Raw genomic sequence first — 56099 nt, 5'->3', positions numbered from 1 at the left:
TCGTCGTTGTCGAAGAGGGGATCGGGCAGTTCAGGCGTGTTCATGGTTCGCACTCGTTCAGGGAAATGACAGCCTGACGTTTTACGGTGCGCGAATACTTGGTGGTATCCGTAGAAGTGATAGGTAGGCAAGGCTTCCAGGTGGGTGTAGGGAGGGGGGGAGTGAGACGCCAAGGTCAGAGGTACACACGGCAAGCTGCCCCGCTTGGGGCAACTTGCCGTGTGCGCTTTACGCAGTCTTCAGGGCAATCTTGTGGTTGCTGATCACACGCGCAGTCTTGGAGAAGCGGGCTGTAACCTGCCGAGTGACCTGTTTCTTGAACAAGCCAGTGGTTGTGTTCTCAACTTTGGAGATGTTCGGAGGGTTCATCTGGTTTTGGTGATGAATACCCCATTGCCGAGCTGAACGGTCGTAACGCATGAACGCTGTGGCCTGTATGTTCTCGATGGTGGCGCCGGTGCTGTCCTGGTGATAGGCATAGTCCGGGTACTCCATGGCATTGACCATGCCAAGACCATGTTCACCGCTGCTCAGATTGTTGTACTCGTCGTCTTCCTTGTCGCCTTGCACATGCCGGACCCGCAGCGTCTGGCCATCCATCTGGTCGACGGCCAAGGTACACCCGCTGAAGCCTGGGGTGAGCACCAATTCCGGTTGACCCTGGCTTGGGTGAATGGGAATGTCGACATAGCCCCCCTGGGGTGCCCAGTAGGCGTACTCACTGGCCGCCACGGGGTGTGCGGCGCTCGGGTCGGTCACGACTAGAGCGTTGTAGCTTCTGCCTTGGTCCGTCATTTTGAGCGCACCGAAGAGCAACTGCCCACCGCCTTGGAGATTTGTTATCGTTGCTATGGTGGCCGCGGAGGTAGACACTTTTTGCGGAACGAGCAAATCGGTTATCAAGAGTTCGCTGGCCTGGCTGCCATCGCTCAGCACGTCGCGCAGCGGCACCGGTTGCGCGTGCAGTGTTGGAAAGTCATAGATGTCGGCCGGCGTCTCGGCGATGGAGGCGTCTTTTCGATTGCGGCTGGCGCCCGTACGCAGTTTCGGCGCGTACAACCCGTTGGGCTGCTGGGCACCGCTAGGCTCCAGGCCGTCGGCATCGCGCAGGGTCATGGGGTTGTTGCGCACCATCCTGAACAGGTTCAAGCCATCGATGGTGCCGGCCGGGTCGGCGCTCAGCCAGCGACAGGCCCACGGCTGGTAATAGCGGTGGCCGTAGTAATACAGGCCACTGGCGTCGCACTCCTTGCCCGAATAACGAACGGTCTTGTAGCAGGCCTCCAGTTCGTTGCGTGCCGCCCACACGGCAGTGCCGCCGAAAGGGTAGTACTCTTCGCGACTGATCAGAGCACCCTCGCCATCGACTTCAAGCCCGCCGCTGCCAATCAAGTCGTCGTAACTGTAACGCAGGGCGCCGTTGTCAACGCCATCCGGTTTACCCTGCGTCCACAGCAGCGCCCGGAGCTGGCCACTGCCGGGCGCGCCGACGCTGATCGTCTGCCACTGTTGGGTGAGGGTTTCACCCACATGCTGGGTGTGCAGTTCGAGATCGCGCAGGTAAACCGTGCGCCGGGTCTGCTGTTGGGTGCCGCCCTGAGCGCTGGCCCGTTTACTGATGCGTTGTCCGTCTGCGGTGTATTGGTAGCGTTCGTCGTCGGGCATTTGGCCTTCACGGCGCAGTGCGGTGACACTCTGCAACTGCCCGCGGGGTGTCCAGCTCAGAGGTTGGCCGGGGCGTAGATGCAGTTGATGGCCGGCGGCGTCGAACAGGCAATCGACCTGATTGGGGTCTTCGCTCAGTTCGCCCGGCACGGCGCGGTTGCTGGAAGTCGCAACGGTGATATGGCGGGTGTAGTTGTTGCCGCTGGCCGGTGCGCTGTGGCGCAGGCGAACGAGGTTACCGGCACGGTCGTATTGGTAGGTCCGGGTGTACAGCGTCACCGCGCCATCGTCGAGCAGCATGGGCGTGCTCGGCGCGCCCTGGCGTGAATGGCTGGCACACTCGCGGCCGCTGGCGCTCACCAACTGATAGAGGCTGTCATAGACGAAGCAGCTCTGCGCGGGCACCTGCTGGTTACGCCAGAAGCGGGTGGCCTGCGCCGTGTCTTCCACTGCCGTCACGTTGCCGGCTGGATCGTAGCTGTAGCGCAAATCCTGCAGGCGTTGGGCCCCGAGTCGATGGCCAGCCGGACGCTCGACGCACACGCCGACCAGACGCAAATCGCAAGGGTCGTAGGTGAAGGTGCTGAGCACGCCATTACCCTGTTCCTTGCGCAGCAGTTGGCCGCTTTCACTGTAGTGCTGGGCAATCACCACCGGTTGTTCGACCTGGCCGTTGAGGCGTAGCCAACTGGCGTTTTGCAAGCCAAGTCGGTCGTAGGCAATGCGCTGGCGGTGCAACTGCGGGTCGATCTGCGTGATCAGGGTGCCGGTGGCGTCGAGCTGGTACTGGTGGGTGAGCGCGTCGGTGTCCAGCAGGGCATTCCAGGCCTGTTCATCGGTGCCCTGCCAGTTCGCTTGGCTGTCGCCGCGCAACAGTCGACGGCTTTCACACAGTACTGCGCCGTTGACGCTCAGGGCCGAACGCTGGTGCAGGCCGCCCGTGTCGTAATGCCTGACACAGCGACCGCTCAGGTTGAGCGCTTGCTGAGAGGCGCTGGGGGTGGCCCAGATGAAGCGCTCGATCACCTTGCCCGCGCTGGCCTCGGTGTGTTCGGTGACGGTGCTGATTCGGTCCGCGGGCTGGTTGGCCAGGTAGGCCCAGGTGCGTTTGACGCCGGTGGCGGAGAGGCTCAGAGCCGGTCTGCTCAACGCATCGTCCAGCTGGTAGTTGCGCCCGGCATCGACACTGTCGCTGCTCAACACCTTGCCTGCCAGGGAACGTTGGTAGCGAATATTGGGGGTGTAACTGCCATCCCGCCGAACGTGAGCGTGGAGGCGCGGATCGACGGAGGCGAGGTGTTGGCCAGAAGCGCTGAAAGCGTGCCGGGTGATGCGCGCTTCAACGATTTCCAATTGCTCGGGATGGCGGTGGTACAGCACTTCGGCCACGGCCAGCCCGCGGCCATCGAGGACGCTGAGCATCGGGGTGTTTTTGAAGGTGCTGTACGACTGTGAACGGTTCGAGCCCGTCATGATGGAATTGCTCCTATTGCAAAACCACCCTTTCTATGCCCAAGCCGCCGTTGGCGATACTGTCAAATGTGCCAGCTAGACAAACTGGCTGAAACGAAAAAGCCCGGCACAATGGCCGGGCTTTCGCGGGTCGCACGCAGCGTTTACTGTACTTCCACCGCCAGGCTTTCGGCGATCTTGCCCTGCCAGATGGCCGGGCCGGTGATGTGTACCGACTCGCCTTTGCTGTCGACGGCCACGGTCACGGGCATGTCCTTGACGTCGAACTCGTAGATGGCTTCCATGCCCAGCTCTTCGAAGGCCACCACGCGCGATTTCTTGATGGCCTGGGCCACCAGGTAGGCGGCGCCGCCCACGGCCATCAGGTACACAGCCTTGTGATCCTTGATCGCTTCGATGGCGGTCGGGCCGCGCTCGGACTTGCCGATCATGCCCAGCAGGCCGGTCTGGTCGAGGATCTGCCGGGTGAACTTGTCCATCCGCGTGGCCGTGGTCGGGCCAGCCGGGCCAACCACTTCTTCGCGGACCGGATCGACCGGGCCGACGTAGTAGATGAAGCGGCCCTTGAGGTCCACCGGCAGGGTTTCACCCTTGTTCAGCATCTCGACCATGCGCTTGTGCGCAGCGTCGCGACCGGTGAGCATCTTGCCGTTGAGCAGGATGGTCTCGCCCGGCTGCCAGCTTTGCACTTCTTCAGGCGTCAGCGTGTCGAGGTTGACGCGGCGAGCCGACGGGCCGGCTTCCCAGACGATTTCCGGGTAGGCGTCCAGGTCCGGCGCTTCCAGTTCGGCCGGGCCGGAACCGTCGAGCACGAAGTGGGCGTGACGGGTCGCGGCGCAGTTGGGGATCATGCACACCGGCAGCGAGGCGGCGTGGGTCGGGTAGTCCATGATCTTCACGTCGAGCACGGTGGTCAGGCCGCCGAGGCCCTGAGCGCCGATGCCCAGCTGGTTGACCTTGTCGAACAGCTCCAGACGGATCTCCTCGATACGGTTCTGCGGGCCGCGGGCCTTGAGTTCGTGGATGTCGATGGACTCCATCAACACTTCCTTGGCCATTACCGCAGCCTTCTCGGCCGTGCCGCCGATACCGATGCCGAGCATGCCGGGCGGGCACCAGCCCGCGCCCATGGTCGGCACGGTCTTCAACACCCAGTCGACGATCGAATCGGACGGGTTGAGCATGGCCATCTTCGACTTGTTCTCGGAGCCGCCACCCTTGGCTGCCACGTCCACTTCCACGGTGTTGCCGGGCACGATGGAGTAGTGGATCACCGCCGGGGTGTTGTCCTTGGTGTTCTTGCGAGCGCCGGCCGGGTCGGCCAGGATCGAGGCGCGCAGGACGTTTTCCGGCAGGTTGTAGGCGCGACGCACGCCCTCGTTGATCATATCGTCCAGGCCCATGGTGGCGCCGTCCCAGCGCACGTCCATGCCCACGCGCACGAACACGGTGACGATGCCGGTGTCCTGGCAGATCGGCCGGTGGCCGGTGGCGCACATGCGCGAGTTGATCAGGATCTGGGCGATGGAGTCGCGCGCCGCCGGGGACTCTTCACGCAGGTAGGCCTGGTGCATGGCCTGGATGAAGTCCACGGGGTGGTAATAGGAAATGAATTGCAGGGCGTCGGCGACGCTCTGAATCAGGTCGTCTTGTTTGATCACGGTCATGGGGCGCGCTCCTCTTGGTGGGGAACATTCGTTAAGAAAGCGGGTCAGGTCTAGCCTGGCGCACGGCTTTCGAGGTGCGTCAACGTGTAGCAGGTTGGCGCGAAAAAGGCGCGGCAGTATAGCGCGGCTGAACCGAGCTGACACGCTGGATCGATGGAGTGGCGTGGGGTTGAGGCGGATACACCGTTGGTCCGATACCCGGTAGACTTCGTCGAGCCCTCCAAAATTGAATAGTTATTTGACCCCTTGGCCATTATTATGGCATCACACCTTTGCACTGTTACGGTGCAATCAGGGGATGGATTCCCGTTCAGCACAGCGAGTCTGCGAGTGACCGAGTCCGCCCTTCAACATCTACTGATCAAGCGTTTCTCGCTGGCTGCCTGCACCTATGCGTTGGTGCTGGTGCTCGTGTGGGTGGCCATCCTGACTCAGTATTGCAGCGTGTCGCTGGTGACAGCGGTGGGCAGTACTTGCCTGGTCGTCGTCAGCCAGGGCGTGCTGTACTGGGTCTTCCGCAGCGGCACCAATCAGCGCTTTCGCGACCCCAGCCTTACCGAGTTCCAGGTGCTGCTGGCCGTGGCCTGGCATACCTGGCTGATCGCCAATCTGGAAGTGGCTCGCGGCACCTTCATGGTGGTCTACGTGTTGATCCTGCTGTTCGGCGTGTTCCACCTGCCGCGCCTGGCGTTCGTGCGCTGTGCGCTGGTGGTGTTCGTCGCCTTCGTCGGGGTCAATCTGTGGGAAGCCTATCGCATGGCGCTGCCGGATCCGGGGCTGGCCACGTTGCAGATCTGCGCCATGCTGGTGGTGCTGCTGTGGTTATGCATGTACGCCAGCTACGTGCAGAGCTCGCGCCAGCGCATGCGCCAGCGCCGCTACGCCCTGCAGGCGCACCAGGACACCCTGCGCGGCATGATGCGCCAGCTCGAAGACCTGGTGGCCACCGACGAACTCACGGGCCTGTTCAATCGTCGGCATTTCCTGCGCCTGGCGTCGCGCGAGCTGGCCACGCTCAAGCCGGGTGTCGAGCATGGCTTGGCTTTGATCGACCTCGACCACTTCAAGCGCATCAACGACATCCATGGCCACGCCGCCGGTGATCAGGTGCTGCAGGCCTTTGCCGCCGTGACCCAGGATTGCCTGCGCGATACCGATGTACTGGCCCGCTATGGCGGCGAAGAATTCGTGCTGTTGATGCCGCAAGTCGATGCGGATCATCTGGTGAGCAGCTGCGAGCGGCTGCGTCGCGCGTTTGCCGACGCCGACCCGCAGGGCCTGGGCGCAGCCAATCTGAGTCTGTCGGTGGGCATGACCTTGCTGGCGCCGGGCGACGATCTGGATGACGCGCTGCAGCGTGCCGACCAGGCGCTGTATCGGGCCAAGCGCGAGGGTCGCAACCGCTGCGCGGCAGCTTGGGACATGGCCGATGCCTGAACTGGAAACAGGCCGGCAGCGCTGGACGGTCGCGGCCGGCAGCAACCTGCTCGATGCCCTCAACGAGGCCGGCCTGCAGGTGCCTTTCAGTTGTCGCGCAGGCAGTTGCCATGCGTGTCTGGTGCGCTGCCTGGCTGGCGAGCCCCACGACCGCAAACCTGAAGCCCTGAGTGTCGGCAAGCGCGAGCAGGGCTGGCGCCTGGCCTGCCAGTGTCAAATCGTCGAGGACTTGCAGGTGGCGGTGTTCGATCCTCAAGGTGACGGTACGGCTGCGCGAGTGATCGGCCATGACTGGCTGTCGGCCAACGTGCTGCGCCTGCGGCTGCAGGCGGAACGTGAACTGCGCTATCACGCCGGGCAGCACATGGTGCTCTGGACCGCCACGGCCGCAGGAGTGCGGGTCGCGCGGCCTTATTCCATCGCCAGCCTCGCCCAGGCCGACGAGTTTCTGGAGTTTCATCTGAGTTGTCGACGCCCCGGCGCTTTCATCGATCAGGCCCGTCAGTTCAAGGTGGGCGATGTTGTGCAGGTGGGCGAAGTCCGCGGCGGCGCCTTGCATTACGATCCCGAATGGCAGTCCCGGCCACTGTGGCTGTTCGCCGCCGGTACCGGTCTGGCGCCCTTGTGGGGCGTGCTGCGCGAGGCGTTGCGGCAAGGGCATCAGGGACCGATCCGCGTGCTGCACATGGCCGATGAGCACTATCTGGATGAACCCTTGCGGGCGCTTGCCCAGGCGCATCCCAACCTGATGGTCGAGCAGTTCCCGGCCGGCGAGCCTCCGCCCTTGCGGCTTTCCTCGCGTCAGACCATCGCGCTGGTGTGCGGCTCGCCGATTAGTGTGGAGGAGTTCTCCAGACGGCTGTTCCTGGCCGGACTGCCCAGAAGCCAGCTGTACAGCGACGTATTCGTCGGCCGCGGCTGAGGCGATGACCGCCCCCTTCAGGAGCGGTCATCGGCCGCGAAAAGAGTTCCAGGCTATACCTGACACACCGCAGCCCACCCTTCGCGGCCACAGACCGCCCCTACAGAAATGCAAAAGGCCCCGAGGTTTCAACCCCGGGGCCTTTGGTCGTTCAGCGAGCAATCATCAATCGACCAGCGGATCACCCACGTGCAGGATCTTCATCCCGTTCGTGCCACCGGTCGTGGCGTAGCTGTCGCCCTTGGTCAGAATGACCCAGTCGCCTTGCTGCACGATGCCCATCTCCAGCAGCTTGTCGATGGCGGCCTTGCTCACTTCGCTCGGCGGCAGCACGGCCGGATCGAAGTCCACCGGGTAGACGCCGCGGAACATCGCCGCACGTGCCTGGGTGGCGCGCTGCGGCGAGAAGGCGAAGATCGGGACCGACGAGCGCAGGCGCGACATGATCAGCGAGGTGTACCCGGTTTCGGTCAGGGCGATGATCGCCTTCACGCCCGGGAAGTGGTTCGCCGTGTACATGGCGGCCAGCGCGATGCTTTCGTCGCAGCGCTCGAACTGGGTGTACAGACGATGGCTGGACTTCTTGCTGGTCGGGTGCTTTTCCGCGCCTACGATGATGCGTGCCATGGCTTGCACGGCTTCGATCGGATAGGAACCGGCAGCACTTTCGGCCGAGAGCATCACGGCGTCGGTGTAGTCGAGCACGGCGTTGGCCACGTCGGACACTTCGGCGCGGGTCGGCATCGGGTTCTGGATCATCGACTCCATCATCTGGGTCGCCACGATCACCGCCTTGTTGTTGCGGCGGGCGTGCTGGATGATCTTCTTCTGGATACCGATCAGCTCGGCGTCGCCGATTTCAACACCCAGGTCGCCACGCGCCACCATGACGGCGTCGCTGGCGCGGATCAGGCCGTCGAGGGTCTCGTCGTCGGCCACCGCTTCGGCGCGTTCGATCTTGGCCACCAGCCAGGCGGTACCGCCCGACTCGTCACGCAGCTGGCGCGCGTATTCCATGTCCGAGGCATCGCGCGGGAAGGACACGGCCAGGTAGTCCAGGTCCATTTCCGCGGCCAGCTTGATGTCGGCCTTGTCTTTCTCGGTCAGGGCCGGGGCGGTCAGGCCGCCACCGCGACGGTTGATGCCCTTATGGTCGGACAGCGGGCCGCCGATCAGCACCGAGCAATGCAGCGAGTCGGCAGTGGCGGTTTCCACGCGCATGACCACGCGGCCATCGTCGAGCAACAGCTCGTCGCCGACGCCGCAGTCCTTGACCAGGTCAGGGTAGTCGATACCCACGACGTCCTGGTTGCCCTCGGTGAGCGGATGGCTGGTGGAGAAGGTGAAGCGGTCGCCGACCTTCAGTTCGATGCGTTTGTTGGCGAACTTGGCGATGCGGATCTTCGGACCTTGCAGATCGCCCAGCAGGGCGACGTGACGCCCCAGCCGTGCAGCGATCTCGCGGATCAGACGGGCGCGAGCCTTGTGCTCATCCGGTGTACCGTGGGAAAAGTTCAGGCGAGCGACATCCAGGCCGGCCTTGATCAGTTGTTCGATCACTTCCGGTGAGTTGGAGGCGGGGCCCAGGGTGGCAACGATTTTGGTACGGCGAACGGTCATGCACTGACTCCTTTATTGAAGCGCTGGCAAAGGCTACTCCTCAATTGCGCTGGCGTCATCGTTCCTCTGCACTCGATAGAGAGGATTTGGACAGAGACAGTTGGTGCGCGCCGGCATCGGACGCCCGGGTATTGAAGATTCCCGGCAACGGGTCGATAAAGCCTCATACCCCCTGCGGCAGGAGAGTCCCATGCGCGCGCTTGTATTGATTGCCCTGGCCATCGCCGTGTCAGGCTGTACCCGCTGGTCGATGGACCAGCACCTGAACAGCGCCTACCGCGCCTATGACGACGGCAACTGCGAAAAGGTCGTACTGGAGCTGTCCCAGGTCGACCGCAAGAGCCGTTCGCGGCCGTACGTGCAACCGGAAGTCTCGATGCTGCGAGGTCAATGCCTGGAGCGCCAGAAACTGTACGTCGATGCGGCACAGACCTACCAGTACATCATCAATCGCTATCCCTCCAGCGAGTACGCCTACCGCGCCCAGGCACGTCTGCAAACCCTGGATCAGCTTGGCCACGTGCACCCTGGTGTGCCTGCACAGCCACGTCCGGCGGCATTCTGAGGTGAATTTCCTGTACCCTGAAACGATCTGGAAAACGCCTGGGACACCTGAACGGGTGAACCTGTGAAACGACAGAGGACGAACGCGACACTTATGCCGGATATCTACAGCAGACCCATCATGTACACCGAGCGTCGGATCGAACGGCACCAGTTGCCGTACTACCTGAAGGTCTACAACCGCTACACCGGCCGCGCCATGGGCTACATGGGCAACATTTCGGACGTCGGCCTGATGCTGATCAGCGAACTGCCGCTGTTGGTCGGTCCGGTGTTCGAACTGCAGGTGAAAATCCCCTCGGTCGAGGGCGAGCCCAAGCTGATCGACCTGTCGGCGCATTGCCTGTGGTGCAAGGAAGACGCGACCCCTGGTCACTACGATTCGGGCTTCGAACTGCAGGGCCCGGCGCCGACGGAGTTTCTCAAGCTGGTAGACGCGTTGCGCCACTATTTCACGTTCCATCCTCATGGCACGTCGGCCTGACGTAGAACCTGAAACTCAGGCGCGCGGCTGGCGCAGGCTTCGATAGCGCAGCAGCGCTTCGGTGGCGATCTCTCCCGGCCATGCATCCACGACAGTAACGCCTGCCGCGACCAGCCTATCGTGCAGCCCCTGACGCCAGAGCAGCCGCTGCATCACCCCGCAATAGAGCAGGGCATCGCGCCGAGTCTTGACCGGCTGCTGGCGCAGGCGCTCGAGGGCTTCGTCGCGCAAGCTGGCCAGCAGCACCGGATGGCGCACTGCTACCTTGGCCAACGCAGAGACCCTGTCCGGCTCGTCAATCTCCTGGAAGCCGGTGACCATGACCACCAGCACAATGGCCTCGTCTTCGACAAGCAAGGCATCCAGGGTCGCGGTCGAATCACCCGCCGTCGAGGAGGGTTGCAGATGCGCAAGCGCTTCGGCCATTCGCTGCAGCTGCTCGGCCCCGGATTGCGCCGCCAGGCTCACCGGCGTCACGCAGGATGACACCTGCAGGCCCACGGCATACCCATCCGTCAGCGCTGCTTCGCTGACTTGCAGACACGCATGCACGGCATGCCTCAGATCGGTTTCGCGATGGCCGGCCCAGGCGCCGCCGTCCAGCAGCATCATCACCACTGGGTCGGCCTGTCTTGCGGCCACACTCAAAGGACGGTTGATCCGCGCGCCGACCGACATCGGTCCCAGGCTGTCCCGCAGGCTTTGCAGTTGCGCCACCGCGCGGGTGAATGCTCGACTCGACAGACGTCGGTGGCCGGCTGGCATCAACGCGGCGCCAACGCTGCGGGTCGAATGCTGCGACAGTTGCGCCAGCACCTGCCACTGGTCGGCGACGGCGAGCTTGTCGAAGCCTGGATGATGCAGACGCGCGCGCTGCAGCACGTCTTGGCGCAGATGGCCGAGCAACGCCTGTGGACCCTGCTCGCGCAGACACTGACGTCCGTATCCACGTAGCCGGCGCAGCTGATGTCGGTCCAGCCCGTTCAAGCCCTGGTAGGGACACCGCCGCGTCCTCATCCACCACAGCCCCGACCCGGCGGCCAGCAGCAGGGCGGCCATCACCCACGGCATGTAGGGTTTGGACTGCTCGACCACGGGTTCGAACAGCCAGGTCACCTCACTGCCCTGATTCAGGTACCACAGCAGCCAGGCATTGTCGTAGCGCGGGATCTGCTCGCGCTTCCACAGTTGCGCATCGCTGACCAGGGTGATGAGGCCATCGCCATAGGTCATCTGCATCAGATGGGTGGCGCCATTGCTGTTGGCCCATGCCTGAACCTTGCCGGTCGGGTCATCCAGATGGCGTTGCGTATCGAAGCTGAAATACGCCGGCGCTTCCTCGTCTTCCAGATAGAGCTTGGTCAGGCTCGGGTACTCATCGTCCGCAGCAGGGGGAAGCTGCGGCAGCTGCGCGCTCAACTGAACGCGGATCTGCAGACGATCGAGCAACGCATCGCCGCTGGTGGCGCTGGCTTCGTCCCACAGGGCGTCGGCCACCGTCAGCAGGCGTCCGCCGCGCTGTACCCAGCCCAACAGTCGGTCGACCTGCTGGGTGGACAGCGGCGTTTGCCGGTCCAGCAGCATCAGGCTGTTTCCCGCTGCAGGCAGGGTGTCGAGGGCGGCCCAAGTGGTTGTCGTGTGGTTGGCCAGCCCCTGAGCCTGCAGAAAGTCGCGGGCGCTTTGATAGGGCGTATCCCCTGGCGCAAGCGAAGCGACGATGCGCGCGATGGATTGCCGGGCGCTCTGGCTATTTAGTGTCTGGTCCAGCAGGCGCGGGCTGTCGGGACCGGTAGCGCCGGTCAGGCCGACCCACAAGGCCAGCGTGACGAGCAAGGCCGCAGAACGCCGGATACGCTGCCCCTGGGCTGGCCTCAACGGACCGCTACCAGGCTCAACAGGTGTCCGTCGAACCAGGCAAACTGCCCGTCGATTTCGAATCCGTCGCCAAACTCTGGTGACAGGTCGGTCAACAGGCGCAGCCGCGCATGCCCTTCGGCCGACCACTGCAGCACTTCGGCATGCTCGAAATAGAAACGCTGCCCGACCAACGGGTACAACGCCTTGAACAGGCTTTCCTTGAGCGAGAAGGTCAGAGTGACCAGCGTATCCACCTGCGCCGGATCCATCCGCGTCATTTCCGCCGGGGTGAGGATTTCCGCGCACAGCCGTTCGGCGCGCGCCGCTGGCAGCAGGCTTTCGATATCCAGACCCAGCCCCTGGCATTGGTCCCGATGGGCGACCACGGCCGCGGCCCGACCACTGCCGTGGGTGATCGACCCGACGATTTGCTCAGGCCAGACCGGGGCGCGGTCGGCGCCGATGGCCGGCACCTGCGCTTCGCCGGTCAACGCCAGCAGGGCGCCACGTGCGCAGACGCGCCCCGCCAGGTACTCGGCCTGACGCTTGGCCACCGAACGCTGAATCGACGCAGGCGGGGCAATGCCGCACTGCGCGAAGTCTTCGGCGGTCAGCGCGCCGTGGTCGAAACGGCTGCTGAACAAACGTGCGCCGGGCACGGCCTCGGGCAAGGGCCAGTGTTGACGCAGGTCGCTCAGGCAAGCGGGGAGGGCTGTATTCATGTGCGCATTCTGCCCAGCCTGGTCGTGCAAGGGAATGGCGATCATTGCACGCGCGTTTCACCGCTGAACACAAGGGTCTGGCGACAGCGCCGGCACAGGTAGCGGCGACCTCTGCCGACCAGGCCATGGCGTTGCGCCGAGAAGGCGAACTCGCTGTCGGGGCAGGGGCATTTGTACAGGTAGCGCATGACCTGGCGACGCTTCACGGCGTAGCTGTGGCAGCGGTGCGGGGTCAGTTCATAGACACCGCGCATGATCAGTTGCCATTCCTCGCCGTGAGGCGCGATGCGATCGCCGAACAGCTGGTGCGCCACCAGGTGCGCGACCTCGTGGGGCACGGTCTGCTTGAGGAAGTCTTCGGCATTCTCGCGGTAGAGCTGCGGATTGAAGCGCAGCAGGTTTTCGTGCAAGTGCGCCACACCGGCCTTCTGCCCGCGCAGCTGGGTGCTGACCACCGGGCGCCGGAAAGGGCGCTTGAAAAACAGCTCGGCCTGGCGAAAGCAGGCTTCGACGCGTTGATTGAGTTGCTCGGGCATTCTTCGACACACTCCAGGTGCAGCGATTATGCCGCAACCTCCGTGCAGTGCCGAGCCATCCGTCGGTGCCGTGCGGCCCTCACGCTTCGCAGACGGTACACGGCACGCATCAAAGTGCGTAAAATGCCCGGCCTTTGTCACCCACCTCGCGGGATCCTGTCGCCATGGGCACTCTTTCAGTCAACCAGAACAAACTGCAGAAACGCCTTCGTCGCCTGGCCGGTGAAGCCGTCGCCGACTACAACATGATCGAGAACGGCGACAAGGTCATGGTCTGCCTCTCGGGTGGCAAGGACAGCTACACCCTGCTCGATGTGCTGCTGCACCTGCAAAAGGTCGCACCCATCCAGTTCAGCATCGTGGCGGTGAACATGGACCAGAAGCAGCCGGGCTTCCCCGAGCATGTGCTGCCGGCCTACCTGGAACAGCTGGGCGTCGAATACCACATCGTCGAGAAAGACACCTATTCGGTGGTCAAGGAGCTGATCCCGGAAGGCAAGACCACCTGCTCGCTGTGCTCGCGCCTGCGCCGCGGCACGCTGTACACCTTCGCCGACCAGATCGGCGCGACCAAGATGGCCCTGGGTCACCATCGCGACGATATCGTCGAGACATTTTTCCTCAACATGTTCTTCAACGGCTCGCTCAAGGCCATGCCACCCAAGCTGCGCGCCGACGACGGGCGCAACGTGGTCATTCGGCCGTTGGCTTACTGCCATGAGAAAGACATCCAGGCGTACTCGGACTTCAAGGGCTTTCCGATCATCCCCTGTAACCTGTGCGGCTCCCAGGAGAACCTGCAGCGCCAGGTGGTCAAGGACATGCTGCTGGACTGGGAACGCAAAACGCCCGGCCGCACCGACAGTATCTTCCGCAGCCTGCAGAACGTGATGCCGTCGCAGCTGGCCGACCGCGACCTGTTCGATTTCCACAACCTGCGCATCGACGAGAACGCCCCGGTGCGGATCGCCAATGTGGTGAACCTGTAACACCGCAGCGCCCCTTTCGCGGGCAGAGGCCTCAGCCGCCCGCCCGGCTCCCACAGAAAACAATTCAGCCTGCAGCGATCACTGTGGGAGCGGGCTCTGCCCGCGAATAGGGCCTGAGCCACACCTCAATTCCTGTGACAAAAAAGTGGACGAACAAGCCGCCTGCAAAGGGTATCCCGCTATTTCTCGCCAACCGCCCCCGCCGTGACCACCTGCACGCTCAGGCGCGGTGTCGCCAGGTCCAGCCCGGCTTCATCCAACTGGCGCTTGAGTGCCAGGTTGAAGGCCCGCGACACTTCCCACTGCTTGATCGGCCCGGTCTTGAACCGCGCGCGCAGAATCGCGGTGCCCGACTCGAAGCTTTCCACCCCCTGAAACTCCAGCGGAGACCAGATATCGCGCCGATGCAACGGATCGCTGCGCATCTTCTGGCCCACTTCGCGCATCATCTTGATGGCGTCGTCTATTCCCATGCTGTAGGGCACCGCCACACGAAAGATGGCGTAGCCGAATTCCCGCGAGTAGTTCTTGATGCTCTTGATTTCGCTAAAGGGGATGGTGTGCACGATACCGTCGATGTCACGCAGGCGAACCGTACGGATGGTCAGGCCTTCGACGGTGCCCAGGTGGCCGCCCACATCCACGTAGTCATCGATGGCCAGCGAGTCCTCGATGATGATGAACAACCCGGTGATCAGGTCCGCCACCAACGACTGTGCACCGAAACCGATGGCCAGACCGATCACCCCCGCACCCGCCAGCAGCGGCGTCACGTTCATGCCCATGTTGGCCAGGGCGATGATCGCGGCAATGATGAAAATGGTCACGAACAGCACGTTGCGGATCAGCGGCATCATGGTCTGCGCGCGCGCGTTGGCCATGCCCTTGCGCGAACGGGTAAGGGCGTGATGGATGCCGGTGTCGGCCAGAATCCACACCAGCCAAGCGAAAATCAGAGTGCCCACCAGGCTGGCCAGGCGCACCGAGATTTCGTGACCATCGCCCTCGGTGAAACCGATCAGCGACATGCCCCACACACGCAGGCCCAGGTCGATGAACACCACCCAGATCAGCAGGTGCATCAGGGTGTAGGCGAAGTGGCTCAGGCGCTCTGAATACAAGGCATGGCGCCTTGGACCCTTGGGCGGGCGCAGGGCATGGCGACGGATCAGGCCATTGATGACCATGCACAGGATCAGCAGCACCGCGCACATCAGCGACTGACGCAGCGCTGTGCTGGTGTCGCCGGCCGAGAAGAACGTGGCGAACAGCGAGATGCCCACCAGCACCAGGGCCGGCAGGTACCAGAAGCTGCCGAGAATCTCGATGGTGTCGCTCAACGCCCGACGCGTCAGCCGCCGCGACAAGGGCTGGTTGCGGATCAGGTGGGCGATGGGCCGACGGAAGCGCAGGATGAACAGGCCGGTCGACAGGGCGGCCAGAACGTTGGCCAGGGTTGCCGCGCTGTGGGCCAAGTGCTGACCGAGCGCGGCGACCATGCGCGGGTCACTGAGCGCCTCGCCGAAGGCCGCGAAACTGCCGATCAGCCACAGCGGCCGAAAGGCCCGGTGCCGCAGGATATTCAGGGCACGGTGCCGATGCGGACCGTCCAGCAGGGAAAACGCGATCACGCAGATCGCGGAGAACAGCGTGCCCACCACCAGTGCATAGGCCATGACCATGGCCAGGCTCTTGCCCAGCGACGAAGGCAGCGCGTAGCCCACGTACACGGTAATGACCAGCGCCACCAGCCACGGCCCCAGCTTGCGCAAGGCAAAGCGCAGCAGGTCGAGGGTGCGTGGATGCTGCGGCAGTTCTTCCGACAGGCCGAAGCGCAGGCGCACGCGATGGCCGATCCAGATCAGACTGTAGGCGAGCAGGCTCCACACCAGCATGATCAACAAAAAAGCGCCGATGATCGGCGGCCATTCCGCCATGGGCAGGGCCAGCGCCAGCAATTCATCGTGGGCCAGGGCGACTTCCTCACCCCAGCGCCGGAATGGGCTGTTGTCCCCGGAAAACTGCTGGTCGACGTGGGCCAGGGCGCTGCCGATCATGCCCAGCACGCCTTGCTCGGCGGCCGGCTGGGCCTGCCGGGTACTGTCCCTCAGCTTTTTCAGGTCGCTCAACAGCTTGGTGCGTTGCTGGTCGTTTTCCAGGGTCTGGATCACCTGATCCAATGACTGGCCCAACGGCTGGGCGGGCTGTTCGGCCGGCTTCTCCGAGCTGCCCCCCAACAGGCCGGGCAGGCCGACTGCCTGAGCGGTAATGGGCAGCAAAAGCAGGACGGCAAGCGCCAGGCGCAGGAAAAGGACCATCAGTGGAGTCACCTGTAGATCGGTGTTTGGGTGGTGCGCCCTGCGCGGACAGAGAACGACCTCTGCCCGCGTACGGGTGTTCAGGTCGGGCCACGTCGCGGCAGGGGCGTGACTAGGGCAGCTCGTTGCTGGCGTAGAAGGCACCCAGCACTTTGACCAGATGCGCCAGGTCATGGCTGCCAGCCAGCTCGCGAATCGAATGCATGGCGAAGGTCGGCAGGCCTATGTCGACGGTCCTCACCCCCAGGTGACTGGCGGTGATCGGGCCGATGGTCGAGCCGCAACCCATGTCGCTGCGCACCACGAAGCTCTGCACCGGCACTTCCACCGCCATGCACAGGTGCCGGAAAAACCCGGCCGTCTCGCTGTTGGTCGCATAGCGCTGGTTGCTGTTGACCTTGATCACCGGCCCGGCATTGAGCTTGGGTCCGTGATTGGCATCGTGCTTCTCGGCATAGTTGGGGTGCACGCCGTGGGCGTTGTCCGCCGACACCAGAAGCGAACGCTGGATGCTGCGCACGTACTCGTCGCCCTCAGGGATCAGGCGTTGCAGCACCTGTTCGAGCATCGGACCGTCGGCGCCACAGGCGGAGCTGGAACCGATCTCTTCATGGTCGGTACACACCAGCACGCAGCTTTCGTCGCCTTGCGTATCGAGCAGGGCCTGCAGGCCCGCATAGCAGGACAACAGGTTGTCGAGCCGCGCGCCGGCGATGAAATCACCGTTCAGGCCGATGACCGCAGCACTTTGCGTGTCGTAGAAACTGAGCTCGTAATCGAGCACCACATCGGCGTTCAGCCCATGTTCGCGAGCCAGCTGTTCGGTCAGCAGTGCGCGGAAATCCACGCGCTCATCCCCGGCCACCTGGGCCAGCACGGGCGGCAGTTCGGTCTGGGCATTGATCGCCCAGCCCTGATTGGCCTCGCGGTTGAGGTGGATGGCCAGGTTGGGTATCACGGCGATCGGCAGGCGGAAATCGATCAGCTGGCTTTCGACCTTGCCGTCGCGGCGAAACGTTACCCGGCCGGCCAGCGACAGGTCGCGGTCGAACCAGGGTGCTAGCAGGGCACCGCCATACACCTCGACACCCAGTTGGAAAAAGCCCTGGCGCTGCAACTCGGGTTGCGGCTTCACGCGCAGGCAGGGGCTGTCGGTGTGGGCGCCGACCATGCGCAGCCCGTTGAGCAGCGGTGAGTGCTTGCCCAGCTTGACGGCGATGATCGAGGAATCGTTGCGGGTCACGTAGTAGCGCCCGCCGGGCACCGTGTTCCAGCTCTCGCGCTCGTCCAGCCGCTGAAAACCGGCGGCCTCGAGGCGTCGTGCCATAGTGGCAGTGGCATGGAATGGGGTAGGGGAGGCCTTGAGGAAATCGATCAGGCCCTGGTTCAAAGCTTCGCGCATAGAAAACTCCAGACAGCAATGCCGTCAGTTTACCCGATTGCCCACGGATAGGGCTGCCCAATCCATGGCGGCGAGCCCCTGCCCGCGAAGACCCCACCGAGGTATTTGTGGGAGCGGGCTCTGCCCGCGAAGGCCCCACCGCGGTGTATCCGACGTGCCCGCGAAGACCCCGCCGCAGTGTATTCGGCGTACCCGCGAAGACCCCACCACAATTCAAAACGGCGCAGCACACTCGAATTTCATCCGCTCACCTGTCACCGGATGGGTGAATGCCAGCATGCTCGCGTGCAGGCACAGCCGCTCATGGGCCTCCAGCGCCTGCGGATGGGCATACAGCCGGTCACCCAGCAACGGATGACCGATCGACAACATGTGCACGCGCAACTGGTGCGAACGCCCGGTGATCGGCGTCAGCTCGACGCGGCACCACTCCCCGCAGCGCTCCAGCACCTTCCAGAAGGTCAGCGCATGCTTGCCCTGCTCGTGGTCCACCACATGCCGGGGCTTGGTCGGCGGGTCGTAGCGCAGCGGCAGGTCGACACTGCCGCTGTCCAGCGCCGGTTGCCCCCAAGCCAGTGCGGTGTAGGCCTTTTCCGTTTCGCGATCGTGAAACTGACGGGACAACTCGCGATGGCTGTCGGCATCCCGCGCCAGCAGAATGATCCCGCTGGTTTCCCAGTCCAGGCGGTGCACGATACGCGCCTCGGGAAACCCGTTCTCCTGCAGGCGGGTGATCAGGCAGTCCTTGTTGTCTTCGGCGCGGCCCGGCACCGACAGCAACAGGGTCGGCTTGTCGATGACCAGCACGGCGGCGTCCTGGTGAATGATGCGAATGTTCGACAACGGCATGAAAGTCTATCTCTCAGAAACGCCAACGGCGGCGCGTCGACCCTTTTCAACAAAGGGCCGGCGGGCCGCCGTGGAGCCGAGCGCGAGGCTCAGCGGTCAGGCAAGGTAATGTTCAATTCCAGAATCGAGCAGCTACCCTGGTTCTCGAGTGCAACCTGTACCTGGTCGCTCTCGATGTTCACATACTTGCGAATCACTTCCACCAGCTCTTTCTGCAGGGCGGGCAAGTAATCAGGGGTCGTGCGTTGGCCACGTTCATGCGCCACGATGATCTGTAGACGCTCTTTCGCAACCGACGCGGTGCTGCCTTTCTTGCGATCGCGAAAGAAGTCGAAAATATTCATTAGCGACCTCCAAACAGGCGCTCGATCCAGCCCTTTTTCTTGAAATCAAGGAAACGGTGCGGCTTTTCCTTGCCCAACAAACGGTCGACGGCATCGCTGTACGCCTGGCCGGCGTCGCTCTGGTCGTCGAAGATCACCGGCGTACCCGAGTTGGATGCCTTGAGCACGGCCTCGGATTCCGGGATCACGCCCAACAGACGGACCGAGAGGATTTCCTCGACGTCCTCGACGCCCAGCATTTCGCCCTTGCTGACGCGCTCGGGGCTGTAGCGGGTGATCAGCAGGTGTTCCTTGATCGGATCCTCGCCCTGTTCGGCGCGGCGCGATTTGCTCGCCAGCAAGCCCAGCATGCGGTCCGAATCTCGCACCGAGGAGACTTCCGGGTTGGTCACCACGATCGCCTCGTCGGCGAAGTACATGGCAAGGTGAGCACCTTTCTCGATGCCCGCCGGGGAGTCGCACAGAATGTAGTCGTGGGTCTTGGACAGCTCGTTGATGATCTTCTCGACGCCTTCCTTGGTCAGGGCGTCCTTGTCGCGCGTCTGGCTGGCAGCCAGGATGAAGAGGTTCTCGACGCGCTTGTCCTTGATCAGGGCCTGTTGCAAGGTCGCTTCGCCGTTCACGACGTTAACGAAGTCGTACACCACGCGGCGTTCGCAGCCCATGATCAAGTCAAGGTTACGCAGGCCGACGTCGAAGTCGATGATGACGGTTTTGTGGCCGCGCAATGCGAGGCCGGTGCCGATGGCGGCGCTGGTGGTGGTCTTGCCCACACCACCCTTGCCGGATGTAACCACGAGAATCTTGGCCAAGGTGTATCACCTCTACTGAAAAAGGGACGGTTAATCCCCGAAAAAACATGACTTCAAAACATCGGCGGACTGCATGAGCCGGCGGTACTGGAAGCGGTACCGCGCGACAACCGCGCTATTTGAAAGTTGCGCTGAAAATGGCGGCAGTATCCGTTAAAGACGGGTGATGTTCAACACATCCCCGGATAAGCTGACCTGAACGGGTGAACCCCACAACGGGTCGCGTCGCAGGTCCTCGGAGACCTTGTATTGCCCGGCGATGGACAGCAGCTCGGCGCCCAGTTGCTGACAGAAGATGCGCGCCTTGCGGTCGCCCTTGATGCCGGCCAGGGCGCGTCCGCGCATCGGGCCGTAGACATGGATGTTGCCATCGGCGAGAAGTTCCGCACCCGAACTGACCGAGCTGATCACCACCAGATCGCAGCCCTGGGCATAGATCTGCTGGCCGCCGCGGATCGGCGTGGTGATCACGCGAGTGGGCTGGATCAAGGGCTCGGGCGGCTTTTCCGGCTTTTTTTCCTCGACTTCCAGGGGCCGTTCGCGCGCGCCCGAAGGCGGCAGCACGGGCAGGTCGATGGCGATCGCCGCGGCGATGTCCTCGATACGGCTGGCGCGCACTGCCAGGGTCCGCAGGCCATGATGACGGCAGATGCGCATCAGGCCGGGCAGGTCGATGCTGCCCTGGTTGGCGGGCAGCTTGTCCAGCGCCAGCACCAGCGGCGTGTTGCTGAAGAAGTTCGGTGCCTGGGCCACCTTGGCTGCCAATTGGCGGTCCAGGGCGGCAAGGTTGTTCTGCGCCAACTCAAGCACGGTGATGGCGAGCATGCTGCCCTTGAGTTGGAACACAGGTTCCTGGTCTAGCTGATCGGTCTGGCTCATGGTCGGCAAAACGCGCCTTGTAACTAAAAAAGTGCCGAGACTTATAGCGAGAACCACCTTCCCCTGCAAGCCGCGACGCAGCGATGGAAGGTCAACCCATGTAGAATGCGCGGCCTTGTTGCCTGTACGGAATCGTCAATGGAACGCCCGCGCTTTCGCCGATATTTTCTTCATCCGCGCTTCTGGCCCCTGTGGCTGGGGCTGGGCGGGTTGTGGCTGGTCGTGCAACTGCCCTACGGCGCGTTGCTGCGCCTGGGGCGCTGGCTGGGTCTGGGCATGTACCGCGTGGCCAGCGAACGCCGCCGCGTAGCGGCGCGCAACCTGGAGCTGTGCTTCCCGCAGATGCCGCCCGTCGAAAGAAAGCGCCTGCTCAAGGAAAACTTCGCCTCGACCGGCATCGCCTTCTTCGAAATGGCCATGAGTTGGTGGTGGCCTAAAGCACGCCTGGCCAAGCTCGCGCACATCGAAGGGCTCGAACACCTGCAAGCGGCCCAGCGTGACGGCGAGGGGGCGATTCTGATGGCCCTGCATTTCACCACCCTGGAGATTGGCGCGGCGCTGCTGGGCCAGCGTCATACCATCGACGGCATGTACCGCGAGCATCGCAATGCGTTGTTCGACTTCGTGCAGCGCCAGGGCCGCGAGCGCCACAATCTCGATTCGCTGGCGGTGGAGCGCGAGGACGTGCGCGGCATGATCAAGCTGCTGCGCAAGGGCCGCGCGATCTGGTATGCCCCCGATCAGGACTACGGCGCCAAGCAGAGTATTTTCGTACCGTTGTTCGGCATCGAAGCAGCGACGGTGACGGCGACCACCCACTTCGCCCGTCTGGGCAAGGCACGGGTCATCCCGTTCACGCAACGACGGCTGGAAGATGGCAGTGGCTATCGGTTGGTTCTGCATCCGCCGTTGGAAGGGTTCCCCGGCGAAAGCGAAGCGGCTGATGCATTGCGCATCAACCAGTGGGTGGAGCAGGCCGTGACCGAATGCCCTGAGCAGTATCTGTGGGCCCACCGGCGCTTCAAGTCACGACCGGCCGGTGCCCCCAAACTCTACGACAAGCGCCGATGAACCAGCCCTGACGGTCTCTTCGCGCGGTTCCTGTGGGAGCAGGTTCTACCCGCGAAGAGGCCCGTCGCAGATGTACCTACTCGGCGATCTGCAGCTTGCGCGCCTCGGTATACACGTAGCGCACCTTCTCGTACTCGAACGGCGAGTTCATCTGGCCGTAGCGAAAGCTGTTGCTGTAGCGTCGGTCCACGGCACGCAGTGCCCACAGCTCCGGATGGTTGCTGCTCACCTCGGCTACATTGAGGAAGTTGATCTGGTTCTCGACGGCAAAGTCGAACACCAGGCCAGTGGTGTCACGCAGGTTGGACGGACCCAAAATCGGCAGCACCAGATAGGCACCGTTCGGTACACCGTAGAAGCCCAGGGTCTGGCCAAAATCCTCGGACTGCTTCTGCAGGCCGAACCAGGTCGCCGGATCCCACAGCCCCGCCACACCCAGGGTGGTGTTCACCAACAGCCGTCCAGACGTGTCCAGAGCACGCTTGCCTTTGAGCTGCAGCAGACTGTTGACCAGGCTAGGCACTTCGCCCAGGTTGCTGAAGAAGTTGCTCACGCCCGTGCGCAGGAACGACGGCGTGATATAGGTGTAGCCGTTCACCACCGGCAGGAACACCCACTCGTCGAAGCGGTAGTTGAAGTGGTAGAGGCGTCGGTTCAGGTTTTCCAGCGGGTCGTACACGTTCAACGCCGTCAGGGTGGAGCGCTCGAACTCGCGCTGATCCAGGCCCGGATTGAATTTGAGAACCTGCAACGGTTGCTTGAAGCCGTCGCTGTCGACCTTCTGTACGGTGCTGTCGTCGGCCTGGGCAAAGCCTGCGCAGAGCAGCGTTGCCATCAACAGGAATTTTCTAGCCACGGAAGAACTCCAGCATAGCGTCGCTGTTGACGCGGTAATTGAGGTTGCCGCAATGGCCGCCATAAGGGTAAACGGTCAGGCGATCGCCAAAGGTCTTGCGCAGGAAGCCCAGGTCGCCAGGGCCCAGGATCACGTCGTCGGCATTGTGCATGACGCTGATCTTGGGGCTGTTCTGCAGGTAGTCCTTGATGCCATACAGGCTCACCTGATCCACCAGCTGCAGCAGGCTGCCGCCATCGGTACGGGCGCGCCACATCGGAATCACCTGCTCGGTCAGGTAGCAGTCGAAGTCGCACTGCAGCGCCCGGCGCAGGAACGGCGTGAGGCTGGTGCCTTCACTGATCGGATATTTGGGCGGCGTGATCAGCCCGCGGCGGTTGATCAGGTCGGACGTAAAGGCAATGTCGGCGGCCGAAAAGCGGAACGAGGTGCCGATCAACATGGCCATCTGTTCATTGGACAGGTGCTGCTTGGACTGCTGGAAATCGTAGAGCAGGGCATCGTTGAGGTCGATGTAGCCCTTCTGCTGGAAGTAGCGCGTCAGCTTGTTCAGGACCAGTTCATAGAACGTGGTGCTGTTGTTGATGCCCTTGACCTGGGTCTGCACCAGTTTGTCGAGGTTGGTGATCGACGTGTACAGATTGACCGGCGGGTTGAGCAGCAGCACTTTCTTGAAATTGAAACTGCGGCGCGTTTCATCCAGTTGGCTGACGAATGCCGCGTCCAGCGCACCAAGGCTGTAGCCGGTCAGATAGAACTCGGTGATCGGCAACTTGGGATGCTGTGCACGCACGGCCTGCATGACTCGATACAGGTCCTCGGCATCTTCGCGGGTCACGCCCGGTGTGGCGAAGCGCGAGGCAGCGCTGATGAAGTCGAAGCTGGTCGGCGAGGACAGCTGAACAACGTGGTAGCCGGCCTGGTAATACAGCTTCTTCAGATATTCGTTGAGCGAGCTGCTATAGGGCGCGCCGGTGCCGGCGATGAGGAAGATCAGCGGCGCGGCGTGGTCCTGCTGGGCCAGGCGATAACGCAGTTTCTTCACCGCCCAGAAATTGTCCGGCAGGATGAACTCGCGCTCCGGGCGCAGGTTCAGGCTGTAGTCGGCCTGATCGATGTCTTCGTCCAGAGGCAGCTTGGGGCGCAACTCCGGCGGCGTCGACGCGATGGTGGCCTCGAACGGGTTGGTGAGCGGATAGCCATAGGTGGCGGGGTCGATATCCTTCGCCAACGCGGACGCACTCATGATGAGGCCGCCAAGCAGGGCAGCGAAGCGCAATGATCGGAGCATGACGGAGTCCCTAGAGGAGAATGCTGTGTTGACGTTCGAGGCTAGGACAAGCGCACTGGTGGCAAGTTGCCAAACCGCTGAACTTTTAACGCGACCACTCGTCCTGACCGGCCGCACGATACACCGAAATGGCCCCGCGATGCGCGGGTGCCGATTTCCCTGCCAGCCAGGGAACCGCTAGCGCCGTTGCTTGCGTCGGCGCCACTGGCGGCTCACCCACCAGCGCCAGTACAGCATGGTCAAGAGGTAGGCCAGGGCACCCAGGACCACGCCTGTCACCACCGAGCCGAGCAGAAACGGCTGCCACAGCGTGGACATCTGGCTCATGACCCAGTCCCAGCTGTAGGAATCGGGCAGTTGCCGGGGCGGTTGGCCCAACAGCCACGAGCCCACCTTGTACGTGCAATAGAACACCGGCGGCATGGTGATCGGGTTGGTCAGCCACACCAGGCTGACCGCGATCGGCATGTTGCCACGCACCATGATCGCCAACGCCGCCGCCAAGACCATCTGCAGGGGAATCGGCATGAACGCGGCGAATAGCCCGACCGCCATGGCCCGAGCCACGGAATGACGATTCAGATGCCACAGATTGGCGTCCTGCAGGAGGCGACCCAGAAATCGCAGCGACTTGTGTTCGCGGATCGTCTCTGGGTCCGGCATGTAGCGCTTGAACAGGCGACGCGGCATAGCGGTCTCGCACATATCTGTCTGGATGTGTCCGGCAGTATGCACAAGTTCCCCGGCGTCGGAGCTCAGACTTTGTGACATTTGATAAGGCGCGCCGCGCTGCGATTCCCCTTAGCCTTGGCCGGCGGTTTTTCCCGGGAGGAGGGTATGCGCACAGCGATGTTGGCGCTGGCGACAGGGATGGTGTGTCTGCGCGGGCTGCCGGCCTTGCCGTCGCTGGGCTGGTTGATGGGGATGGCGGCGGTCGCATCGCTATTGCTGGTGGCGCGCCGCTGGCACTGCGGGCTGTTTCTGCTGGGGTTATGCTGGGCATGCCTGCATGCCCACTGGGCGACGAACGATCAGCTGGCGCCGGCGCTCGACGGGCAGACCCTGTGGCTCGAGGGCGAAGTGGTCGGCTTGCCGGCGGTGAGCGGCAACACCCTGCGCTTCGAGCTGGCGGATGCCTGGCCGCGCCGCGCGCAGTTGCCGTCACGGCTGCGTCTGGCCTGGTACGGCGGCCCACCGGGGGCCAGCGGCGAACGCTGGCGCCTGGCGGTGAAACTCAAACGCCCGCGTGCGTTGGTCAATCCTGGCGGTTTCGACGCCCAGGCTTGGGCCCTGGCCAAGGGGTTCGGCGCCACGGGCAGCGTCAAGGCCGGCGAGCGGGTGCGTGCAGCCCGCCTGGCCTGGCGCGATGGACTGCGCCAGCGTCTGCTGGCGGTCGACAGCCAACAACAGGGCGGTACCCTGGCCGCGTTGCTGCTGGGTGACGGTTCCGCGGTCTCGCGCCAGCAGTGGGAAGTGCTCCAGGCCACCGGCACCGTGCATCTGTTGGTCATTTCCGGCCAGCATGTCGGCCTGCTGGCGGGGCTGGTGTATGGACTGGTGGCTTTGTTGGCCAAAGTCGGCCTGTGGCCGGCGCGGTGGCCGTGGTTACCCTGCGCCTGCGCCTTGGCGTTCGCCGCCGCGTTGTCATACGGATTACTGGCCGGCTTCCAGGTGCCGGTACGTCGCGCCTGCATCATGATCGGCCTGGTGCTGATGTGGCGGCTGCGCTTTCGCCACCTGGGCGTCTGGTGGCCGCTGCTGCTGGCGTTCACCCTGGTGTTGCTGGTCGACCCACTGGTGAGCCTGCAGCCCGGCTTCTGGCTATCGTTCACTGCCGTGGGGGTGTTGCTGCTGACGTTCTCAGGGCGCCTCGGGGGGTGGCGCTGGTGGCAGGCCTGGACCCGTGCGCAGTGCTGCGTGGCCGTCGGGCTGCTGCCGGTGATGGTGGCCCTGGCCCTGCCGGTCAGTGTCAGCGGGCCGCTGGTCAATTTGCTCGCCGTACCCTGGATCAGCCTTGTGGTACTGCCAGTGGCCATGGCCGGCGCCGTGCTGCTACCGGCACCCTGGATCGGCGAAAGCCTGTTGTGGCTGGCTGGCGGGGCATTGCGCGGGCTGTTTCAATGGCTGACCTGGACCGCCGAATGGAGCCCTCCCTGGCTGCCGCCCGGCGTGTCGCCAGAAGTATGGCTGGTGCTCGCGATCGGCATCCTGCTGCTGTTGCTGCCAGCGGGCGTGCCGTTGCGCTGGCTGAGCGTGCCGATGGTCGGGCTGCTGCTGTTCAGCCCGCGTCAGGCGCCGCCCGTGGGCCAGGCCGATATCTGGGTGCTGGACGTTGGCCAGGGCCTGGCTGTGCTGGTACGCACCGCCCACCACCAAGTGCTCTATGACACCGGTCCTGGGCTGGGCGAAGTCGATGCCGGCACCAGTGTCGTCGTGCCCAGCCTGGTCGCGCTGGGTGTACGGCACCTGGATGCGATGATCATCAGTCATGCCCACCTCGATCACTCTGGCGGTGCAGGCTCCGTGCGGCGACGCCTGCCCGTCACCCAGACGTTGGCCGGAGAACCCGGCGCACTGCCGGCCGCATGGCAGGCGCAGCCCTGCAAGCCGGGTCGTAGTTGGGAATGGGATGAGGTCAGGTTCGTGCTGTGGCGCTGGCCGTCGGCGGTACCCGGCAATCCCGCTTCCTGCGTGCTCTGGGTCGAAGCCAACGGCGAACGGCTGTTGCTCGCAGGCGACATCGACGCGTCGGCCGAAAGGGCCCTGCTCGGCAGTGGTCTGGCGCCTCAGGCGCATTGGTTGCAGGCGCCCCATCATGGCAGCAAGACCTCATCGAGCAAGCCGTTCCTTGAAGCGGTGCAGCCTCACGCCGCGCTGATATCGCGTGGACACGACAACACCTTTGGTCATCCACACGCCGACGTACTGGCGCGTTACCAGGCCTTGGGCATCACTTCTCACGACACAGCCGAGGCGGGCGCATTGCGCGTCCAGTTGGGGACCTATGGTCCCGTGCAGCGGCAGCGCGACCAGCGACGTCTCTGGCGTGACGCGGCCATCGCGCCGTGAGCTTTCCAGCGGTCATCACGCACTTCGACCCGCCGCACCCCTATGGTAGAGTGGCGAACTTTTTCGAGGGGATCGCACCTGTGTGGGAATTGGTTAAGTCTGGCGGCTGGATGATGTTGCCAATCATAGTGAGCTCCATCGTTGCGCTGGCCATCATCGCCGAGCGCTTGTGGACCTTGCGTGCCAGCCGCGTCTCGCCCGCCCATCTGGTCGGCCAGGTCTGGCGCTGGAAGAAAGACAAGCAGTTGAGCAAGGAAAAGCTCAAGGAGCTGCGCGCCGACTCGCCCCTCGGTGAAATTCTCGCCGCTGGCCTGGCCAACTCGCGCCACGGCCGCGAAATCATGAAGGAAAGCATCGAGGAAGCCGCCAGCCGCGTCATCCACGAGCTGGAACGCTATATCAGCACCCTGGGCACCATTGCTGCGATGGCCCCACTGCTAGGCCTGCTGGGCACGGTGATCGGCATGATCGAGATCTTCGGCTCGTTCACCGGCGGCGCCGTGAGCGGCAATCCCAGCGTCATGGCTGGCGGTATCTCCAAGGCGCTGGTTACCACCGCGTCCGGCCTGATCGTCGCGATCCCGGCGCTGTTCTTCCATCGCCTGCTGCAGCGCCGCATCGATGAGTTGGTAGTGGGCATGGAACAGGAAGCCATCAAGCTGGTGGAAGTCGTGCAGGGTGATCGCGAGGTCGACCTGGCCGAGGAAAAAGCGTGAAGTTTCGTCGTCGCAGTCGGGAGAACATCGAGCTCAACCTGATCTCGCTGATAGACGTCGTCTTCGTGCTGCTGCTGTTCTTCGTGATCACCACTACGTTCACCCGCGAGACCCAGTTGCGTGTCGAGCTTCCCGAAGCGGTGAATGGCGCGCCGGAGCAGGCCAGCGACCTCAAGCGCATCGACATCGCCATCAGCGCCGAGGGCGTCTACGCGGTCAACAACCAGCTGCTGCCCAAGAGCGACCTGCCGACCCTGATCGAGGCCCTGCGCACCGCATCGGCGGGCGACAGCGCGCTGCCCCTGTCGATCAGTGCCGATGGCAAGACGCCCCATCAGGCAGTGATCAGTGCCATGGATGCTGCCGGCAAGCTCGGCTTCAGCCAGATCAGCATGATCACTGTCGAGGCGCAGGCAAATCCCTGATGAGCCTCGCCGACCGCTTGTCCGCCGCCTGGTACACCGGCCATCGTGCGCTGTGGCTGTTGCGTCCGCTGGAATGCCTGTACCGCCACGTTGTGCTGCGCAAGCGGCGGCGCTTCGAGGCCGGGCAGGGCGAGATCTACCGAGCACCGGTACCGGTGCTGGTGGTCGGCAACATTACCGTCGGTGGCACCGGCAAGACACCGATGATCCTCTGGCTGATCGAGCATTGCCGCGCCCGCGGCCTGCGCGTCGGCGTGGTCAGTCGCGGCTACGGCGCCCAGCCGCCGAGCCTGCCGTGGCGGGTCAGCGCCGATCAGGACGCAGCCCAGGCGGGCGATGAACCGCTGCTGATCGTGCAGCGCAGTGGCGTACCGCTGGTGATCGACCCCGATCGGGGCCGCGCTGTGCGTGCGCTGCTCGATGCCGAACCCGTGGACCTCGTCCTCAGTGACGATGGTCTGCAGCATTACCGCCTGGCTCGTGACATCGAACTGGTCCTGATCGACGCCGCGCGCGGACTGGGCAATGGCCGCTGCCTGCCTGCAGGCCCGTTGCGCGAACCCGCCGAACGCCTGCAGACGGTGGATGCCGTGCTGTGCAACGGTGCCGCCGACGATTCCCCGCAAGGCTACGGCCTGACCCTGCAAGCCCAGGCGCTGATCAACGTGCGCAGCGGCGAACGCCGATCCTTGAGCCATTTCCCCCCCGGACAGGCCCTTCACGCCGTGGCCGGGATTGGCAATCCGCAACGTTTCTTCGACACCCTGCAGGCGCTACACTGGCAGCCTGTCGCGCACCCTTTCGCCGACCATGCCCGGCTCACGCTCCAGGCCCTGAGTTTCGAGCCGCCGCTGCCGGTGGTCATGACCGAGAAGGATGCCGTGAAGTGCCGCGAGTTCGCCGCCGCGGATTGGTGGTACCTGGCCGTCGACGCCCAGCCCTCACCACGCTTCATCGGTTGGCTCGACCAGCGTCTGACCGACCTTTTGCCCTGATTCCCTGCCTTGAAGGATTTTCCATGGACACCAAATTGCTCGACATTCTCGCCTGCCCGATCACCAAGGGTCCGCTCAAGCTCAGCGCCGACAAGACCGAACTGATCAGCAAGGGCGCAGGCCTGGCGTATCCCATTCGCGACGGCATTCCGGTGATGCTGGAAACCGAAGCCCGCACCCTCACCGACGACGAGCGCCTGGATAAATGAGCACGGCCTTCACTGTCGTGATCCCCGCCCGCTACCAGTCGACGCGCCTGCCGGGCAAGCCGCTGCAGATGATCGCTGGCAAGCCGATGATCCAGCATGTCTGGGAGCAGGCCTGCAAGAGCACCGCTGCGCGGGTGGTGGTCGCCACCGACGACGGTCGTATCGAGTCCGCCTGCCGTGCCTTCGGCGCCGAAGTGGTGATGACCCGTCCTGACCACGAGTCCGGCACCGACCGCCTGGCCGAGGTCTGCCAGGCGCTGGGCCTGGATGCCGACGCGATCGTGGTCAATGTGCAGGGCGACGAGCCGTTGATTCCGCCCGTGGTGATCGACCAGGTGGCGGCCAATCTCGCCGCCAGTCGCGAGGCCGCCATGGCGACCTTGGCCGAGCCGATCGCAGACGTGGAGGCACTGTTCAACCCCAACGTGGTCAAGGTCGTCACGGACCTTAACGGCCTGGCGCTGACTTTCAGCCGCGCACCGCTGCCCTGGGCGCGCGATGACTTCGCCAACGATCGCGACGTCCTGCCAGCCCAGGTGCCCTATCGTCGTCACATCGGCATCTATGCCTACCGTGCCGGCTTCCTGCAGGATTTCGTGCAGTGGGGCCCTTGCTGGCTGGAAAGCACAGAGCGTCTGGAGCAGCTGCGGGCGCTCTGGCACGGTGTGCGCATCCATGTCGCCGACGCCGTCCAGGCGCCACCCGCCGGTGTCGACACCGCCGAAGATCTTGAGCGCGTGCGGCGCCTGCTGGCGTCATGAGCCTGGACATCCGTGCCAACCAGTCGCTCAAGCCCTACAACACCTTCGGCATCGACGTTCGAGCGGCGTTCTTCGTCTCCGTGCACAGCGATGGCGAACTCGAGCAGGCACTGGCGTGGGCGGCGACGAGGAATCTGCGCGTGCTGGTCATCGGTGGCGGCAGCAACCTGCTGCTGACCACTGACTTGAGCGAGCTGCTGGTGGTGCGCATGGACAACCGTGGTGTCCGTGTGCTCGAAGAAAATGGCGATCAGGTATTGCTGGAAGCCGAAGCCGGCGAGCCGTGGCATCCTTTCGTGTTGCAGACGCTCGAGCTGGGTCTGGCGGGGCTGGAAAACCTCAGCCTGATCCCCGGCACCGTGGGCGCGGCACCGATGCAGAACATCGGTGCCTACGGTGTCGAGATCAAGGACGTGTTCGCCGGCCTGACCGCGCTGGACCGGGACACGCTGCAGGTCCGCGACTTCAGTGTCACCGACTGCGCCTTCGGCTATCGCGACAGCGTGTTCAAGCGCCAGCCCGGACGCTGGGTGATCCTGCGTGTGCGTTTCAAGCTGTCGCGCTCGGCGCCGGTGCATCTGGACTACGGCCCTGTGCGTCAACGATTGGCCGACCAGGGTATCCAGCACCCCACGCCCAACGACGTCAGTGCCGCCATCTGCAGCATTCGTCGCGAAAAGCTGCCCGATCCTGCCGAACTGGGCAACGCCGGCAGCTTCTTCAAGAATCCGGTAGTGACCGCGCCGGTGCTGGACGCCATTCGCCGCGAGCATCCCGATGCAGTGGCCTATCCCCAGGCCGATGGGCTCTTCAAGCTGGCGGCCGGCTGGTTGATCGAGCGCGCAGGCTGGAAAGGCTATCGCGACGGCGACGCTGGCGTGCACCGCTTGCAGTCGCTGGTGCTGGTCAACTACGGCGGCGCCTCAGGCAAGCAGCTGTATGCGCTGGCTCAGCGGATCCAGGAAGATATCCAGTCGCGCTTTGGCGTAGCGCTGGAAATGGAACCCAACCTGTATTGATCGCGACGCCATTCCATCTGCAGTGCGCCATGTGATCACCGGAGCTCAACGACATGTCAGCCATTATTGCACCTTGCGCCCTGATCCTCGCTGCGGGAGAGGGTCGGCGTTTTCAGGAAGCGGCAGGGCAGGGCAGCGACAAACTGCTCGCCCGGTGCCGAGGGTTGGATGGCATCGAGCGCAGCGTCATCGAGCAGGTGCTGCGCAATCTCGGCGAGGCAGTCGAGCGTCGTGTGCTGGTCACCCGTACGCACAAGACACAAGTGATAGAGGTCGCCCAGGCTTACGGCTGCGAAGTGGTGCTTCTCGACTCCGCAGGCATGGGCGACAGCCTGCGCACCGGCGTCGAAGCCAGTGCCAACGCCGATGGCTGGTTGGTGTGCCTGGGCGACATGCCGTTCGTGACTGCTGGCACCTTCGCCAAGGTGCGCCGGTCCATGGCGCTGGAGCGCATCAGCATCGCCCATGGCCCGCAAGGGCAGGGGCACCCGGTGGGCTTTGGCCGCGCTTTCCGCGAACAGCTGCTGGTGTTGCGTGGCGATCAAGGTGCACGACGACTGTTTGCCGAAGAACACCTGCATCGTGTGGCGTGTGATGACCTGGGTATCTACCGCGATGTGGATCAGCCTGACGACCTGATTGAGTAATCAGCGGTGGGGCAAAACGCAGGCAACAAAAAAGGCCACTTTTTCAAGTGGCCTTCTTCGTTGTTTGGTTGCGGGAGCCGGATTTGAACCGACGACCTTCGGGTTATGAGCCCGACGAGCTACCAGACTGCTCCATCCCGCGTCTGTGTGGGCTATTCTACAGCGCAGCGCGCGCTTGTCAAACCCTGATTTCAAGAAAACTCTTTTCCATCAATCGCTTAGCTTTGCCAATGGCCTGAAGAGTCAGGCCGGCCGGGGCTTTCAGCGGTATTCCCGATGTTTTTCCGATGAGCCGAGACAGCGCCGTCAGGCTTTGGTGATGGCGCTTGGCGCTGCGAGTGGGATAATACCGTGGTATGTGTACGATCCATTACCCGCCCGGTACCCCGCCCAGACCATGACGCAGCGCAAGATCATCCATGTCGACTGTGACTGCTTCTACGCCGCCATCGAAATGCGTGACGACCCGCGGCTGGCCGGCAAGCCTCTGGCCGTCGGTGGCTCTGCGGAGCGTCGCGGCGTGATCGCCACCTGCAACTACGAGGCGCGCGCCTATGGCGTGCGCTCGGCCATGAGTTCACGTCATGCAGTCAAACTCTGTCCCGACCTGACCATCGTCAAGCCCCGCATGGATGCCTATAAAGAAGCATCGCGGGAGATTCAGGGCATCTTTCGCGAGTACACCGACCTGATCGAGCCGCTGTCACTGGACGAGGCTTACCTCGACGTTTCCGACTGCCCGCATTTTTCCGGCAGCGCCACGCGTATAGCCCAGGACATTCGGCGCAAGGTTTCCAAGCGTCTGCACATCACCGTTTCGGCCGGGGTGGCGCCGAACAAGTTTCTGGCCAAGATTGCCAGCGACTGGCGCAAGCCGGACGGGCTGTTCGTCATCACCCCGCCCCAGGTCGAGGATTTCGTCGCGGCCCTGCCGGTCACCAAACTGCACGGCGTGGGCAAGGTCACTGCGGACAAGCTGGCGCGCCTGGGCATCGACAGCTGCCTGGAGTTGCGTGAGTGGAGCAAATTGGCGCTGGTGCGCGAATTCGGCAGCTTCGGCGAGCGCCTCTACAGCCTGGCTCGCGGCATCGACGATCGTGTGGTGCAGAACGATAGCCGGCGGCAGTCCATCAGCGTGGAAAACACGTATGAGGCAGACCTGCCGGACTTGGCCAGCTGCCTTGGCAAGCTCCCGGAGCTGATGCAGACCCTGGCCGAACGCATCGGGCGGATCGACAGCAGCTATCGCCCCGGCAAGCCGTTCGTCAAAGTGAAGTTCCACGATTTCACCCAGACCACCCTGGAGCAGGCCGGGGCGGGCAGGGACCTGGAAAGCTACCAGCAGCTATTGGGTCAGGCGTTCGCCCGAGGTGGCAAGCCGGTGCGGCTGTTGGGCATCGGCGTGCGTCTGCTGGATCTGCGTGGCGCTCACGAGCAGCTGGAGCTGTTCAGCGAGCGCTGATCGGCGGGCTCAGGTCCCAGGATCGGCAACCAGTCGCCCGGTTTCCTTGCGCAGCGACTTGAGGAAATCCTGCTGCAATTCAGGATCGTTGCGGGTCAATTCGATCAGGCTCTGTTCCAGCTCACTGGCTTCATCTTCCAGACCCAGTTCAGACAGTCGCTTGACCCGAAACACCCACTGACCCACCTCGTCGCCTTCCAGGTCATCGAAAATCAGCCTGTGCGCTTCGGCAAGCTTGCCGCGCAGATCCGGGCTGACCGGCAGCAGGGCGCTGGCGCGGGTCTGGCTGTCCTCGTCCACCACGCTCAGCTGCAAGCGCGTGACACGGTTCAGATCCTGTTCGGCGAACGGGCTGTCCAGCAGATTGATGCGCAACACGCCGTTGGCATCGGTCTCCAGGTCGAAGGTCTTGCGACCGGTGCCGACCTGAACGGGCCGCTCGCTCCAAGGCGTGCTGTTGTGCTCCACGCGCTTGTCGGTCTGCACCTCGTCGATGCTGGCCAGGTTCTGCTCGGCGCGGCCGTTGGATTGCACGTTCATGAACGGATTGAGACCGGCAAATCCATAGCTGACCCAATCCTTGGTAACGCTATCGGGCAGACTGCCGAATGTCGCCACGTTCACCACATTGGCGCCCACGCCCGCCACCACGGCAACCGCGCCCAGCGGGATCTCGTAGACCTCGCGCCAGGGTTGGTAGGGGGTGTAGCGATCGTAGTGACGGGTGGTCTCGAACGCCGTGACTTCGAAGTCCTTGAGTTCGCGAATGCGCACGCGGCGTTGCGGTGTCTGCAGGACCTCGGGCTTGCCCAGGTCGATCTGCAGGCTGTGTTCGAGCAGCTTGCGCTCGATCCGCTCTTCGTGTTCGTTGCGCTGCGACATCTGGTTGGCACAGCCACTGACCAGCAGGGTGCTGCACAGGGCAGCACCCCCGAGGGCCATGGTAGTTCGCTTGAACATGGTTTCTCGAGTCTGTCAGCGGCGCACGCGAGCCTGGATGAAAGACAGGACTTCGTCGACAGGCAAAGCCTGGGCTGCGTCCTCGGTACGACTCTTGTATTCCAGGTTGCCTTCGGCCAGGCCGCGGTCGCTGATGACGATCCGGTGAGGAATGCCGATCAGCTCCATGTCGGCGAACTTGATGCCGGGGCTGGTCTTCTTGTCGCGGTCGTCCAGCAGCACTTCGAAACCCGCTTCGGTCAGTTGCGCGTACAACCGATCGGTGGCCTCGCGGACCTGTTCGGTTTCGTAGCGCAGCGGTACAAGTGCCACCTGGAAGGGCGCCAGGGTGTCGCTCCAGATGATGCCCCCGGCATCGTTGTTCTGCTCGATGGCCGCTGCGACCACGCGCGATACGCCAATCCCGTAGCAGCCCATGGCCAGAGTCACTGGCTTGCCGTTCTCACCCAGTACCTGGCACTTCATGGCTTCGCTGTACTTGGTGCCCAGCTGGAAGATATGACCTACCTCGATACCACGTTTGATGGTCAGGGTGCCCTGGCCATCCGGGCTGGCGTCGCCGTCAACCACGTTGCGCAGATCGGCCACCTCAGGCAACGGGAGATCACGTTCCCAGTTCACGCCGAAGTAATGCTTGTCGTCGATGTTGGCGCCTACGCCAAAATCGCTCATGAAGGCGACGGAGCGATCGATGATGCACGGCAGGGGCAGGTTCAGCGGGCCCAGGGAACCTGCACCTGCACCGATGGCCTCACGCAGTTCGGCTTCGCTGGCCATGACCAGCGGGCTGGCGACCTGAGGCTGATTGGCCGCCTTGATCTCGTTCAGCTCATGATCGCCACGGATGACCAAGGCAATCAACTTGCCTTCTTCGGCGGCATGGACCACCAGCGTCTTGACGGTTTTCTCGATCGGCAGGCCGAAGTTTTCCACCAGTTGCGCGATGGTCTTGGCATTGGGCGTGTCGACCAGGCGCAGTTCCTCCTGCGCAGCACCACGCTCGGTCTCGCGTGGAATCGCTTCGGCCTTCTCGATGTTGGCCGCATAGTCGGACGTATCGCTGAACACGATGTCGTCTTCACCGGACTCTGCCAGCACATGGAATTCATGGGAGCCAGCGCCACCGATAGAGCCGTTGTCGGCTTCCACAGCGCGGAACTTCAGGCCCAGGCGAGTGAAGATGTTGCTGTAGGCCTGGTGCATGCGGTCGTAGGTGACCTGCAGAGAAGGCTGGTCGGCATGGAAGGAATAGGCATCCTTCATGATGAATTCGCGGCCACGCATCAGGCCGAAGCGCGGACGGATCTCGTCACGGAATTTGGTCTGGATCTGGTACAGATTGATGGGCAGCTGTTTGTAGCTGTTCAGCTCGTTGCGCATCAGGTCGGTGATGACTTCTTCGTGGGTGGGGCCTGCACAGAACTCACGGTCGTGGCGGTCCTTCAGGCGCAGCAGTTCAGGGCCGTACTGCTCCCAGCGACCCGATTCCTGCCACAGTTCTGCCGGCTGGATACCTGGCATCAGCACCTCGAGGGCACCGGCGGCGTCCATTTCCTCGCGCACGATCCGCTCAACCTTGCGCATCACTCGAAGACCCATCGGCAGCCACGTGTACAGGCCCGAGGCGAGCTTGCGGATCATGCCGGCACGCAGCATCAGCTGGTGGCTGATCACGACGGCATCGGAAGGGGTTTCTTTCTGTGTGGCGAGCAGATATTGACTGGTGCGCATGGTTGACCGTTGTCTTGGCGAAATTTTATCGAGGCCTGGCATTGTACGGGCGTGATTGGACGACGTACAGGCATAGGGCCGCGCTTTGCGGAGCACGGGAACCCAGACGCAGAAAAGCCCGGCGGGGCCGGGCTTTTCAAGGGTGCAGCTACCCGCAGCGGATTACATGATGCTGAGCGGATACTCGACGATGAAGCGCAGATCGTTGTTCGACGGACCGTAGTCGGCGTCGTAGGCATTGTTGGCGCGGTACACGGCGCTACGCAGGCGGAAGGACATGTCCTTGATCGGGCCCTGCTGAACCACGTACTTGGTCTCGAAGTCCCACTCGTGCTCTTTGCCTTCTTCGCCGTTGCTGGCTTCGATGTTGTCGCCAGTGATGTAGCGAGTCATGAAGCTCAGGCCCGGTACGCCGTAGGTAGCCATGTTGAGGTCGTAGCGAACCTGCCACGACTTCTCTTCGGCGCCGACGAAGTCGGAGTACTGTACGGAGTTGTTCAGGAACACGGTGCCACCACCGTCCACGCCATAGGCGTAACCGGTGTCACCGGAGCTGCGCTGGTAGCCCAGGGTGAACTTGTGCGCGCCCAGGCTATAGGCAACCGCGGTGCTCCAGATCTTGTTGTCGACGTCGCCGCCCAGGTCTTCGCCCTGGCTCTTGGTACGATAGGCGTTGAAGTCGAAGTTCAGCGACTGCAGATCGTCGATCGGCAGGGTGTAGTTCAGGTTGACGTACTGACGCTTCCAGTAGTCTTCCACATCGGACGCTGCAACCGTACCGGTGAAGTTCTTGGTGAAGGCGTAGGTGGCGCCAGCGATGTCGGCGGACTTCAGGCCCAGGGAGTCGCGACCCATGCCGGTCTGCGCGCTCATCGAGGTGAAGCGGCCGATGTTCAGGGTCAGGTCCTGAATTTCGTTGCTGGTGATCGAGGTGCCGGTGGCGACTTCAGGCAACAGACGACCGTCATCGGTCGCGAAGACCGGGCTGGCGACGATCTGTTGGCCGTATTTGAGCACGGTATTGGAGAAGCGGAACTTGACGGCCGCGCCACCCTTGGTCTGGCTGTGCTCCAGGTTGCCTTCGTCATCGGCTGCGAACAGGCCGTTGCTGCGGCGACCGGTACCGCCGTCCAGGCGTACCGAACCAAAGCCCATTGCATCCACACCTGCACCGATGGTGCCCTGGGTGAAGCCCGACTCGTAGAACATCTGGGCGCCAAGGCCGGTGTCTTCGCGATAGCCCTTGTCGCTGCCAGCGGTAGGGTTGCCCGCGCCGTGCTTGTAGTCACGGTTCATGTACAGGGCGCGCAGCTTGAGGTTCAGGGTGCTGTCTTCCACGAAACCCTTGGAATCGTCCTGGGCGGACGCCAAAGCCAACTGCGAGGTGCCGGCTGTTACAGCCAGTGCGATCATGCTCCACTTCATCACGCGCATCGTGATTTGCTCCTTTGGTTTTAAGAAGAGTAACCACTGCCTCACCTGTTTTTTTATCTGAGGCAGTTCTTTCTTTTTATGACGGCGCGGAACGTATACCACGCCAGCCATGTTGGCGATACTTTCAAGTTCGCGCTTGCAACTGCACTTCGCTTGCGCGTGTGCACTAACGCTGTTTCATCCGTGTTGCCTTTTATGCACTGCCGTGAATTGAGTCGTTGACAATGCCAAGTTGCAAACGCATGAAAACGTCATACGGCGGTTTACTGTTTGTCCCCGGGTATCGTCTTCCCACGTCCCCGCTGAACCTTGCGATGATGAATGCAACAAGCGTGCACAAACGTGCCAGGCCTTCACATATTTTTCACTTTTCTTGCTTCTCCTCGGCGAAGCCCACGGGAATCCAGCCTGTCGAGCCCTGTCCTGTTTTTTCGGTCACTGTGTCGTGAGTGCGATCGCCTCCCATTTCGCCGCGCAAACGTTACCGCAGGGTGACATGAGTGGGTAGATTCCGAAGTCTGCGTGCACCGACAGCGTCCCTGGTGGATCTTTTTGGTGCGAAAAGTGACGTCTCGAATCGCAAGGCTAGCCCAGCTTATGAAATTGGCAACGTGGCGCTGGCCTAAAGAAGTACCGCTGGTCAGGTAGTTACGTGTAGTACTGAATGGAACGCGTGAAGTCCGCACAGGGCGTGCCGCTCAGGGTTGAGCGAGGCGGGCGATCCTGGGGCGAAGGGCACCAGCACTGTGCCCTGTTCCGGGCATACTGACGGGCTCGCGTGGCGCAGTAGATCAGCTGAATGCGCGACAACCTCGAAAAAAATCGACCAGGCACGGTATCCTTGGTGCTCGACGATTCGTGGCCATGGCCCGGTCCCCCATCCCGCTTTCTGGAGAACGCCCGTGTTCAGCCTGGATGCCCGACTTGCCCAAGACACTCATGTCCTGGGTGACTTCCCACTGTGTCGTCTGCTGCTCAGCAATGATGCCAATTATCCCTGGTTCATTCTGGTGCCACGTCGTCCCGATATCAGCGAAGTCTTCCAGTTGAACGAGGCGGACCATCAAATGCTGTGGGATGAAACCCATGCCTTGGCGAAGTTGCTTCACCAAGGCTATGACGCCGACAAGATCAATATTGCCACCCTGGGCAATGTAGTCAGCCAGTTGCACATGCATGTAATCGTCCGGTATCGCGCCGATGCTGTCTGGCCTGCGCCGGTCTGGGGCAAGTTGCCAGCGGTACCCTATACCGCTGAGCAGCTGGCATCGGTTCGTGAAAAACTGGCAAGCCTGCTGGGCAACGAATTCGTTTTCGCGGAGGGCAGGGCATGAGCCTGGAAGATCGAGTGATGGAACTGGAGACGCGTCTGGCGTTTCAGGATGACACCTTGTCCTCGCTCAGCGACGAGCTGATCCTGCAGCAGCGGGCCATCGAGCGCCTGCAGATGCAGCTCGCAGCACTGCTCAAGCGGCAGGAAGAAATGGTCGGCCAGTTCGAGACGGCCACTCAGGAAGCGCCGCCGCCTCATTATTGAGATTTTTTCGAGGCAATAAAAAACGCGGGCAGTGCCCGCGTTTTTTGTTGCCTGCTGGATTCAGCGACGTGGCGATGCCGCAATCACGTCTTCGGCCTGCAGCCCCTTGTCACGGTTCATCACCGAAAACTCGACGCGCTGGCCTTCGACCAATACCCGATGACCTTCGCCACGAATGGCACGAAAATGCACAAAGATGTCGTCGCCCGAGTCACGCGAAATGAAGCCGAAGCCTTTGGACGTGTTGAACCACTTGACGGTGCCCGTATCGCGGTTGGTCATGTCGTACTGCACGGCGCTGGGCGCCGGTGACGCACGGTAGAAGCTGATCGACAGGTGCGCCAGGCACGCAAGCAGCGCGCACAGCAGACCCGGCAGGATGCCGATGGCCGGCAGCGGTACCAGCAATGTCAGGGTCTGGGTGATCACCGAGGCGACCAGCAGTACGCTGACCAGATTTTGCAACAGATGACGTGGACCTTTGTTCCAGCGTGGTATCACTGGCGCCAAAAGCAGATTGAGCAGACCGAACAGCGCCAGGTAGATTGCGTCGGGTTGTTGCAGGTAAGGCGCTACATCGGCCCGCAGGCTTGGTATGAAGGACAGCAGCACGGCCGCTGCGCCCGTCAGGAGGTGGACGATTTTCAACATTCGATTGGCTCACTCTAAGATCAGGCATACAGGAAGAGCTGATACCGCACCACGCACAGCGTTGGGGTGACAAGAATTGCCGGCATCTGCAGGGATCAGCCTATGCACCGCGGCTTGATGAATCGCCGGGCGACACGCGGCCTATTTAACAGCAAAGCCGGATCCTTCTCAAATCGGCCGGAGTGCCGCCCACCGCCGTCGGGCGGATAGTCGACGCAAAGCGAGCAAGGCAAAGGCTGCGCGGGTCGATGGGTCTTGGTAAAGTGGGCGTCCACCAGTGGGGTGTATATTCATCGTCTACAAGGACATTACATGGCAATCGATATCGGCATCAGCGAAGAAGATCGCAAATCGATCGTGGACGGCTTGTCCCGTCTGCTCTCCGACACCTACGTGCTCTACCTCAAGACCCACAACTTCCACTGGAACGTCACCGGCCCGGCTTTCCGTACGCTGCACCTGATGTTCGAAGAGCAGTACACCGAACTGGCACTGGCAGTGGACTCCATTGCCGAGCGTATTCGTGCCCTGGGCTTCCCGGCGCCCGGCGCGTATTCCATCTATGCCCGTCTGTCTTCGATCAAGGAAGAAGAGGGCGTGCCCTCGGCCCAGGACATGATCCAACAACTGGTCGAAGGTCAGGAAGCCGTTACCCGTACTGCCCGAGGCATCTTCCCGCTGCTGGACAAGGTCAGTGACGAGCCGACAGCCGACCTGCTGACCCAGCGCATGCAGGTGCATGAGAAGACCGCCTGGATGCTGCGTTCGCTGCTCGAAGGCTGATCCTTCTTGGTGCGGCGGCACCCGCGCCAGCAGGGTGTCCGCCGTATCGATCCTGGCGCTTTGCGCCCGGTCGAAGCATGGTTCGCTCCTACGCAACGACGCCGCCCTTCGCACACCTGCAACTCTTTATTCCTCTGTCGGCATCGCGCCTCGATACGCTTCCATAGATCCGTCAGCACACCTCCAGGGTTGGAGGTGGCGATCATCAAGGAGGCACGGATCCATGGAAGGAAACATCATCACCCGAGCACGACAGCTCGACCGATCGAGCAGGCTCGTCGTCGATCCCTACGCAGAAAACTTCGACATGGGCATGGCTCGACCCGTCTCCCGCTCGGTTCGCCTGAACGGGTTCGCCACGTGCCTGCGTCTGGAACGGATCTATTGGGAGATCCTGGAACGCATCGCCCTGGCCAATGAGTGCACGGTGAACGCACTGCTTTCCTACGTCGACCGCGAAGTCCACCTGCGTCACGGCGGCGTGAAGAATTTCAGCGGGCTGGTGCGCGTGGTCTGCGTCACTCACCTGATGGGGCGCGATCGTGCGTCGTCTGTTACCTTGGACGGCTGCGCGGCGCCGATTAACCGGATATAATCCCGCGTTTCATCCTGGCGCCGCATGCGCCGCGGTTATTTGGTTGCCGAGACACTACCCATGCCGATGTACGACTATCAATGTGCTTCCTGTGGTCACCAGATGGAAGTCATTCAAAAGATCAGCGCCGAGCCTTTGACCGACTGCCCTGCCTGCCAGGCGCCGGAATTGAAGAAGATGCTTTCCATGCCGGGTTTCCGCCTGAGCGGCACCGGCTGGTACGAGACCGACTTCAAGACCGGCAACAAGAAGAATCTGGCGGGTGGCGACAAGGCCGAGTGAGTTGTCCGGCTCCCGCCCGCTCCTGCACGATGTCCAGGGTGCCGCGTGTCCAGCTACACGCCGTCATCGAATCATGAATTACGAGAAGTGAAACCACTACTATGATGCGCAGCCACTATTGCGGCCAACTGAACGAGACCCTGGAAGGTCAGGAAATAACCCTGTGCGGCTGGGTCCATCGCCGTCGCGACCATGGCGGGGTGATCTTCCTCGACATTCGGGACCGTGAAGGCATGGCCCAGGTGGTCTTCGACCCCGATCGCGCCGACAGCTTCGCCGCCGCCGATCGCGTGCGCAGCGAGTACGTGGTCAAGGTCACCGGCAAGGTCCGCGCGCGCCCGGCCGGCGCCGTCAACCCGAACATGGCGTCCGGCGCCATCGAAGTGCTCGGCTACGAGCTCGAAGTGCTGAACGAAGCGGAAACCCCGCCGTTCCCGCTCAACGAATACTCCGACGTTGGCGAGGAAACCCGCCTGCGCTACCGCTTCATCGACCTGCGCCGTCCCGAGATGGCCGAGAAGCTGCGCCTGCGCTCGCGCATCACCACCAGCATCCGTCGCTACCTCGACGAGAACGGCTTCCTCGATGTCGAAACGCCGATCCTGACCCGGGCCACACCCGAGGGCGCGCGTGACTACCTGGTTCCCAGTCGTACCCACCCCGGCAGCTTCTTCGCTCTACCGCAGTCGCCCCAGCTGTTCAAGCAGTTGCTGATGGTGGCCGGTTTCGACCGTTACTACCAGATTGCCAAGTGCTTCCGCGACGAAGACCTGCGTGCCGATCGTCAGCCTGAGTTCACCCAGATCGACATCGAGACCAGCTTCCTCGACGAGAAGGAAATCATCGGTCTCACCGAAACCATGGTGCGCCAGCTGTTCAAGGAAGTGCTGGACGTCGAATTCGGCGAGTTCCCGCACATGACCTTCGAAGAAGCCATGCGCCGCTACGGTTCGGACAAGCCGGACCTGCGCAACCCGATGGAACTGGTCGACGTTGCCGACCAGCTCAAGGACGTCGAATTCAAGGTCTTCAGCGGTCCGGCTAACGATGCCAAGTGCCGCGTTGCCGCACTGCGCGTTCCAGGCGGGGCGAGCATGCCGCGCAAGCAGATCGACGACTACACCAAGTTCGTTGGCATCTACGGCGCCAAGGGCCTGGCCTACATCAAGGTCAACGAGCGCGCCAAGGGCGTCGAAGGCCTGCAGTCGCCGATCGTCAAGAACATCCCGGAAGCCAACCTCAACGTGATCCTGGATCGCGTCGGCGCGGTCGATGGCGACATCGTGTTCTTCGGTGCCGACAAGGCCAAGATCGTCAGCGAGGCATTGGGCGCGCTGCGCATCAAGCTGGGTAACGATCTTAACCTGCTGACCTGCGAATGGGCGCCGATGTGGGTCGTCGACTTCCCGATGTTCGAAGAGAACGAAGACGGCAGCTTCAGCGCGCTGCACCACCCGTTCACCGCCCCCAAGTGCACCCCGGCCGAGCTGGAGGCCAACCCGGCCACAGCGCTGTCGCGTGCCTACGACATGGTGCTCAACGGCACCGAGTTGGGCGGCGGTTCGATCCGTATCCACCGCAAGGACATGCAGCAGGCGGTGTTCCGTCTGCTCGGCATCGAAGCGGCGGAACAGGAAGAGAAGTTCGGCTTCCTGCTCGATGCCCTGAAATACGGCGCGCCACCACACGGCGGCCTGGCCTTCGGCCTGGATCGCCTGGTCATGCTGATGACTGGCGCGCAGTCGATTCGTGAAGTCATTGCGTTCCCGAAAACACAAAGTGCCGCCGATGTCATGACCCAGGCACCTGGTGTCGTCGATGCCAAGGCACTGCGTGAGCTGCACATTCGTCTGCGCGAACAGCCCAAGGCTGAGTGACGGCTGACAGGGCGCATCTTCGGATGCGCCCTTGCGTTGGGCAGTGGAAAACCTTGCCGAGGCAGGGTCGTATGGGTAACACACAGAAATCGGAGTTGCGTTATGGCTGGTCATTCCAAGTGGGCGAACATCAAGCACCGCAAAGAGCGCCAGGATGCCAAGAGGGGCAAGATCTTCACCAAGTGGATTCGTGAGCTGACTGTCGCAGCCCGTCAGGGTGGCGGCGAGCCAGGGTCCAACCCGCGTCTGCGGCTGGCGCTGGACAAGGCGCTGAGCGCCAACATGAGCCGCGATATCATCGATCGTGCGATCGCCCGGGGTACCGGAGCGGCGGGCAGCGATGACGTGGTCGAGTTGAGCTACGAGGGTTATGGTCCCGGTGGTGTCGCGGTGCTGGTCGAGTGCATGACCGACAACCGCAACCGTACCGCCGCCGCCGTGCGCCATGCGTTCAGCAAATGCGGCGGCAACCTGGGCACCGATGGCTCGGTGGCCTATCTGTTCGAGCGCAAGGGGCAGTTGTCCTTCGCTCCGGGCGTTGATGAAGATGCCCTGATGGAAGCGGCCATGGAGGCCGATGCCGACGACATCGTCACCCACGCTGATGGCTCGATGGACGTGTTCACCTCGTTCGCCAGCTTCTACGCGGTGGGCAATGCGCTGCAGGCGGCGGGTTTCAAGGCCGACGAGGCGGAAATCGTCATGGCCCCGACCACCAGCGCCGAACTGGACGCGGAAGGTGCCGAGAAGGTGCTCAAACTGATCGACATGCTCGAAGACCTGGACGACGTGCAAAACGTCTATTCCAATGCCGAAATATCCGATGCCGTGATGGAACAGCTCGGCTGACCGGCCTGTTTGTTTCATCGAAGCCATGCTTCGACAGGGCTAGCCTCTTCGCGGGTAGATGACCCGCGAAGGCATCAGCCGTGTTTCTCACTACTGCAGGCTTTATGACTTTAATTCTTGGAATCGACCCAGGCTCGCGCATCACCGGGTTTGGCGTCGTGCGTGAAACCGGACGAGGCTGCGAGTACGTAGCTTCAGGCTGCATCCGTACGGGCGGGGGGCTGCTGCACGATCGTCTGCAGATCGTTTTTCGCGGTGTGCGCGAAGTGATCCAGACCTACGGTCCGGTGACCATGGGCATCGAGCGGGTGTTCATGGCTCGCAATGCCGACTCGGCCCTGAAGCTGGGTCAGGCACGGGGTGCGGCCATCGTTGCGGCGGCCGAGGAGGGGCTGGAGATTGCCGAGTACAGCGCCACTCAGGTCAAGCAGGCCATCGTCGGTACCGGTGCAGCCAACAAGGAACAGGTACAGATGATGGTCATGCACCTGCTCAAGCTGACTCAGAAACCCCAGATCGATGCTTCCGACGCCCTGGCGATCGCACTGACCCACGCGCACACCCGTTCGAGCCTGATGCCCCATGGCCTGAGCACCGCCCGCAGCCGCGGTGGACGCCTGCGTCTATAGCGGCTTACATCGTTTCAAACTTTTTTGCTTGCAGCTCACCCAAGTCCTGCAATGATGGCCACGGATTCGAAGATCCGGCCAGCATGAGCAGGGCGTGACTGCGCCTTCCGACAAAGGATTCAAACGTGATTGGACGCCTGCGCGGTACCCTGGCTGAAAAGCAGCCTCCGCACCTGATTCTCGACGTCAACGGGCTGGGCTATGAGCTCGAAGTGCCGATGACCACGCTCTATCGCCTGCCGCCGGTCGGCGAAACCGTGACCTTGCACACCCATCTGGTGGTGCGCGAAGACGCTCAGTTACTCTATGGCTTCTATGAAAAGCGCGAGCGTGAGCTGTTTCGCGAGCTGATCCGCCTGAACGGCGTCGGTCCCAAACTGGCCCTGGCACTGATGTCAGGGTTGGATGTCGATGAGCTGGTGCGTTGCGTGCAGGCACAGGACACCTCGGCGCTGGTCAAGGTGCCCGGCGTAGGCAAGAAGACAGCCGAGCGCCTGCTGGTCGAGCTCAAGGATCGCTTCAAGGCCTGGCAAACCACGCCGAGCATGTTCGAACTGGTGCCCAGTGGGCCGCAGGGCCCGGCGCCGGTCAGCAGCGCCGAGGCCGATGCCGTCAGCGCGCTCATCTCCCTGGGGTACAAGCCGCAGGAAGCCAGCCGCGCCGTGGCAGCCATCGATGCCAAGGGGCTGAGCAGCGAAGAATTGATCCGCCGCTCGTTGAAGGGAATGATCTAAGTGATCGAAGCCGACCGCCTGATCGCCGCCACTGGCCGCGATCGCGAAGAAGTACAGGACCGGGCCATCCGCCCGCTCAGCCTGGCCGAGTACATCGGCCAGCCCACCGTGCGCGAGCAGATGGAGTTGTTCATCCAGGCCGCACGCGGGCGCAGCGAATCCCTGGATCACACCTTGATCTTCGGCCCGCCAGGTCTGGGCAAGACGACCCTGGCCAACATCATTGCCCAGGAAATGGGCGTGTCGATCAAGAGCACCTCGGGCCCGGTGCTGGAGCGGCCGGGAGATCTGGCGGCCCTGCTGACCAATCTGGAACCCCACGATGTGCTGTTCATCGACGAGATCCACCGGCTGTCGCCCATCGTCGAAGAAGTCCTGTATCCCGCCATGGAGGATTTCCAGCTCGACATCATGATCGGCGAGGGGCCGGCGGCACGCTCCATCAAGCTCGATCTGCCACCGTTCACCCTGGTCGGTGCCACTACCCGTGCCGGCATGCTGACCAACCCGTTGCGCGACCGCTTCGGCATCGTCCAGCGTCTGGAGTTCTACAGCACGGCGGACCTTGCAACCATCGTCAGCCGCTCGGGCAACATTCTGGGGCTGGCGATCGAAGATGAAGGCGCCTTCGAGATCGCCCGGCGCGCCCGCGGTACGCCGCGAATCGCCAATCGGTTGTTGCGCAGGGTCCGGGATTTCGCCCAGGTACGGGGCAAGGGCCACATCACTAAGCCCATCGCCGACCTGGCTCTGAACATGCTGGACGTCGACGAGCGCGGCTTCGACCACCAGGACCGGCGCCTGCTGCTGACCATGATCGAGAAGTTCGACGGCGGTCCGGTGGGCGTCGACAGCCTGGCGGCCGCCATCAGCGAGGAGCGGCACACCATCGAGGATGTTCTGGAGCCCTACCTCATTCAACAGGGTTACATCATGCGGACCCCGCGCGGGCGTGTCGTGACACGCCACGCCTACCTGCATTTCGGCCTGAACATTCCCAACCGGTTGGGCGACATGCCTGCCGGTGATGCCCAACCCGACGAAATCGACGCATGAAAGGCCCATTGCGCAGCGATCTAATTCGGGTTTGCGTGGTCCTAGGGGCTGACGCAGCTTTCGCCTGCGCTTTGCCTGCACACGCAACGAAAAAACAGTTGCCTGGGCGGATTGGCAACCTGAGGAGTAAGCACTAGAGTATGCGCGCGCAAAACGGGGTTCAGGTGTTCGCTCATCAGTGTCGGGTCTATTACGAAGACACCGATGCCGGCGGCGTCGTCTACTACGTCAACTACCTCAAATTCATGGAGCGGGCTCGTACCGAGCGCCTGCGTGCGCTGGGGTTCGTCCAGTCGCAGTTGGCAGGAGAGAACCTGCTGTTCGTCGTCCATTCGGCAGAGGCGCGCTACCATGCGCCAGCGCGGTTGGACGACGAACTGAAGGTGACCGCCGAAATAATCGAATTGAATCGCGCCAGCCTGCGTTTCAAGCAGCAGGTATGGCGGATGAAGGACGCAACGCTGCTCTGCGAAGGGCAGTTCATGGTGGCCTGTGTGCGCGCCGATAATTTCAAACCCCAGGCCATTCCCCCAGCCTTGCGCGCGGCCCTCGCCGACGCGGGCGACCTGGGCAAATAATCCAATGCAGGAGATTAAGCGTGGAAGCTAACGTCGTCGACCATACCTCCATGTGGAGTTTGGTCAGCAATGCCAGTGTCGTGGTGCAGTTGGTCATGCTGATTCTGGTGGCCGCCTCGGTCACTTCGTGGATCATGATCTTTCAGCGCAGCTCGATGCTGCGCGCCGGGCGTCGTGCTCTGGACAGCTTCGAGGAGCGCTTCTGGTCGGGCATCGACCTGTCCAAGTTGTATCGCCAGGCTGGAAGCAATCCGGATCCGGATTCGGGCGTCGAGCAGATCTTCCGTGCCGGCTTCAAGGAGTTCTCCCGTCTGCGCCAGCAGCAGGGCGTCGACCCCGATGCCGTGATGGAAGGCGTCGGTCGTGCCATGCGCGTTGCGATCTCCCGTGAGGAAGAGAAGCTCGAGCAGGGCCTGCCGTTCCTGGCCACGGTCGGTTCCACCAGCCCGTACGTCGGTCTGTTCGGTACCGTGTGGGGCATCATGAACTCGTTCCGTGGTCTGGCTTCGGCCCAGCAGGCGACGCTTGCGACCGTTGCACCGGGTATTGCCGAAGCGCTGATCGCCACGGCCATCGGCCTGTTCGCTGCCATTCCGGCCGTTATTGCCTACAACCGTTTCGCTGCCCGCAGCGAGACCCTGATCAACCGTTACTACACGTTCGCTGACGAGTTCCAGGCCATCCTGCACCGTAAAGTGCACACCAGCGAAGAGTGAGCAGGGATAACCCAATGACTCGAGGTCGTCGCCCAAAACGCAAGCCGGTCGCCGAGATGAACGTGGTGCCCTACATCGACGTGATGTTGGTACTGCTGGTCATCTTCATGGTCACCGCTCCGATGATCAACCAAGGTGTGAAGGTCGATCTGCCCAAGGTTTCCAGCGAAGCGTTGCCGCAGGACAACAACACTCAGGTGCTCACCATTTCCATCAAGGCCGACAAGACCTACTACTGGAACGTCGGCAAGGAAGTAGACACTGAAAAGCAGCAGGACAAGGCCATGACCCTGGCGCAGATGACCCAGGCCGCGACCGCGATCATCAACCAGGGCAATGCCAACGGGAAGAAGACCCAAGTCTTCATTCGCGGTGACAAGACCGTTGATTATGGCGCCGTCATGGGCGCCATGGGCGGTTTGCAGCAGGCAGGTGTCGGTAACGTTGGCTTGATTACCGAGGCCCCGTGATGCAAAAGCGAGAGCATTCAGCCTCGGAAAGCTTCTTCTGGCCCACGGTCTGGGCGGTAGCCCTGCACGTGCTGATTTTCGGGATGTTGTTCGTCAGTTTCGCCATGACGCCCGAACTGCCCGAAGCGCGCCCCATCGTGCAGGCTACGCTCTATCAGCTCAAGTCCAAGAGCCAGGCCACCACTCAGACCAATCAGAAGCTGGCGGGCGAGGCGAAGAAGTCTGCCGCGCGACAAACTGAAGTCGAGCAGATGGAGACCAAGAAGCTTGAACAGGAAGCCATAAAGGCGGCGGAACAAAAGAAAGAAGAAACCGCTCAAAAGGCCGAAGCAGCGAAGAAGGCCGACGAAGCCAAGAAAGCCGACGCCGCCGCCAAGGCGGAAGCGGCAGAGGCGGCCGCAGCCAAGGCTGAAGCGGCCAAGGCCGAAGCGGCTGAAAAAGCTGCCGAAGCCAAGAAGAGCGAGTTGGCCGATATCGCCAAGAAGAAAGCCGAGCAAGAGGAGGCCAAGAAGGAGGCGGCCGAGGAAGCCAAGAAGAAGGCTGCCGAAGACGCCAAGAAGAAGGCCGCCGAAGACGCGAAGAAGAAAGCCGAAGACGACGCCAAGAAAGCTGCTGCCGCCGCCGCTGCCGAAGATGCCAAGAAGAAGGCTGCCGAGGACGCGAAGAAGAAGGCTGCGGCCGACGCTGCGAAGAAGAAGGCCCAGGATGCGGCACGCAAGGCTGCGGAAGACAAGAAGGCGCAGGCGCTGGCCGATCTGCTTTCCGACAAGCCCGAACGCCAGCAGGCGCTCGCCGATGAGCAGGGTGATGAAGTCGCGGGCAACTTCGACGATCTCATTCGCTCGCGAGCAGCCGAAGGTTGGGCACGTCCGCCTTCTGCACGCAAGAACATGACTGTGGTATTGCAGATCAACATGTTGCCCGATGGTACTGTCACTAACGTCAGCGTTTCGCGCTCCAGCGGCGATGGGCCTTTCGACAGTTCGGCGGTTGCTGCGGTCAAGAACATTGGCCGTTTAACGGAAATGCAGGGTTTGAAACCAGCTGACTTCAACCCCTATCGTTCCTTCAAGATGACATTTACACCTGAGGATCTTGCCTTGTGATTACCCTTCTTCGAGGACTGCTCGTCGTCCTGTGCTGCGCCGCCGGCATGGCCTCTGCGGACGAAAAGAACATTCTGGTCACCAGCGGTGCCGATCGTGCGACGCCGATCGCGGTCGTCCCGTTCGGCTTCCAGGGTGGCAGCGTGTTGCCTGACAACATTGCCGAAATCGTCGGCAACGACCTGCGCAACTCGGGCTACTACTCACCCATTCCACCGCAGAACATGATCAGCCAGCCGTCCCAGGCCAGCGAAGTCATCTACCGCGACTGGCAGGCGCTGGGTGCTCAGTACGTCATGGTCGGCAGCATCACGCCGGCCGGTGGTCGCCTGCAGGTGCAGTACGCGCTGCTCAACGTCAACACCCAGCAACCCGTGTTGACCGGCAGCGTGTCGGGCACCACCGATCAGCTGCGTGACATGGCCCACTTCATCTCCGACCAGTCGTTCGAGAAGCTGACCGGGATCAAGGGTGCGTTCTCCACGCGCATGCTCTATGTCACTGCCGAGCGCGCCGGTACCAACGCTACTCGCTACACCTTGCAGCGTTCTGACTACGACGGGGCACGTGCCGTGACCCTGCTGCAGTCACGCGAGCCGATCCTGTCGCCACGCTACTCGCCCAATGGCCGCAACATTGCCTATGTATCGTTCGAGCAGCGTCGTCCGCGGATTTTCCTGCAGAACGTCGACACCGGTCGCCGCGAGCAGCTGACCAACTTCGAAGGCCTGAACGGCGCACCGGCGTTCTCACCTGACGGCAACCGTCTGGCGCTGGTGCTGTCCAAAGATGGCAACCCGGAAATCTACGTGATGAACCTGGCGTCGCGCGCATTGACTCGCGTGACCAACAGCCCGGCGATCGATACCGAACCCTTCTGGGGCAAGGACGGCTCGACGCTTTATTTTACGTCGGACCGTGGCGGCAAGCCGCAGATCTACAAGACCAGCACTTCCGGTGGCGCCAATGCCGAGCGTGTGACGTTTGTGGGCAACTACAACGCCAACCCGAAACTTTCGGCTGACGAAAAGACGCTTGTAATGATTCACCGGCAAGATGGTTTCACCAATTTCAAGGTGGCGGCGCAGGACTTGGAACGCGGAAGCGTAAAGATCCTCACAGATTCAACTCTTGATGAGTCGCCTACTGTTGCGCCCAACGGCACCATGGTAATCTACGCCACCCGCCAGCAGGGCCGGGGAGTCTTGATGCTCGTGTCGCTAAATGGCCGCGTGAGGCTCCCGCTTCCTACCGCTCAAGGCGAAGTCAGAGAACCGTCCTGGTCCCCTTACCTGAACTGACGCGGCGTAATACGTTGTACTTAACACACTGGGGTTCATTAGGAGTTTCACGATGGAAATGCTGAAGTTTGGTAAGTTTGCTGCGCTGGCCCTGGCCTTGTCCGTAGCTGTAGGTTGCTCGTCCAAAGGCGGCGAAGATGCTGGTCAAGGCGGCGCTGCTGTCGACCCTAACGCTGGTTACGGCGCAAACACCGGTGCCGTTGACGGTTCCCTGAGCGAAGAAGCTGCTCTGCGCGCAATCACCACCTTCTACTTCGAATACGACAGCTCGGACCTGAAGCCAGAAGCCATGCGCGCTCTGGACGTTCACGCCAAGGACCTGAAAGCCAACGGCGCTCGCGTCGTCCTGGAGGGTAACACCGACGAGCGCGGTACTCGCGAGTACAACCTGGCACTGGGCGAGCGTCGCGCCAAGGCCGTTCAGCGTTACCTGGTACTGCAAGGCGTCTCGCCAGCTCAGCTGGAACTGGTTTCCTACGGCGAAGAGCGTCCAGTAGCTACCGGCAACGACGAGCAGTCGTGGGCTCAAAACCGTCGCGTCGAACTGCGTAAGTAATTCGTCATGCGAACGTGCCGTCGTGCTGTAACTGTTCTGGCTTTCGCCCTGCCTGTGATGGCTTGGGGCGCGGTGCCTGTGGTCGATAGCAACAACAATGGAGGCTACGGTAACAGTGGCGCCGTTGGTGGCAGCTATCCGCCTGCAGGTTACGGTACGAACGGCGCCTCGGCCGGGTCAGGTGCGCAAGCGCCTGTCTCGGCTCAGGGCGAGCTGTTCATGCAACTGCAGCAAATGCAGGAAGACATCGCGCGTCTGCGAGGTCAGGTCGAAGTCCAGCAAAACGATATCCAGCGCCTGAAACAGGAAGGGCTCGAGCGGTATCAGGATCTCGATCGTCGGATTGGCGCTGGGGTTGCACCTGCACCCGCTGCCCAGCCGGATAATTCTTCAGCCAGCGGCGCCTCCGGCGGCGCTGGTGCTTCATCGGCTGGCGGTCAATCGACAGCCAGTTCAGAGCCTGGCGATCCGGCCAAGGAGAAGCTGTATTACGATGCAGCCTTCGACCTGATCAAAGCCAAGGATTTCGACAAGGCCAGCCAGGCATTTGCCGCATTCCTGCGCAAATACCCGAACAGCCAGTATGCGGGCAATGCCCAGTACTGGCTGGGCGAGGTCAACCTTGCCAAAGGTGATCTGCAAGGCGCAGGTCAAGCCTTCGCCAAGGTTAGCCAGCTGTATCCCAAGCACAACAAGGTGCCGGATTCGCTGTACAAGTTGGCCGACGTCGAACGTCGCCTCGGTCATACCGATCGAGTCAAAGGTATTCTGCAGCAGGTTGTGACCCAGTATCCGGGTACTTCCGCGGCGCAATTGGCGCAGAAAGACCTGCAAAGATTGTGAAGCTTGCCGAGTGATTCGAAGAAACCCGCGCCTGGCGCGGGTTTTTTGTTAGAATTTGCCGCCATTTTATGAACACGCTTCCTGAAGCCACGCGAGCGCGGGCTGCCTGAAGTGCCCAACGGAGGCGGTCAGCCTGTTTCGCTGTCACGCCCGTGGACCCTATGCAAGACACACTACGTATCACCGAAGTCTTCTACTCCTTGCAGGGTGAGACGCGGACCGCTGGCCTGCCCACGGTTTTCGTGCGCCTGACCGGTTGCCCTCTGCGCTGCCAATACTGCGACAGCGCCTATGCATTCAGCGGGGGTACCCAGCGTACCCTCGACTCGCTCATGGAGCAGGTGGCCAGCTACAAGCCCCGCTATGTGTGCGTGACCGGGGGCGAGCCGTTGGCCCAGCCCAATGCCATCCCATTGATGCAGCGCCTGTGCGATGCGGGCTATGAGGTTTCCGTGGAAACCAGCGGTGCGCTCGACATCAGCGCAGTGGACACTCGAGTCAGCCGGGTGCTTGATTTGAAGACCCCGGGTTCCCTCGAGGTCCATCGCAATCGCTACGAGAACATCGAGCTGCTGACCCGCAACGACCAAGTTAAATTCGTCCTGTGCTCGCGTGAAGACTACGACTGGGCCGTCTCCAAGCTGATTCAGTACGATCTGGACCAGCGCGCTGGCGAAGTGCTGTTCTCGCCGAGCAAGGATCAACTGCGTGCAACCGATCTGGCCGACTGGATCGTGGCCGACAACCTGCCGGTGCGCCTGCAGATGCAATTGCACAAACTTCTTTGGAACGACGAGCCGGGGCGCTGACATGAACGACACAACCGAGCACCAGAAAAAAGCGGTCATCCTGCTCTCCGGCGGCCTGGATTCCGCGACCGTAGTGGCGATGGCCAAAGACCAGGGCTACGCCTGCTACACCATGAGTTTCGACTATGGTCAGCGCCATCGCGCCGAGCTTAATGCGGCGGCGCGGGTGGCTCGCGATCTGGGCGTGGTCCAGCACAAGGTCATTGGACTGAATCTGGACGGCATGGGCGGTTCGGCGCTGACCGATACGTCGATCGACGTTCCCGAAACCTTGGGCGAGGGCATTCCGGTGACTTACGTGCCGGCGCGCAACACGGTCTTTCTGTCGCTGGCCCTGGGCTGGGCCGAGGTGCTGGAGGCGCGGGACATCTTCATTGGCGTCAATGCGGTCGACTACTCCGGCTACCCGGACTGCCGACCCGAGTTCATCGAGGCCTTCGAGCGCCTGGCCAATCTGGCTACCAAGGCTGGAGTGGAAGGCAATGGCTTCACCATTCAGGCGCCGTTGCAGAACATGAGCAAGGCCGAAATCGTCAAGGCGGGCGTGGCACTGGGTGTGGACTACGGCCTGACGGTGTCCTGCTATCAGGCTAACGACGAAGGCCAGGCCTGTGGCAAATGCGACAGTTGCCGCTTGCGCGCGGAAGGCTTCACTGCGGCCGGTGTGAGTGACCCTACACGTTATTTTTGATTTTTTTTCTGTAGGGTGTTGAATTACCAAAAGAATTCGGTATTATACGCCCCACGAAACGGGTCGTTAGCTCAGTTGGTAGAGCAGTTGGCTTTTAACCAATTGGTCGTAGGTTCGAATCCCACACGACCCACCATTTCGAAACCCGCAGCTTGCAAAAGCTGCGGGTTTTTTTATGCCCGGAATTCGGTGGCTATCCTTGCAGCGATAGGGCTTTGCTAACACCTCGTTTCTCTGTAGCCTGCGCCAGCCCTCAAAAGCCTCACGAAAGCCAGGGCATATACTCCCAGGCCCTTGTCGGCCCGGTCTAAACTCGACTCTCGCGCATCAGCGCTCGCAGGTCTTGCCTCATGACGCAGATATCCGAACGCCTTCTGGTTCAGGCTCACCTGGATGCCAAGCAGCCCAAGCCCCTGACACCGGAGCAGGAAGCCGACTACCGTTCAGCCATCGCTGCCGAGCTCAAGGCTCAGGACGCGGTGCTGGTCGCTCACTACTACTGCGATCCGGTGATCCAGGCGCTGGCCGAGGAAACCGGCGGTTGTGTGTCCGACTCGCTGGAAATGGCACGTTTTGGCAACCAGCACTCAGCTCGCACCGTGGTGGTGGCGGGTGTTCGGTTCATGGGCGAAACGGCGAAGATCCTCAACCCTGAAAAGCGTGTGCTCATGCCCACCCTGGAAGCGACCTGTTCGCTGGACCTGGGATGCCCGGTCGATGCCTTCTCGGCTTTTTGCGACCAGCATCCCGAGCGCACGGTGGTGGTCTATGCCAACACCTCGGCAGCGGTCAAGGCGCGGGCCGACTGGGTAGTGACGTCGAGCTGCGCGCTGGAAATCGTCGAGAGCCTGATGGACAACGGCGAGAAGATCATCTGGGCGCCGGACAAGCATCTGGGCAACTACATCCAGACCCACACCGGCGCTGACATGCTGATGTGGGACGGTGCCTGCATCGTGCACGAGGAGTTCAAGTCGCGGCAACTGAGCGACATGCGTGCGCTGTATCCCGATGCCGCGATTCTGGTGCACCCCGAGTCGCCGGCCGAGGTCATCGCACTGGCTGACGCCGTGGGCTCCACCAGCCAATTGATTGCCGCTGCCCGTACGTTGCCGCAGGAGACGCTGATCGTGGCAACCGATCGCGGTATCTTCTACAAGATGCAGCAGGCCGTGCCTGGAAAGACGCTGATCGAGGCGCCCACGGCGGGCAACGGTGCTGCCTGTCGCAGCTGTGCGCATTGCCCGTGGATGGCCATGAACACACTTGAGCGCACGCTGGAATGCCTGCGCGCCGGCAGCAACGAAATCACTGTGGATCCGGCGCTGATTCCCCAAGCTGTTCGGCCGCTCAAGCGCATGCTGGACTTTACCCAGGCAGCGCGCCTGAAAGTGGCTGGCAACGCCTGATCAGAGGCCTTTGCCCAGTGCGACCACGGGCCGTTCGGGTTTCGGCAGCTCAAGCTTTGGCAGCTCAGGCCGCGGACGGCCCAGTCGTTTGTTCAGTTCCAGCCATTCGCCAAGGGCCAGCATCAGGCCTGCGCCGACCAACGCGCTGGCGATCTGCATCGCGAGCTGGTCATCCGCTAGGGCATTGGCCATGTCGGCCAACGGTGCCAGCACCACGCTGAGGCAGAAGACCTCGAGCGAATAGCGTCCCAACAGCCCGACTTTGCGTGCCAACAGGTGATTCACCCATGCGCCCTGAGGTATCAGCTTGGCCACACAGTAGGCCAAGGCCAGGAAGTGCAGAAGGCGTGACGGCGAAAGGTTGGTTTTGTCGATGGGGTAGAGCAGTTGGCTGAACCAGCCGGGCACCAGTGCCTCGTGCAGCATCGACCAGCGCCATCCCAGGGCAACCAGCGCGCTGAATGTGACGAGCGTGGCGCACGCGAGGAACAGGGGTTGACGGCTCAAGGGGCGGGTCGGCGCTGCCTGCCCGCGCGCCGAATGCAGCGCCGTGGCGCCACCCAGGACGAACAGCACCTGCCAGGCCAGAGGATTGAAATACCAGAGGCCGTTGTCGTGCGCAGGAATGTTCCAGCCCAGCCATTGCACCATCAGGTACAACACCAGCGAGAGGCCGATGGCCTGGGCTGGGCGCTTGATCAGCAACGGCAGGACGATCGGCAGGCCGAGCAGTAACACGATGTACAACGGCAAGGGGTCCATCAGGTTGGGCTTGAAGCGCAGCAGCAGTTCGTCGACCATCGCCTGTTGCGGGTTGGACACGAAATAGGTGAGGTTCATCTCCTTGATCATGTCGCGGGTTTCGACGTGATTGTTGGCGACGAAGATGATGCCCATCAGGACCGCCAGCAGGAAGATGTGGACCACGTAAAGCACCCAGGCGCGACGCAGGATGCGCATGCCGGCCACCAGATAGCCGTCGCGCAGGGCGATCTTGCCGTAGGCCAGCACGGCGGCGTAGCCGGCGAGGAACACGAACACTTCTGCAGCATCGCTGAAGCCGAAGTTGCGCAGCGTGAAGCTGGCCAGCGGGTTTTGCGGTATGTGATCCCAGAAAATGAAGATCAACGCCAAACCCCGATAGAAATCGATCCGATGGTCTCGATCGTTAGTCATGGCGACAGGCTCTTGCGAATAGGAAGGATGTAGTAGGGATGGGACAGCGGGCATTGCGGTTCCGCGTCGGCGGTCATTATCGACCAGCGGCGCGGAGGGTGGCGGGTTTCGCAACGAATTGCAAAAGTTTGGCTATTACGGAATGTCACAACGGCGCAGCCCGTGTAGCAGCGGCGCAAGCCGCGTCCGGCCTCACCGCGTCTGTTCAGGCACACCGCGTGCACCGATGACGCGGCTTGCGCCGCTGCTACAGGGTGGGATGGAT

At 62.5% G+C, this 56099-nt stretch carries 57 protein-coding genes and 2 tRNA genes (2 of these 59 cut by a window edge); 36 read left to right on the top strand and 23 right to left on the bottom strand.

Translation table 11 applies throughout. The features are described 5' to 3' along the window. From AC788_RS15970 to AC788_RS15960, 3 genes are all read right to left on the bottom strand, one after another. Nucleotides 1-44, bottom strand: partial view of a Tc toxin subunit A gene (locus AC788_RS15970; protein ID WP_049861556.1) — the 5' portion only. Its footprint begins 3454 nt before the window's first position; the window shows 44 of its 3498 coding nt (coding positions 1-44); the start codon lies at nt 42-44; the stop codon falls past the left edge of the window. Between the two features lie 184 nt (nt 45-228). Continuing rightward, the gene (locus tag AC788_RS15965; RefSeq protein ID WP_049861554.1) at nt 229-3138 is read right to left on the bottom strand and encodes an RHS repeat-associated core domain-containing protein; all 2910 of its coding nucleotides are present in this window, start codon (nt 3136-3138) and stop codon (nt 229-231) included. 143 nt (nt 3139-3281) lie between these two features. Further along, a complete protein-coding gene (locus tag AC788_RS15960) occupies nt 3282-4805 on the bottom strand; it encodes a fumarate hydratase (protein WP_049861553.1) in 1524 nt (507 codons plus the stop codon). A 330-nt stretch (nt 4806-5135) separates the two neighbouring features. Between AC788_RS15960 and AC788_RS15955 the strand changes: the two genes are divergently transcribed. Further along, on the top strand, nt 5136-6242 hold the full coding sequence (locus AC788_RS15955) for a GGDEF domain-containing protein (RefSeq protein ID WP_049861552.1): 1107 nt from the start codon (nt 5136-5138) through the stop codon (nt 6240-6242). Continuing rightward, on the top strand, nt 6235-7164 hold the full coding sequence (locus AC788_RS15950) for an iron-sulfur-binding ferredoxin reductase (protein WP_049861551.1): 930 nt from the start codon (nt 6235-6237) through the stop codon (nt 7162-7164). The genes AC788_RS15955 and AC788_RS15950 overlap by 8 nt, the downstream gene beginning before the upstream one ends. Before the next feature lie 165 nt (nt 7165-7329). Here the strand turns inward: AC788_RS15950 and pyk are convergent, their stop codons facing one another. Then, nucleotides 7330-8784: a pyruvate kinase gene (gene pyk / locus AC788_RS15945; protein ID WP_049861550.1), complete on the bottom strand. Its 1455-nt coding sequence runs from the start codon at nt 8782-8784 to the stop codon at nt 7330-7332. Nucleotides 8785-8974: 190 nt separating this feature from the next. Here pyk and AC788_RS15940 point away from each other — a divergent pair, with 190 nt between their 5' ends. Together AC788_RS15940 and AC788_RS15935 are read left to right on the top strand one after the other, a co-directional pair. Next, nucleotides 8975-9349 (top strand): tetratricopeptide repeat protein, encoded by a 375-nt coding sequence (locus AC788_RS15940; RefSeq protein ID WP_049861549.1) that lies wholly within the window; start codon nt 8975-8977, stop codon nt 9347-9349. A 120-nt stretch (nt 9350-9469) separates the two neighbouring features. After that, a complete protein-coding gene (locus tag AC788_RS15935; RefSeq protein WP_049861562.1) occupies nt 9470-9832 on the top strand; it encodes a PilZ domain-containing protein in 363 nt (120 codons plus the stop codon). 15 nt (nt 9833-9847) lie between these two features. On the opposite strand, the gene AC788_RS15930 is transcribed toward AC788_RS15935, so the two are convergent. Genes AC788_RS15930 through AC788_RS15920 form a run of 3 tightly spaced genes read right to left on the bottom strand, consistent with a single transcriptional unit; the run spans nt 9848 to nt 12947 of the window. After that, entirely contained in the window at nt 9848-11665 is a 1818-nt protein-coding gene (locus tag AC788_RS15930) for a DUF4350 domain-containing protein (protein ID WP_049861548.1), read from the bottom strand. Nucleotides 11666-11703: 38 nt separating this feature from the next. Next, nucleotides 11704-12411: a 4'-phosphopantetheinyl transferase family protein gene (locus AC788_RS15925; RefSeq protein WP_049861561.1), complete on the bottom strand. Its 708-nt coding sequence runs from the start codon at nt 12409-12411 to the stop codon at nt 11704-11706. Nucleotides 12412-12452: 41 nt separating this feature from the next. After that, the gene (locus AC788_RS15920; RefSeq protein ID WP_049861547.1) at nt 12453-12947 is read right to left on the bottom strand and encodes a SprT family zinc-dependent metalloprotease; all 495 of its coding nucleotides are present in this window, start codon (nt 12945-12947) and stop codon (nt 12453-12455) included. Nucleotides 12948-13111: 164 nt separating this feature from the next. Between AC788_RS15920 and ttcA the strand changes: the two genes are divergently transcribed. Further along, on the top strand, nt 13112-13936 hold the full coding sequence (ttcA, locus tag AC788_RS15915) for a tRNA 2-thiocytidine(32) synthetase TtcA (protein WP_049861546.1): 825 nt from the start codon (nt 13112-13114) through the stop codon (nt 13934-13936). Nucleotides 13937-14115: 179 nt separating this feature from the next. Here the strand turns inward: ttcA and AC788_RS15910 are convergent, their stop codons facing one another. The 6 genes from AC788_RS15910 to minC all read right to left on the bottom strand — a co-directional run bounded on the left by AC788_RS15910 (nt 14116) and on the right by minC (nt 20540). Then, nucleotides 14116-16254 (bottom strand): mechanosensitive ion channel domain-containing protein, encoded by a 2139-nt coding sequence (locus AC788_RS15910; RefSeq protein WP_049861545.1) that lies wholly within the window; start codon nt 16252-16254, stop codon nt 14116-14118. Between the two features lie 112 nt (nt 16255-16366). Then, nucleotides 16367-17656, bottom strand: coding sequence for a M18 family aminopeptidase (locus AC788_RS15905; protein WP_049861544.1), 1290 nt, complete (start codon nt 17654-17656; stop codon nt 16367-16369). 213 nt (nt 17657-17869) lie between these two features. Further along, nucleotides 17870-18505 (bottom strand): RluA family pseudouridine synthase, encoded by a 636-nt coding sequence (locus AC788_RS15900; protein WP_049861543.1) that lies wholly within the window; start codon nt 18503-18505, stop codon nt 17870-17872. An 89-nt stretch (nt 18506-18594) separates the two neighbouring features. After that, complete coding sequence (gene minE / locus AC788_RS15895; protein WP_049861542.1) at nt 18595-18849, bottom strand: cell division topological specificity factor MinE; 255 nt, start codon at nt 18847-18849, stop codon at nt 18595-18597. Then, the gene (gene minD / locus AC788_RS15890) at nt 18849-19661 is read right to left on the bottom strand and encodes a septum site-determining protein MinD (protein ID WP_049861541.1); all 813 of its coding nucleotides are present in this window, start codon (nt 19659-19661) and stop codon (nt 18849-18851) included. Before minD ends, minE begins: the two co-directional genes overlap by 1 nt. A gap of 153 nt (nt 19662-19814) precedes the next feature. Further along, nucleotides 19815-20540: a septum site-determining protein MinC gene (gene minC, locus AC788_RS15885; RefSeq protein WP_049861540.1), complete on the bottom strand. Its 726-nt coding sequence runs from the start codon at nt 20538-20540 to the stop codon at nt 19815-19817. Nucleotides 20541-20678: 138 nt separating this feature from the next. On the opposite strand from minC, the gene AC788_RS15880 reads away from it, so the two are divergent. Next, the gene (locus AC788_RS15880) at nt 20679-21611 is read left to right on the top strand and encodes a lipid A biosynthesis lauroyl acyltransferase (protein ID WP_049861539.1); all 933 of its coding nucleotides are present in this window, start codon (nt 20679-20681) and stop codon (nt 21609-21611) included. Between the two features lie 76 nt (nt 21612-21687). Here the strand turns inward: AC788_RS15880 and AC788_RS15875 are convergent, their stop codons facing one another. The 3 genes from AC788_RS15875 to AC788_RS15865 form a co-directional block, all read right to left on the bottom strand. Continuing rightward, complete coding sequence (locus tag AC788_RS15875; protein WP_049861538.1) at nt 21688-22467, bottom strand: MlaA family lipoprotein; 780 nt, start codon at nt 22465-22467, stop codon at nt 21688-21690. Beyond that, on the bottom strand, nt 22460-23758 hold the full coding sequence (locus AC788_RS15870; RefSeq protein ID WP_049861537.1) for a serine/threonine protein kinase: 1299 nt from the start codon (nt 23756-23758) through the stop codon (nt 22460-22462). The genes AC788_RS15875 and AC788_RS15870 overlap by 8 nt, the downstream gene beginning before the upstream one ends. A 177-nt stretch (nt 23759-23935) precedes the next feature. Then, complete coding sequence (locus AC788_RS15865) at nt 23936-24448, bottom strand: DUF2062 domain-containing protein (RefSeq protein ID WP_049861536.1); 513 nt, start codon at nt 24446-24448, stop codon at nt 23936-23938. Nucleotides 24449-24595: 147 nt separating this feature from the next. On the opposite strand from AC788_RS15865, the gene AC788_RS15860 reads away from it, so the two are divergent. The 8 genes from AC788_RS15860 to AC788_RS15825 all read left to right on the top strand — a co-directional run bounded on the left by AC788_RS15860 (nt 24596) and on the right by AC788_RS15825 (nt 31599). Continuing rightward, complete coding sequence (locus AC788_RS15860; protein ID WP_049861535.1) at nt 24596-26827, top strand: DNA internalization-related competence protein ComEC/Rec2; 2232 nt, start codon at nt 24596-24598, stop codon at nt 26825-26827. Nucleotides 26828-26907: 80 nt separating this feature from the next. Next, nucleotides 26908-27543, top strand: a complete 636-nt coding sequence (locus AC788_RS15855; RefSeq protein WP_043193308.1) for a MotA/TolQ/ExbB proton channel family protein — start codon at nt 26908-26910, stop codon at nt 27541-27543. Further along, nucleotides 27540-27968 carry an ExbD/TolR family protein gene (locus AC788_RS15850; protein ID WP_049861534.1) on the top strand — a complete coding sequence of 143 codons (429 nt, stop codon included), beginning with the start codon at nt 27540-27542 and terminating at the stop codon, nt 27966-27968. The genes AC788_RS15855 and AC788_RS15850 overlap by 4 nt, the downstream gene beginning before the upstream one ends. After that, entirely contained in the window at nt 27968-28963 is a 996-nt protein-coding gene (gene lpxK / locus AC788_RS15845) for a tetraacyldisaccharide 4'-kinase (protein WP_049861533.1), read from the top strand. Before AC788_RS15850 ends, lpxK begins: the two co-directional genes overlap by 1 nt. A gap of 23 nt (nt 28964-28986) precedes the next feature. Continuing rightward, nucleotides 28987-29172 carry a Trm112 family protein gene (locus tag AC788_RS15840; RefSeq protein ID WP_049861532.1) on the top strand — a complete coding sequence of 62 codons (186 nt, stop codon included), beginning with the start codon at nt 28987-28989 and terminating at the stop codon, nt 29170-29172. Beyond that, nucleotides 29169-29933, top strand: coding sequence for a 3-deoxy-manno-octulosonate cytidylyltransferase (kdsB, locus tag AC788_RS15835; RefSeq protein ID WP_049861531.1), 765 nt, complete (start codon nt 29169-29171; stop codon nt 29931-29933). The genes AC788_RS15840 and kdsB overlap by 4 nt, the downstream gene beginning before the upstream one ends. Beyond that, nucleotides 29930-30952, top strand: a complete 1023-nt coding sequence (gene murB / locus AC788_RS15830; RefSeq protein ID WP_049861530.1) for a UDP-N-acetylmuramate dehydrogenase — start codon at nt 29930-29932, stop codon at nt 30950-30952. The genes kdsB and murB overlap by 4 nt, the downstream gene beginning before the upstream one ends. Before the next feature lie 53 nt (nt 30953-31005). Further along, a complete protein-coding gene (locus AC788_RS15825; protein ID WP_049861529.1) occupies nt 31006-31599 on the top strand; it encodes a nucleotidyltransferase family protein in 594 nt (197 codons plus the stop codon). Nucleotides 31600-31664: 65 nt separating this feature from the next. Here the strand turns inward: AC788_RS15825 and AC788_RS15820 are convergent. Further along, nucleotides 31665-31741: transfer RNA gene (locus tag AC788_RS15820), tRNA-Met, on the bottom strand. Between the two features lie 255 nt (nt 31742-31996). Between AC788_RS15820 and dinB the strand changes: the two genes are divergently transcribed. Next, nucleotides 31997-33061, top strand: a complete 1065-nt coding sequence (gene dinB / locus AC788_RS15815) for a DNA polymerase IV (RefSeq protein ID WP_049861528.1) — start codon at nt 31997-31999, stop codon at nt 33059-33061. Between the two features lie 9 nt (nt 33062-33070). On the opposite strand, the gene AC788_RS15810 is transcribed toward dinB, so the two are convergent. The 3 genes from AC788_RS15810 to AC788_RS15800 all read right to left on the bottom strand — a co-directional run bounded on the left by AC788_RS15810 (nt 33071) and on the right by AC788_RS15800 (nt 37186). Next, complete coding sequence (locus tag AC788_RS15810) at nt 33071-34021, bottom strand: hypothetical protein (protein WP_049861527.1); 951 nt, start codon at nt 34019-34021, stop codon at nt 33071-33073. Nucleotides 34022-34036: 15 nt separating this feature from the next. Further along, a complete protein-coding gene (locus tag AC788_RS15805) occupies nt 34037-35752 on the bottom strand; it encodes a proline--tRNA ligase (protein ID WP_049861526.1) in 1716 nt (571 codons plus the stop codon). Between the two features lie 162 nt (nt 35753-35914). After that, the gene (locus AC788_RS15800) at nt 35915-37186 is read right to left on the bottom strand and encodes an OprD family porin (RefSeq protein ID WP_049861525.1); all 1272 of its coding nucleotides are present in this window, start codon (nt 37184-37186) and stop codon (nt 35915-35917) included. Nucleotides 37187-38088: 902 nt separating this feature from the next. Here AC788_RS15800 and AC788_RS15795 point away from each other — a divergent pair. Then, nucleotides 38089-38520: an HIT domain-containing protein gene (locus AC788_RS15795; protein WP_049861524.1), complete on the top strand. Its 432-nt coding sequence runs from the start codon at nt 38089-38091 to the stop codon at nt 38518-38520. Continuing rightward, nucleotides 38517-38723 carry a SlyX family protein gene (locus AC788_RS15790; RefSeq protein ID WP_049861523.1) on the top strand — a complete coding sequence of 69 codons (207 nt, stop codon included), beginning with the start codon at nt 38517-38519 and terminating at the stop codon, nt 38721-38723. The genes AC788_RS15795 and AC788_RS15790 overlap by 4 nt, the downstream gene beginning before the upstream one ends. Before the next feature lie 60 nt (nt 38724-38783). Here the strand turns inward: AC788_RS15790 and AC788_RS22075 are convergent, their stop codons facing one another. Then, nucleotides 38784-39374 carry a cold-shock protein gene (locus AC788_RS22075; protein WP_049861522.1) on the bottom strand — a complete coding sequence of 197 codons (591 nt, stop codon included), beginning with the start codon at nt 39372-39374 and terminating at the stop codon, nt 38784-38786. Between the two features lie 312 nt (nt 39375-39686). On the opposite strand from AC788_RS22075, the gene AC788_RS15780 reads away from it, so the two are divergent. From AC788_RS15780 to nadA, 19 genes are all read left to right on the top strand, one after another. Then, on the top strand, nt 39687-40157 hold the full coding sequence (locus AC788_RS15780) for a Dps family protein (protein ID WP_043187180.1): 471 nt from the start codon (nt 39687-39689) through the stop codon (nt 40155-40157). A gap of 223 nt (nt 40158-40380) precedes the next feature. Then, the gene (locus AC788_RS15775) at nt 40381-40752 is read left to right on the top strand and encodes a ribbon-helix-helix domain-containing protein (RefSeq protein ID WP_049861521.1); all 372 of its coding nucleotides are present in this window, start codon (nt 40381-40383) and stop codon (nt 40750-40752) included. A 60-nt stretch (nt 40753-40812) separates the two neighbouring features. Continuing rightward, entirely contained in the window at nt 40813-41034 is a 222-nt protein-coding gene (locus AC788_RS15770) for an FmdB family zinc ribbon protein (protein ID WP_049861560.1), read from the top strand. A 101-nt stretch (nt 41035-41135) separates the two neighbouring features. Next, nucleotides 41136-42911, top strand: a complete 1776-nt coding sequence (gene aspS, locus AC788_RS15765; RefSeq protein WP_049861520.1) for an aspartate--tRNA ligase — start codon at nt 41136-41138, stop codon at nt 42909-42911. Between the two features lie 102 nt (nt 42912-43013). Further along, nucleotides 43014-43760 (top strand): YebC/PmpR family DNA-binding transcriptional regulator, encoded by a 747-nt coding sequence (locus AC788_RS15760; RefSeq protein ID WP_049861519.1) that lies wholly within the window; start codon nt 43014-43016, stop codon nt 43758-43760. A 104-nt stretch (nt 43761-43864) separates the two neighbouring features. Beyond that, nucleotides 43865-44389 (top strand): crossover junction endodeoxyribonuclease RuvC, encoded by a 525-nt coding sequence (ruvC, locus tag AC788_RS15755; RefSeq protein WP_043193311.1) that lies wholly within the window; start codon nt 43865-43867, stop codon nt 44387-44389. Between the two features lie 125 nt (nt 44390-44514). Further along, nucleotides 44515-45123, top strand: coding sequence for a Holliday junction branch migration protein RuvA (gene ruvA, locus AC788_RS15750; protein WP_049861518.1), 609 nt, complete (start codon nt 44515-44517; stop codon nt 45121-45123). Beyond that, nucleotides 45124-46179, top strand: a complete 1056-nt coding sequence (gene ruvB, locus AC788_RS15745; RefSeq protein ID WP_049861517.1) for a Holliday junction branch migration DNA helicase RuvB — start codon at nt 45124-45126, stop codon at nt 46177-46179. 140 nt (nt 46180-46319) lie between these two features. Continuing rightward, nucleotides 46320-46757, top strand: a complete 438-nt coding sequence (ybgC, locus tag AC788_RS15740; RefSeq protein WP_049861516.1) for a tol-pal system-associated acyl-CoA thioesterase — start codon at nt 46320-46322, stop codon at nt 46755-46757. Nucleotides 46758-46777: 20 nt separating this feature from the next. Next, on the top strand, nt 46778-47473 hold the full coding sequence (tolQ, locus tag AC788_RS15735; protein WP_043187191.1) for a protein TolQ: 696 nt from the start codon (nt 46778-46780) through the stop codon (nt 47471-47473). Between the two features lie 14 nt (nt 47474-47487). Further along, nucleotides 47488-47943 carry a protein TolR gene (gene tolR, locus AC788_RS15730; protein WP_049861515.1) on the top strand — a complete coding sequence of 152 codons (456 nt, stop codon included), beginning with the start codon at nt 47488-47490 and terminating at the stop codon, nt 47941-47943. Beyond that, a complete protein-coding gene (gene tolA / locus AC788_RS15725; RefSeq protein WP_049861514.1) occupies nt 47940-49049 on the top strand; it encodes a cell envelope integrity protein TolA in 1110 nt (369 codons plus the stop codon). The genes tolR and tolA overlap by 4 nt, the downstream gene beginning before the upstream one ends. Continuing rightward, nucleotides 49046-50350: a Tol-Pal system beta propeller repeat protein TolB gene (tolB, locus tag AC788_RS15720; protein ID WP_043187197.1), complete on the top strand. Its 1305-nt coding sequence runs from the start codon at nt 49046-49048 to the stop codon at nt 50348-50350. The genes tolA and tolB overlap by 4 nt, the downstream gene beginning before the upstream one ends. Before the next feature lie 52 nt (nt 50351-50402). Next, the gene (pal, locus tag AC788_RS15715; RefSeq protein WP_043187198.1) at nt 50403-50906 is read left to right on the top strand and encodes a peptidoglycan-associated lipoprotein Pal; all 504 of its coding nucleotides are present in this window, start codon (nt 50403-50405) and stop codon (nt 50904-50906) included. Nucleotides 50907-50912: 6 nt separating this feature from the next. Then, nucleotides 50913-51749 (top strand): tol-pal system protein YbgF, encoded by an 837-nt coding sequence (gene ybgF / locus AC788_RS15710; protein WP_049861513.1) that lies wholly within the window; start codon nt 50913-50915, stop codon nt 51747-51749. Between the two features lie 161 nt (nt 51750-51910). After that, complete coding sequence (gene queE, locus AC788_RS15705; protein WP_049861512.1) at nt 51911-52558, top strand: 7-carboxy-7-deazaguanine synthase QueE; 648 nt, start codon at nt 51911-51913, stop codon at nt 52556-52558. Between the two features lies 1 nt (nt 52559). Continuing rightward, on the top strand, nt 52560-53249 hold the full coding sequence (gene queC, locus AC788_RS15700; protein WP_049861511.1) for a 7-cyano-7-deazaguanine synthase QueC: 690 nt from the start codon (nt 52560-52562) through the stop codon (nt 53247-53249). A gap of 60 nt (nt 53250-53309) precedes the next feature. Continuing rightward, nucleotides 53310-53385: transfer RNA gene (locus AC788_RS15695), tRNA-Lys, on the top strand. Between the two features lie 214 nt (nt 53386-53599). After that, entirely contained in the window at nt 53600-54658 is a 1059-nt protein-coding gene (gene nadA / locus AC788_RS15690; protein ID WP_049861510.1) for a quinolinate synthase NadA, read from the top strand. On the opposite strand, the gene AC788_RS15685 is transcribed toward nadA, so the two are convergent. Both AC788_RS15685 and AC788_RS15680 read right to left on the bottom strand, forming a co-directional pair. After that, complete coding sequence (locus AC788_RS15685) at nt 54659-55834, bottom strand: OpgC family protein (RefSeq protein ID WP_049861509.1); 1176 nt, start codon at nt 55832-55834, stop codon at nt 54659-54661. A 247-nt stretch (nt 55835-56081) separates the two neighbouring features. Continuing rightward, on the bottom strand, nt 56082-56099 hold the final stretch of the coding sequence (locus tag AC788_RS15680) for a DEAD/DEAH box helicase (protein WP_049861508.1). The gene runs 4275 nt beyond the window's last position; 18 of the gene's 4293 nt are visible here — the last part of the coding sequence; the start codon falls outside the window, past its right edge; it ends in the stop codon at nt 56082-56084.

Source organism: Pseudomonas sp. RIT-PI-a (assembly GCF_001187875.1).
GTDB lineage: Bacteria > Pseudomonadota > Gammaproteobacteria > Pseudomonadales > Pseudomonadaceae > Aquipseudomonas > Aquipseudomonas coleopterorum.
The sequence above is the reverse complement of the archived record's forward strand: the minus strand, read 5'-3'. Positions and strand labels throughout refer to the sequence as shown.

What these genes read in the sequence shown, in the direction of transcription:
- AC788_RS15965 (WP_049861554.1), bottom strand. Translation starts at nt 3,138, where the DNA reads ATGACGGGCTCGAACCGTTCACAGTCGTACAGCACCTTCAAAAACACC.
- AC788_RS15960 (WP_049861553.1), bottom strand. Translation starts at nt 4,805, where the DNA reads ATGACCGTGATCAAACAAGACGACCTGATTCAGAGCGTCGCCGACGCC.
- AC788_RS15950 (WP_049861551.1), top strand. Translation starts at nt 6,235, where the DNA reads ATGCCTGAACTGGAAACAGGCCGGCAGCGCTGGACGGTCGCGGCCGGC.
- pyk (WP_049861550.1), bottom strand. Translation starts at nt 8,784, where the DNA reads ATGACCGTTCGCCGTACCAAAATCGTTGCCACCCTGGGCCCCGCCTCC.
- AC788_RS15940 (WP_049861549.1), top strand. Translation starts at nt 8,975, where the DNA reads ATGCGCGCGCTTGTATTGATTGCCCTGGCCATCGCCGTGTCAGGCTGT.
- AC788_RS15935 (WP_049861562.1), top strand. Translation starts at nt 9,470, where the DNA reads ATGTACACCGAGCGTCGGATCGAACGGCACCAGTTGCCGTACTACCTG.
- AC788_RS15925 (WP_049861561.1), bottom strand. Translation starts at nt 12,411, where the DNA reads ATGAATACAGCCCTCCCCGCTTGCCTGAGCGACCTGCGTCAACACTGG.
- AC788_RS15920 (WP_049861547.1), bottom strand. Translation starts at nt 12,947, where the DNA reads ATGCCCGAGCAACTCAATCAACGCGTCGAAGCCTGCTTTCGCCAGGCC.
- ttcA (WP_049861546.1), top strand. Translation starts at nt 13,112, where the DNA reads ATGGGCACTCTTTCAGTCAACCAGAACAAACTGCAGAAACGCCTTCGT.
- AC788_RS15910 (WP_049861545.1), bottom strand. Translation starts at nt 16,254, where the DNA reads ATGGTCCTTTTCCTGCGCCTGGCGCTTGCCGTCCTGCTTTTGCTGCCC.
- AC788_RS15905 (WP_049861544.1), bottom strand. Translation starts at nt 17,656, where the DNA reads ATGCGCGAAGCTTTGAACCAGGGCCTGATCGATTTCCTCAAGGCCTCC.
- AC788_RS15900 (WP_049861543.1), bottom strand. Translation starts at nt 18,505, where the DNA reads ATGCCGTTGTCGAACATTCGCATCATTCACCAGGACGCCGCCGTGCTG.
- minE (WP_049861542.1), bottom strand. Translation starts at nt 18,849, where the DNA reads ATGAATATTTTCGACTTCTTTCGCGATCGCAAGAAAGGCAGCACCGCG.
- minC (WP_049861540.1), bottom strand. Translation starts at nt 20,540, where the DNA reads ATGAGCCAGACCGATCAGCTAGACCAGGAACCTGTGTTCCAACTCAAG.
- AC788_RS15880 (WP_049861539.1), top strand. Translation starts at nt 20,679, where the DNA reads ATGGAACGCCCGCGCTTTCGCCGATATTTTCTTCATCCGCGCTTCTGG.
- AC788_RS15870 (WP_049861537.1), bottom strand. Translation starts at nt 23,758, where the DNA reads ATGCTCCGATCATTGCGCTTCGCTGCCCTGCTTGGCGGCCTCATCATG.
- AC788_RS15865 (WP_049861536.1), bottom strand. Translation starts at nt 24,448, where the DNA reads ATGCCGCGTCGCCTGTTCAAGCGCTACATGCCGGACCCAGAGACGATC.
- AC788_RS15860 (WP_049861535.1), top strand. Translation starts at nt 24,596, where the DNA reads ATGCGCACAGCGATGTTGGCGCTGGCGACAGGGATGGTGTGTCTGCGC.
- lpxK (WP_049861533.1), top strand. Translation starts at nt 27,968, where the DNA reads ATGAGCCTCGCCGACCGCTTGTCCGCCGCCTGGTACACCGGCCATCGT.
- AC788_RS15840 (WP_049861532.1), top strand. Translation starts at nt 28,987, where the DNA reads ATGGACACCAAATTGCTCGACATTCTCGCCTGCCCGATCACCAAGGGT.
- kdsB (WP_049861531.1), top strand. Translation starts at nt 29,169, where the DNA reads ATGAGCACGGCCTTCACTGTCGTGATCCCCGCCCGCTACCAGTCGACG.
- murB (WP_049861530.1), top strand. Translation starts at nt 29,930, where the DNA reads ATGAGCCTGGACATCCGTGCCAACCAGTCGCTCAAGCCCTACAACACC.
- AC788_RS15825 (WP_049861529.1), top strand. Translation starts at nt 31,006, where the DNA reads ATGTCAGCCATTATTGCACCTTGCGCCCTGATCCTCGCTGCGGGAGAG.
- dinB (WP_049861528.1), top strand. Translation starts at nt 31,997, where the DNA reads ATGACGCAGCGCAAGATCATCCATGTCGACTGTGACTGCTTCTACGCC.
- AC788_RS15810 (WP_049861527.1), bottom strand. Translation starts at nt 34,021, where the DNA reads ATGTTCAAGCGAACTACCATGGCCCTCGGGGGTGCTGCCCTGTGCAGC.
- AC788_RS15805 (WP_049861526.1), bottom strand. Translation starts at nt 35,752, where the DNA reads ATGCGCACCAGTCAATATCTGCTCGCCACACAGAAAGAAACCCCTTCC.
- AC788_RS15800 (WP_049861525.1), bottom strand. Translation starts at nt 37,186, where the DNA reads ATGCGCGTGATGAAGTGGAGCATGATCGCACTGGCTGTAACAGCCGGC.
- AC788_RS15790 (WP_049861523.1), top strand. Translation starts at nt 38,517, where the DNA reads ATGAGCCTGGAAGATCGAGTGATGGAACTGGAGACGCGTCTGGCGTTT.
- AC788_RS22075 (WP_049861522.1), bottom strand. Translation starts at nt 39,374, where the DNA reads ATGTTGAAAATCGTCCACCTCCTGACGGGCGCAGCGGCCGTGCTGCTG.
- AC788_RS15780 (WP_043187180.1), top strand. Translation starts at nt 39,687, where the DNA reads ATGGCAATCGATATCGGCATCAGCGAAGAAGATCGCAAATCGATCGTG.
- AC788_RS15775 (WP_049861521.1), top strand. Translation starts at nt 40,381, where the DNA reads ATGGAAGGAAACATCATCACCCGAGCACGACAGCTCGACCGATCGAGC.
- AC788_RS15770 (WP_049861560.1), top strand. Translation starts at nt 40,813, where the DNA reads ATGCCGATGTACGACTATCAATGTGCTTCCTGTGGTCACCAGATGGAA.
- aspS (WP_049861520.1), top strand. Translation starts at nt 41,136, where the DNA reads ATGATGCGCAGCCACTATTGCGGCCAACTGAACGAGACCCTGGAAGGT.
- AC788_RS15760 (WP_049861519.1), top strand. Translation starts at nt 43,014, where the DNA reads ATGGCTGGTCATTCCAAGTGGGCGAACATCAAGCACCGCAAAGAGCGC.
- ruvC (WP_043193311.1), top strand. Translation starts at nt 43,865, where the DNA reads ATGACTTTAATTCTTGGAATCGACCCAGGCTCGCGCATCACCGGGTTT.
- ybgC (WP_049861516.1), top strand. Translation starts at nt 46,320, where the DNA reads ATGCGCGCGCAAAACGGGGTTCAGGTGTTCGCTCATCAGTGTCGGGTC.
- tolR (WP_049861515.1), top strand. Translation starts at nt 47,488, where the DNA reads ATGACTCGAGGTCGTCGCCCAAAACGCAAGCCGGTCGCCGAGATGAAC.
- pal (WP_043187198.1), top strand. Translation starts at nt 50,403, where the DNA reads ATGGAAATGCTGAAGTTTGGTAAGTTTGCTGCGCTGGCCCTGGCCTTG.
- ybgF (WP_049861513.1), top strand. Translation starts at nt 50,913, where the DNA reads ATGCGAACGTGCCGTCGTGCTGTAACTGTTCTGGCTTTCGCCCTGCCT.
- queE (WP_049861512.1), top strand. Translation starts at nt 51,911, where the DNA reads ATGCAAGACACACTACGTATCACCGAAGTCTTCTACTCCTTGCAGGGT.
- queC (WP_049861511.1), top strand. Translation starts at nt 52,560, where the DNA reads ATGAACGACACAACCGAGCACCAGAAAAAAGCGGTCATCCTGCTCTCC.
- nadA (WP_049861510.1), top strand. Translation starts at nt 53,600, where the DNA reads ATGACGCAGATATCCGAACGCCTTCTGGTTCAGGCTCACCTGGATGCC.
- AC788_RS15685 (WP_049861509.1), bottom strand. Translation starts at nt 55,834, where the DNA reads ATGACTAACGATCGAGACCATCGGATCGATTTCTATCGGGGTTTGGCG.